General features: G+C 67.5%; 46 protein-coding genes. 15 read left to right on the forward strand and 31 right to left on the reverse strand.

From position 1 onward, the window contains the following. Positions 1-180: 180 nt before the first annotated feature. The 4 genes from SZ55_RS17610 (at position 181) to SZ55_RS17620 (ending at position 4,974) form a co-directional block, all read left to right on the forward strand. The gene (locus SZ55_RS17610; RefSeq protein WP_044409089.1) at positions 181-2,607 is read left to right on the forward strand and encodes a TonB-dependent siderophore receptor; all 2,427 of its coding nucleotides are present in this window, start codon (positions 181-183) and stop codon (positions 2,605-2,607) included. A 67-nt stretch (positions 2,608-2,674) separates the two neighbouring features. Next, on the forward strand, positions 2,675-3,796 hold the full coding sequence (locus SZ55_RS17615) for a PepSY-associated TM helix domain-containing protein (protein WP_044409094.1): 1,122 nt from the start codon (positions 2,675-2,677) through the stop codon (positions 3,794-3,796). Next, complete coding sequence (locus SZ55_RS28460; RefSeq protein WP_174244734.1) at positions 3,793-3,957, forward strand: hypothetical protein; 165 nt, start codon at positions 3,793-3,795, stop codon at positions 3,955-3,957. Before SZ55_RS17615 ends, SZ55_RS28460 begins: the two co-directional genes overlap by 4 nt. Positions 3,958-4,023: 66 nt before the next feature. Next, complete coding sequence (locus tag SZ55_RS17620) at positions 4,024-4,974, forward strand: Vgb family protein (protein ID WP_044409097.1); 951 nt, start codon at positions 4,024-4,026, stop codon at positions 4,972-4,974. A 345-nt stretch (positions 4,975-5,319) separates the two neighbouring features. Here the strand turns inward: SZ55_RS17620 and SZ55_RS17625 are convergent, their stop codons facing one another. From SZ55_RS17625 to SZ55_RS17640, 5 genes are all read right to left on the reverse strand, one after another. Then, on the reverse strand, positions 5,320-7,422 hold the full coding sequence (locus tag SZ55_RS17625; RefSeq protein ID WP_044409099.1) for a TonB-dependent receptor: 2,103 nt from the start codon (positions 7,420-7,422) through the stop codon (positions 5,320-5,322). A gap of 105 nt (positions 7,423-7,527) precedes the next feature. Then, on the reverse strand, positions 7,528-7,686 hold the full coding sequence (locus SZ55_RS28330; protein ID WP_160298847.1) for a hypothetical protein: 159 nt from the start codon (positions 7,684-7,686) through the stop codon (positions 7,528-7,530). After that, positions 7,670-8,011, reverse strand: a complete 342-nt coding sequence (locus tag SZ55_RS17630) for a hypothetical protein (protein ID WP_044409104.1) — start codon at positions 8,009-8,011, stop codon at positions 7,670-7,672. The genes SZ55_RS28330 and SZ55_RS17630 overlap by 17 nt, the downstream gene beginning before the upstream one ends. 66 nt (positions 8,012-8,077) lie before the next feature. Beyond that, positions 8,078-9,445, reverse strand: coding sequence for a cell envelope integrity protein CreD (gene creD, locus SZ55_RS17635; RefSeq protein ID WP_044409107.1), 1,368 nt, complete (start codon positions 9,443-9,445; stop codon positions 8,078-8,080). 190 nt (positions 9,446-9,635) lie between these two features. Further along, complete coding sequence (locus SZ55_RS17640) at positions 9,636-10,073, reverse strand: CBS domain-containing protein (protein WP_044409110.1); 438 nt, start codon at positions 10,071-10,073, stop codon at positions 9,636-9,638. 142 nt (positions 10,074-10,215) lie between these two features. Here SZ55_RS17640 and SZ55_RS17645 point away from each other — a divergent pair, with 142 nt between their 5' ends. Further along, on the forward strand, positions 10,216-10,935 hold the full coding sequence (locus tag SZ55_RS17645) for a hypothetical protein (RefSeq protein WP_044409113.1): 720 nt from the start codon (positions 10,216-10,218) through the stop codon (positions 10,933-10,935). Positions 10,936-11,088: 153 nt separating this feature from the next. Here SZ55_RS17645 and creC read toward each other — a convergent pair whose 3' ends face one another. The 4 genes from creC to SZ55_RS17665 all read right to left on the reverse strand — a co-directional run bounded on the left by creC (position 11,089) and on the right by SZ55_RS17665 (position 15,194). Further along, complete coding sequence (gene creC / locus SZ55_RS17650) at positions 11,089-12,513, reverse strand: two-component system sensor histidine kinase CreC (protein WP_044409116.1); 1,425 nt, start codon at positions 12,511-12,513, stop codon at positions 11,089-11,091. 26 nt (positions 12,514-12,539) lie between these two features. After that, a complete protein-coding gene (creB, locus tag SZ55_RS17655; protein WP_044409119.1) occupies positions 12,540-13,232 on the reverse strand; it encodes a two-component system response regulator CreB in 693 nt (230 codons plus the stop codon). Positions 13,233-13,311: 79 nt separating this feature from the next. Continuing rightward, the gene (gene rloA2, locus SZ55_RS17660) at positions 13,312-13,830 is read right to left on the reverse strand and encodes a retropepsin-like aspartic peptidase RloA2 (protein ID WP_044409122.1); all 519 of its coding nucleotides are present in this window, start codon (positions 13,828-13,830) and stop codon (positions 13,312-13,314) included. Positions 13,831-13,940: 110 nt separating this feature from the next. Beyond that, positions 13,941-15,194, reverse strand: a complete 1,254-nt coding sequence (locus tag SZ55_RS17665; RefSeq protein WP_044409260.1) for an HD-GYP domain-containing protein — start codon at positions 15,192-15,194, stop codon at positions 13,941-13,943. A 178-nt stretch (positions 15,195-15,372) separates the two neighbouring features. Between SZ55_RS17665 and SZ55_RS17670 the strand changes: the two genes are divergently transcribed. Both SZ55_RS17670 and betT read left to right on the forward strand, forming a co-directional pair. After that, entirely contained in the window at positions 15,373-16,266 is an 894-nt protein-coding gene (locus SZ55_RS17670) for an acyltransferase (protein WP_044409125.1), read from the forward strand. A gap of 311 nt (positions 16,267-16,577) precedes the next feature. Next, complete coding sequence (betT, locus tag SZ55_RS17675) at positions 16,578-18,539, forward strand: choline BCCT transporter BetT (protein WP_222119543.1); 1,962 nt, start codon at positions 16,578-16,580, stop codon at positions 18,537-18,539. A 128-nt stretch (positions 18,540-18,667) separates the two neighbouring features. On the opposite strand, the gene fdhA is transcribed toward betT, so the two are convergent. The 7 genes from fdhA to glyA form a co-directional block, all read right to left on the reverse strand. Then, entirely contained in the window at positions 18,668-19,867 is a 1,200-nt protein-coding gene (gene fdhA, locus SZ55_RS17680) for a formaldehyde dehydrogenase, glutathione-independent (RefSeq protein WP_044409128.1), read from the reverse strand. 186 nt (positions 19,868-20,053) lie between these two features. Further along, positions 20,054-20,911 (reverse strand): formyltetrahydrofolate deformylase, encoded by an 858-nt coding sequence (gene purU / locus SZ55_RS17685; protein ID WP_044409131.1) that lies wholly within the window; start codon positions 20,909-20,911, stop codon positions 20,054-20,056. A 111-nt stretch (positions 20,912-21,022) separates the two neighbouring features. Then, entirely contained in the window at positions 21,023-21,652 is a 630-nt protein-coding gene (locus SZ55_RS17690; RefSeq protein WP_044409134.1) for a sarcosine oxidase subunit gamma, read from the reverse strand. Beyond that, positions 21,645-24,665, reverse strand: a complete 3,021-nt coding sequence (locus SZ55_RS17695) for a sarcosine oxidase subunit alpha (RefSeq protein ID WP_044409137.1) — start codon at positions 24,663-24,665, stop codon at positions 21,645-21,647. Before SZ55_RS17695 ends, SZ55_RS17690 begins: the two co-directional genes overlap by 8 nt. Then, positions 24,662-24,988 (reverse strand): sarcosine oxidase subunit delta, encoded by a 327-nt coding sequence (locus tag SZ55_RS17700; RefSeq protein ID WP_044409140.1) that lies wholly within the window; start codon positions 24,986-24,988, stop codon positions 24,662-24,664. The genes SZ55_RS17695 and SZ55_RS17700 overlap by 4 nt, the downstream gene beginning before the upstream one ends. A gap of 11 nt (positions 24,989-24,999) precedes the next feature. Beyond that, positions 25,000-26,250: a sarcosine oxidase subunit beta family protein gene (locus SZ55_RS17705; protein WP_044409143.1), complete on the reverse strand. Its 1,251-nt coding sequence runs from the start codon at positions 26,248-26,250 to the stop codon at positions 25,000-25,002. 15 nt (positions 26,251-26,265) lie between these two features. Continuing rightward, on the reverse strand, positions 26,266-27,519 hold the full coding sequence (glyA, locus tag SZ55_RS17710) for a serine hydroxymethyltransferase (RefSeq protein WP_044409145.1): 1,254 nt from the start codon (positions 27,517-27,519) through the stop codon (positions 26,266-26,268). A gap of 724 nt (positions 27,520-28,243) precedes the next feature. Between glyA and SZ55_RS17715 the strand changes: the two genes are divergently transcribed. Beyond that, entirely contained in the window at positions 28,244-28,549 is a 306-nt protein-coding gene (locus SZ55_RS17715) for an NIPSNAP family protein (protein WP_044409148.1), read from the forward strand. 182 nt (positions 28,550-28,731) lie between these two features. On the opposite strand, the gene SZ55_RS17720 is transcribed toward SZ55_RS17715, so the two are convergent. Next, positions 28,732-29,031, reverse strand: a complete 300-nt coding sequence (locus SZ55_RS17720) for a hypothetical protein (protein WP_044409151.1) — start codon at positions 29,029-29,031, stop codon at positions 28,732-28,734. A gap of 215 nt (positions 29,032-29,246) precedes the next feature. On the opposite strand from SZ55_RS17720, the gene SZ55_RS17725 reads away from it, so the two are divergent. Next, entirely contained in the window at positions 29,247-30,290 is a 1,044-nt protein-coding gene (locus tag SZ55_RS17725) for a threonine aldolase family protein (protein WP_044409155.1), read from the forward strand. A 717-nt stretch (positions 30,291-31,007) separates the two neighbouring features. Here SZ55_RS17725 and gbcB read toward each other — a convergent pair. Beyond that, a complete protein-coding gene (gene gbcB / locus SZ55_RS17730) occupies positions 31,008-32,108 on the reverse strand; it encodes a glycine-betaine demethylase subunit GbcB (protein ID WP_044409158.1) in 1,101 nt (366 codons plus the stop codon). Between the two features lie 360 nt (positions 32,109-32,468). Between gbcB and gbcA the strand changes: the two genes are divergently transcribed. Both gbcA and SZ55_RS17740 read left to right on the forward strand, forming a co-directional pair. Further along, positions 32,469-33,761, forward strand: a complete 1,293-nt coding sequence (gene gbcA / locus SZ55_RS17735; RefSeq protein ID WP_044409161.1) for a glycine-betaine demethylase subunit GbcA — start codon at positions 32,469-32,471, stop codon at positions 33,759-33,761. Positions 33,762-34,313: 552 nt separating this feature from the next. Beyond that, positions 34,314-34,625, forward strand: coding sequence for a hypothetical protein (locus SZ55_RS17740; RefSeq protein ID WP_044409164.1), 312 nt, complete (start codon positions 34,314-34,316; stop codon positions 34,623-34,625). Between the two features lie 79 nt (positions 34,626-34,704). Here SZ55_RS17740 and SZ55_RS17745 read toward each other — a convergent pair whose 3' ends face one another. The 4 genes from SZ55_RS17745 to SZ55_RS17760 all read right to left on the reverse strand — a co-directional run bounded on the left by SZ55_RS17745 (position 34,705) and on the right by SZ55_RS17760 (position 39,671). Then, positions 34,705-37,227: a fimbria/pilus outer membrane usher protein gene (locus tag SZ55_RS17745; protein WP_052807626.1), complete on the reverse strand. Its 2,523-nt coding sequence runs from the start codon at positions 37,225-37,227 to the stop codon at positions 34,705-34,707. A gap of 205 nt (positions 37,228-37,432) precedes the next feature. Then, a complete protein-coding gene (locus SZ55_RS17750; RefSeq protein WP_236692453.1) occupies positions 37,433-38,143 on the reverse strand; it encodes a fimbrial biogenesis chaperone in 711 nt (236 codons plus the stop codon). Positions 38,144-38,220: 77 nt separating this feature from the next. Beyond that, positions 38,221-38,748 carry a fimbrial protein gene (locus SZ55_RS17755; RefSeq protein ID WP_044409170.1) on the reverse strand — a complete coding sequence of 176 codons (528 nt, stop codon included), beginning with the start codon at positions 38,746-38,748 and terminating at the stop codon, positions 38,221-38,223. Between the two features lie 293 nt (positions 38,749-39,041). Continuing rightward, entirely contained in the window at positions 39,042-39,671 is a 630-nt protein-coding gene (locus SZ55_RS17760; protein WP_044409173.1) for a response regulator transcription factor, read from the reverse strand. A gap of 164 nt (positions 39,672-39,835) precedes the next feature. Between SZ55_RS17760 and SZ55_RS17765 the strand changes: the two genes are divergently transcribed. Then, entirely contained in the window at positions 39,836-41,026 is a 1,191-nt protein-coding gene (locus SZ55_RS17765) for an EAL domain-containing response regulator (protein WP_044409176.1), read from the forward strand. On the opposite strand, the gene SZ55_RS17770 is transcribed toward SZ55_RS17765, so the two are convergent. Further along, on the reverse strand, positions 41,020-44,652 hold the full coding sequence (locus SZ55_RS17770) for a transporter substrate-binding domain-containing protein (RefSeq protein ID WP_082078278.1): 3,633 nt from the start codon (positions 44,650-44,652) through the stop codon (positions 41,020-41,022). The genes SZ55_RS17765 and SZ55_RS17770 overlap by 7 nt on opposite strands. A 450-nt stretch (positions 44,653-45,102) precedes the next feature. Here SZ55_RS17770 and SZ55_RS17775 point away from each other — a divergent pair, with 450 nt between their 5' ends. Next, positions 45,103-45,735, forward strand: coding sequence for a response regulator transcription factor (locus tag SZ55_RS17775; RefSeq protein WP_044409178.1), 633 nt, complete (start codon positions 45,103-45,105; stop codon positions 45,733-45,735). A gap of 40 nt (positions 45,736-45,775) precedes the next feature. Here SZ55_RS17775 and SZ55_RS17780 read toward each other — a convergent pair whose 3' ends face one another. The 4 genes from SZ55_RS17780 to choX form a co-directional block, all read right to left on the reverse strand. Continuing rightward, positions 45,776-46,255, reverse strand: coding sequence for a thioesterase family protein (locus SZ55_RS17780; protein WP_044409181.1), 480 nt, complete (start codon positions 46,253-46,255; stop codon positions 45,776-45,778). Positions 46,256-46,289: 34 nt separating this feature from the next. Further along, entirely contained in the window at positions 46,290-47,255 is a 966-nt protein-coding gene (locus SZ55_RS17785) for an L-carnitine dehydrogenase (protein ID WP_044409185.1), read from the reverse strand. A 79-nt stretch (positions 47,256-47,334) separates the two neighbouring features. Next, positions 47,335-48,222: a 3-keto-5-aminohexanoate cleavage protein gene (locus SZ55_RS17790; protein WP_044409188.1), complete on the reverse strand. Its 888-nt coding sequence runs from the start codon at positions 48,220-48,222 to the stop codon at positions 47,335-47,337. Between the two features lie 72 nt (positions 48,223-48,294). After that, positions 48,295-49,230 carry a choline ABC transporter substrate-binding protein gene (gene choX, locus SZ55_RS17795; protein WP_044409191.1) on the reverse strand — a complete coding sequence of 312 codons (936 nt, stop codon included), beginning with the start codon at positions 49,228-49,230 and terminating at the stop codon, positions 48,295-48,297. A 255-nt stretch (positions 49,231-49,485) separates the two neighbouring features. Here choX and SZ55_RS17800 point away from each other — a divergent pair, with 255 nt between their 5' ends. After that, the gene (locus SZ55_RS17800; RefSeq protein WP_044409194.1) at positions 49,486-50,442 is read left to right on the forward strand and encodes a GlxA family transcriptional regulator; all 957 of its coding nucleotides are present in this window, start codon (positions 49,486-49,488) and stop codon (positions 50,440-50,442) included. Positions 50,443-50,978: 536 nt separating this feature from the next. Here SZ55_RS17800 and SZ55_RS17805 read toward each other — a convergent pair. From SZ55_RS17805 to SZ55_RS17820, 4 genes are read right to left on the reverse strand one after another with little or no spacing between them, the layout of a single operon-like run. After that, positions 50,979-51,200, reverse strand: coding sequence for a formate dehydrogenase subunit delta (locus SZ55_RS17805; protein WP_044409197.1), 222 nt, complete (start codon positions 51,198-51,200; stop codon positions 50,979-50,981). After that, positions 51,197-54,073, reverse strand: coding sequence for a formate dehydrogenase subunit alpha (gene fdhF / locus SZ55_RS17810; protein WP_044409199.1), 2,877 nt, complete (start codon positions 54,071-54,073; stop codon positions 51,197-51,199). Before fdhF ends, SZ55_RS17805 begins: the two co-directional genes overlap by 4 nt. Further along, positions 54,070-55,626, reverse strand: coding sequence for a formate dehydrogenase beta subunit (locus tag SZ55_RS17815; protein ID WP_044409201.1), 1,557 nt, complete (start codon positions 55,624-55,626; stop codon positions 54,070-54,072). Before SZ55_RS17815 ends, fdhF begins: the two co-directional genes overlap by 4 nt. Next, positions 55,620-56,102 carry a formate dehydrogenase subunit gamma gene (locus SZ55_RS17820; protein WP_044409202.1) on the reverse strand — a complete coding sequence of 161 codons (483 nt, stop codon included), beginning with the start codon at positions 56,100-56,102 and terminating at the stop codon, positions 55,620-55,622. Before SZ55_RS17820 ends, SZ55_RS17815 begins: the two co-directional genes overlap by 7 nt. Positions 56,103-56,556: 454 nt before the next feature. Between SZ55_RS17820 and SZ55_RS17825 the strand changes: the two genes are divergently transcribed. After that, entirely contained in the window at positions 56,557-57,534 is a 978-nt protein-coding gene (locus tag SZ55_RS17825) for a dipeptidase (RefSeq protein WP_044409203.1), read from the forward strand. The last annotated feature ends 137 nt before the right edge of the window (positions 57,535-57,671 follow it).

Genomic DNA, 57,671 nt, shown 5'->3' on the forward strand with positions numbered 1-57,671 from the left:
CACCGGCTGGTGGACCCGCGTAGTGCCCGCCCACCGGACGCCCCCGCCCCCATAGCCCGCGCTTCAGCCCGGGGGCGGTCGCCGTGCGGCGCCCAATTTTTTTTCACAGCCCCTATCACTTTTCCATCCTGGCTCGGCAAGGAGTCATTGAGACTTATTTCCTATCAGGAGTCGCTCGCAATGACGTTTGCCTTCCGCCCCAGCCTGCTCGCAGGCGCCATCCTCCTGGGCAGCCTGGCGCCTCACGCCAGCGCCGATACCCAGCAATACCGGCTGCCCGCCGCGCCCCTGGCCAGTACCCTGAACCGCATCGCCAGCGAGGCCGGCATCGTCCTCAGCATCGATCCGGGCCTGACCACCGGCAAGACGGCGCAGCCCGTGCAGGGCGAGTACTCACCGGTCGACGCACTGAATGCCGCGCTGAACGGCAGTGGCCTGCAACTGGTGCAGAACGGCGGCAGCTACAGCCTGGCCGCGCTGCCGCAAGACGCCATGGTCCTGCCGAGCACCAACATCGACGGCGCCGTCGCCAGCGAAAGCGCCTGGGGCCCCACCACCGGCTACCTGGCCCAGCGCACCGCCGCCGGCACCAAGACCGACACCGCCCTGGCCGAGGTTCCGCGCTCGATCTCCGTCGCCACCCGCGAGCAGATGCAGGCGCGCAGCGTCCACAGCCTCGACGACGCGGTGAAGTACATGCCGGGCATCGTCTCCAGCAGCTTCGGTAGCGACACCCGCTACGACTGGATGCGCGTACGCGGCTTCGAGCCGACCCACTTCCTCGACGGCCTGCCGTTGCCCCGTGGCGTGTACGCCAACCCGAAGCCGGAAACCTGGAACCTGGACCGCCTGGCCCTGCTGCGTGGCCCGGCCTCCTCCGTGTACGGCCAGACGCCGCCCGGTGGCCTGCTGGACATGGTCAGCCGTCGCCCGAGCGCCGAGACCCGCTATGAAATCGAGGTGCAGTACGGCAGCGACAACCACCGCCAGATCAACTTCGCCAGCACCGGCCAGATCGACGACCAGGGCCAGTTCCTCTACGGCCTGAGCGGCGTGGTGCGCGACAGCGGCACGCAGATCGACCACGTCGACAACAAGCGCTACAACCTCGCCCCCAGCCTGACCTGGAACATCGACCCCGACACCACGCTGACCCTGCTCTCGCAGTTCACCCGCGACGATACCGGCACCACCAGCCAGTTCCGGCCGATCCAGGGCACCAAGATCGACATGCCCTTCGGCAAGATCTCCCACCACAAGAACCTGGGCGATCCGGACTACGACTTCTACGACCGCACCTACTACGCGCTGGGCTACGCCTTCGAGCATCGCCTCAACGACGTCTGGCAGTTCCGCCAGAACCTGCGCTACACCAAGTCCGAGCTGTCGTTCCAGACCGTCACCGTCAACAGCTACATCCCCTCGCTCGCCGGTTCCGGCTACGTGGTCGACGCCAATGGCAACGTCGGTCGCAACAGCACCAACACCGATGAGGCCATCAGCCAGTTCGCGGTGGACAACAACTTCCAGGCCGACTTCAGCACTGGCGAAATCGACCACACCCTGCTGCTCGGCCTCGACCACCAGCGCATCGAAACCGACTACATGTCGGTCTTCGGCACCGCCTTCAACGGCTACGCCCCGCCGGACATCAACGTCAACAATCCGGTGCACGGCCAGCCCATCGTCCGCCCGCCACGCTCGCTGGCGTACTACGACTACAACCAGAAGACCGTCCAGACCGGCCTCTACGTCCAGGACCAGATGGCCCTCGACCAATGGCGCCTGACCCTCGGCGGCCGCGAGGACTGGGTGCACACCGGCACCACCTTCCTCAACCAGGGCGATGCCACCAACACCGAGCGCGACAAGGCCTTCAGCGGCAACGCCGCCCTCAGCTACGTGTTCGACTCCGGCTTCACGCCGTACCTGTCCTACGCCGAGTCCTTCCAGCCCACCAGCAACGCCACCGCCTCGCCGACCGACTCGTTCAAGCCCACCGAAGGCAAGCAGTGGGAACTGGGCGTGAAGTACCAGCCGCCCGGCAGCGACATCCTGCTGAGCGCCGCCGTCTACGACCTGACGCAGCAGAACGTCTCGGTCACCAACCGCATCAACGGCACGCCGGTCACCAGCCAGGACGGCGAAGTGAAGGTCAGGGGCCTGGAGCTGGAAGCCGTGGGCAACGTCACCGACAGCCTGAAGCTGATCGCCTCCTACACCCAGGCGAAATCCGAAGTGCAGGACGGCGAGTACAAGGGCAAGCGCCTGCAACTGATGCCCAACCGCCAGGCCTCGCTGTGGGCCGACTACACCTGGCACAACGGCGTGCTCGACGGCTTCGGCATCGCAGCAGGCGCCCGCTACACCGGCAACACCTTCGGCGACCAGGCCAACAGCGAGCTCGGCTTCGCCAAGTCCTACACCGTGTTCGATGCCGCCGTGCACTACGACCTCGGGCGCCTGGACAGCAGCCTGAACGGCGCGTCGCTGGCGCTCAACGCCACCAACCTGCTGGACAAGGACTACCTCTCCACCTGCGACGGCTACTACTGCTACTACGGTGACGAGCGCAGCGTCGTCGCCAGCGCCACCTACCGGTGGTGAGCCCCTCGCCCCACGCCACGCACCACCGAGGCCGCCCGCCGGGCGGCCTCGGGATTCCGGACGGATCATGAAAACCACCACCCTCCGCCGCTGGTCCTTCGTCCACACCTGGACCAGCCTGATCTGCACGGCCTTCCTGCTGCTCCTGGCACTGACCGGCCTGCCGCTGATCTTCCACCACGAGATCGACCACCTGCTGGGCGACGCCCCGGTGCTGCGCGAGATGCCGGCGGATGCGCCGCGCCTCGACCTGCAGCAACTGGTGCGAGCCGCCGAAGCCCACCGCCCCGGCGAGGTGGTGCAGTACCTCGGCTGGGAGGACGACGAGCCCAACGGCGTGGTGGCCATCACCGCCGCCACCGCCGGCACCGAACCCAACGCCTCCCACACCTTCATGCTCGACGGCCGCAGCGGCGAGCCGGTGGCCATGCCTTCGGCCAACGGCGGCTTCATGATGACGATGCTGCGCCTGCACGTGGATATGTTCGCCGGGCTGCCGGGCAAGCTGCTGCTGGCCTTCATGGGCCTGTTGTTCGTGGTGGCGATCGTCTCCGGCGTGGTGCTCTACGCACCCTTCATGCGTCGCCTGGAGTTCGGCACCGTGCGCCGCGACCGCTCCCCCCGCACCCGCTGGCTGGACCTGCACAACCTGATCGGCATCGTCACCCTCACCTGGGCCCTGGTGGTGGGCGTCACCGGGGTGATCAGCGCCTGCGCCGACCTGGTGATCGCCGCCTGGCGCAACGAGAGCCTGGCCGCCATGGTCGAGCCCTACCGCGACGCCCCGCCACTCACCGACCGGGCCCCGGCCACGCGCCTGCTGGAGATCGCCGCGAAGGCGACGCCGGGCATGACGGCGGACTTCATCGCCTTCCCCGGCACGCGCTTCTCCAGCGAGCACCACTATTCGGTGTTCATGAAAGGCAGCAGCCACCTCACCTCGCACCTGTGGACGCCGGTGCTGATCGACGCGCGCACCCTGGAGGTAACGGCGGTCGGCGAGCGCCCCTGGTACATGGACGCCCTGGCCATGTCCCAGCCGCTGCACTTTGGCGACTACGGCGGCCGGCCCATGCAACTGCTATGGGCGGCGCTCGATGTGTTGACCCTCATCGTCCTCGGCAGCGGGCTCTACCTGTGGTGGGCACGCCGACGCGCCCCGGCACGCCGGCGGGAGGCCACGGCATGAACCTGACGCGCACCTTCGCCGTGCCCGCCATGCTGGCCGCGCTGACCGCCATCGGCCTGGTGGGCGCCCTGCTCGGTGACGGCATCTGGGACGCCCTGGCCTGGGTCGGCCTGGGCATCCCGGTCGCACTCGGCGTGCGGCCCTTCCTGCGGCGCCGCTGAGCCGGGCGGGCGAACCCTCGGCGCGGGCAGGCGTCCATAGGGAGATGTTCCTGACTGGAGGTCGCCATGATTCGCGCCCTGGCCGTCGGCCTGATCGCCACCCTGCTCGCCCTGCCCGGCTTCGCCGCCGAGGTCCACTACTACCCGCTGCCGCCGGGCAGCGCCCCCCGTGACGTGGCCCCGGCCACCGACGGCCGGGTCTGGTACACCGCCCCCGCCCTGGGCCTGGTGGGGCTGCTGGACCCGCTCACCGGGCAGAGCCAGCCCATGGCCCTCGGCGCCGGCTCCAGCCCCCGAGGCGTGGTGGTGGCCGAGGACGGCGCAGCCTGGATCACCGATGCCGGCCTCAACGCCCTGGTGCGAGTCGACCCCACCGGCCCCACGCTCAAGCGCTATCCGCTGCCCGGCCAGCTCGGCGACGCCGGGCTGGTGGCCGCTGCCTTCGATCGGGACGGGTTGCTCTGGTTCACCGGCCAGAACGGCTTCTACGGCCGCCTCGACCCACGCAACGGTGACCTGAAGACCTGGCCCGCTCCGCGCGGCGCCGGCCCCTACGGCATCACCGTCACGCCCAACGGCGAGGTCTGGTACGCCAGCCGCGACGGCCGCCACATCGCCCGCATCGACCGCGTCAGCGGCGAAGCCGAGGTGATCGACAGCCCCGGCGGCGGCGAAGGCCCGCAGCGGATCTGGAGCGATGCCAAGGGCACCCTGTGGGTCAGCGAGCGCGGCAGCGGCCAGCTCAGCCGCTACGACCCCCTGGCCAAGGCCTGGACCCACTGGGCGCTGCCCAGCGCCGACGCCGAGGCCCATGCGCTGTACGTCGACGAGCAGGACCGGCTCTGGCTGAGCGACTTCCGCAGCAACGCCATCCTACGCTTCAACCCCTTCAGCCAGCGCTTCACCCGCTTCCCCAGCGACCAGGCCGACGCCCACGTCCTGCACCTGGCCGGACGCATCGGCGAAGTCTGGGGCGCCGAATCCAACCGCGACCGGCTGGTGGTGATCAAGGAATGAGCGCGCACGGTGCGACCCGTAGCCCGGGCCTCAGCCCGGGAACGGTGCCGATGATCCAGGCCCCATCGCGAATGAATTCGCTCCCACAAAACGGCACATCGCGGCCTCGTGCGGAGTGTTTTCCAGCCACCATGGGCGCCTCGGCACCGCCAAGGATGGTGGATCGGTGAAGCGCGATCCACCCTACGGCTCGTCTTGAGCGGCTACGGCCTTCGTAGGATGCGGTGAGGCCACGAACCGCATCACGTCGGGGCGTGGGGTGGATGGCGTCCCATCCACCCCACGCTCGGCCCCAGCGCTTTTCGTAGCCCGGACTTCAGTCCGGGGACCTGGGCACCGGGCGCATCAGAACCGGTACGCCAGGGTGGTCATCAGGGTGCGGGGGTCGCCGGGCATGATCTGCACGGCACTGGTGGCGGTGCTGTAGTAGGTCTTGTCGGTCAGGTTGGTGAGGGCGGCGTGCAGGTCCCAGTGCTCGACCCGGTAGCCCAGCAGCGCATCCCAGCGGCCGTAGCCGGGCAGGACCACGGTGTTGGCGTTGTCGGCGTAGCGGTCGCCCACCAGGGTCACTCCGGTCTCGCCGTAGAAGCCCTGCTCGGGCTGCCAGCCGATGAACAGGCTGCCGTTGCGCTTGGCGACGTTGCCGATGCGCTTGCCTTCGAAGCCGTTGTTGTCCTTGACGATGGTGGCGTCCTGCAGGCCGATGCCGCCGCGTACCACCCAGTTGCCGTACAGCCGCCCGGTGGCGGTCAGCTCGGCGCCCCGGGAGCGCTGCAGGCCGGAAAGCAGCACGTTGCCGGGGTTGTTCGGGTCGCTGGTGCGGCGGTTGTACAGCTCGATCTCGTACAGCGCGAAGGTGGTGCTGAGGCGGTCGTCGAGCCAGTCGCTCTTCACCCCCACTTCCTTCTGCCGGGTCAGTTCCGGGTCGAGGGCGTTGGTGTTGCCCGCTGCGCCGGCGGTGATGCCGATCAGCCCGCCCCCCACCGGGGCGTAGCTCTTGCTGAACGAGGCGTAGAAGGAATGCTCCGGCACGGGCGTCCAGACCAGCCCGACGCGGGGGCTGAGGCTGTCGTCCACGCGGCGTTCGCGGCGGCCGTTGAGGCGGTTCTCGGAGTCCACCTCGAAGTGGTCGTAGCGCACGCCGAGCAGCACCTGCCAGTGCTCGTCCAGGCGCACCTGGTCCTGCAGGTAGAGCGCGCGGCTGTCGATGTGGTGCTGGGCGTCGCTGCTGGCGACCATGCGGCCGGTGTGCTGGCGGCCGGTGTCGGGGTCGAAGATGCCGAGGGCCGGCACGGCGTTGGCCGCGCCGGTGGCGTTGGTGTAGAGCTTCGGGTTGCGCTGCTGGCTGCCCAGTTCGACGCCGGTGAGCAGGCGGTGCTCGATGTCGCCGGTCATCACCAGCCCTTCCAGCTCGACGCTGTTGAACAGGTTGCGGGTGGTCAGGTCCTGCTGCCAGCGGGCGCGGCCGACGGTGCGGGCGGTGGCGTTGACGCTGGTGACGTAGGTGTTGTCGAAGCGGCTGTCGAGCATGAACAGCCCGAGGGTCTGGCGCAGTTGCCAGTCGGGGCTGAGGTCGTAGGTGAGGCGCGAGCGCAGGGACTGGGCCTTGTCGTCGATGTAGTCGCGCTGCGGGTCGCCGTAGGTGGTGTCGCGGCCGACGTCGGCGGGACGGCCGTTGAGGCCGGGGATGCCACGGTCCGGGGTGCGGTTGTGGCGGCTGTACTCGTACTGCACCAGCCAGTTGAGGTCGGGGCTGAGCTGCCAGCTCATGGCCGGGGCGAACAGCTGCCGGCTGGAGTCGATGCCCTTGCGGAAGCTGTTGGCGTCCTGCTCGCCGAGGTTCAGGCGCAGGGCGATGTCGTCGCTGGCGTCGGCGCTGAGGTCGGCGTACAGGCTGCGGTAGTCCTGGCTGCCCAGCTGCGCCTCGATGGAGGAGCCGAGGCCGGCCTGGGGCTGCTTGCTGATGCGGTTGACCAGGCCACCCTGGCTGCCACGCCCGTAGAGCACGGCGGCCGGGCCCTTGAGCACGTCGATGCGTTCGATGTTGTGCAGGTCGCGGGTGTACTGGCTGTCGTCGCGCAGGCCGTCGAGGTAGAAGTCGTTGCTGGCGTCGAAGCCACGGATGCGCAGGCCGTCGAAGCGGGTGTCGCTGGCGTCGCTGACGTTGGGCAGGCCGCTGAGCACCTGGCCGATGCGGGTGGCGCCGTAGTTGAGGGCGTCCTGGGTACGTACCGAGTCGATGGCCTGGGGCACGTAGCGTACCGGCGTGGCGGTGCGGGTGGCGGTGGAGACCTCGCGGGTGCGGGTGTCCTGGCTGCCCTTGCCCTCCACTTCGATGGCCGGCAGGTCGGTGGAGGCGCCGCCTGCGAGGGCCAGCGGTGCCATCAGGGTGGCGGCCAGGCCCAGGGCAATGCGGGAAAGGGTGGAGGGATGGGCGGGGTGGTGCATGATCGGCGTCCGGATCGTAGGGAAAGGGCGCAGATGATATTTATTTGCATTTGATATTGATAGCCATCTGATACCGATTCCCTACAATCCCGACACATCGCACCTTCACCTGCCCGGCTGGGGCTGCGGCTCGCCCCTTTGCCGCCGGGCCGGCTGCCGCACCCCGGTCACGCCTTCCGGAGCCACCTGGTAGCCGGGGAAATGCAGGGCGATGCGTGCGGCGAGCAGCCGGGCCTGCCGGCGTTCCTCAGTGAGCGGTCCCATCGCAGGCCTCCTCTTCGTCGTCATCGCGGCGGTACCAGAAGCGGAACAGCCCGTAGCCCAGCACCAGTGCGACCTGGGCCAGCGCGGCGCACATCTGCAGGAAGGAGTTGACGGTGGGGTTGGTGCGGGCCTCCATCACGCCGGTGAGGGCGTGCCAGAAGCCGTCCGGGATGACGGTGAGGGCCAGGCTGGCCAGGGGCTTGCCGGTCAGCAGCCAGATCTCGATGACGCCGAAGCCGTTGGCGAACATCAGGCCGCCGAGGATGAACACCGAGATCACCAGCCCGAGGGCGAAGCAGGCGGAGAACTGGAACAGTGCGCGCATGGTGGGTCTTCCTTCAGTAGGCGGCGCGGCGGGGTGCCGCGCCGGGGGTTGGGGATCTGCCTGGGCTCAGGCCTGGGCTGGGGTTTGGGCCTGGAACGGGGCGACGGGGCGGCCAACGGCGTACCAGTCGAGCTTGCGGGTCAGCACCATCACGCAGGCCAGCAGGCCGAACACCAGCAGCGAGCCCATCAGCAGGGCGTAGTCCTCGGCGCTGAGCAGGCCGTAGAGCATCCCGTACAGCGCGGCGAGGCCGGCGGTGAAGCCGCCACCGCGCACCCAGCTGTGCAGCACGCTGCTGACGTAGATGCCCACCAGCAGCACGCAGGCCGAGGCGGAAAGCGCATAGGCCAGGCCGAACGCCAGGTGCTCGGAGAGCGACAGCAGCAGCAGGTAGAAGAACGCCAGGGCCAGGCCCACCAGGCCGTACTGCACGGGGTGGACGTTGATGCGCTTGAGCACTTCCACCAGGAAGAAGCCGGCGAAGGTCAGGCAGATGAACAGCAGGGCGTACTTGATGGCGCGGTCGCTCTTCAGGTACTGGTCCACCGGGTCGACGAAGCTGACCCCGAACACCCGGCTGTTGAAGGCCTGGCAGCGGTCCTCATAGGCGCAGTCGGCCAGGGCCTGCTGCAGGTCGGTGGCGAAGAAGCTGGTCTGCCAGCGGGCGGTGAAGCCGTCCTCGCGCACCTCGCGCTCGGCGGGGAGGAACTCGCCGACGAAGCTGGGGTGCGGCCAGGGCGACTTCAGCTCCACCTGGCTGTCACGCCCCACCGGGGTGATGTGCAGCGATTCGGTGCCCTGCAGGTTGAGGGTGAAGCCGTAGTTGAGGGTCTGGGCCTCGCCGCTGGCCAGGTGGGGCAGCGGTACATGTACGCCGCTGGCCAGGATCGGGTCGCCGCTGCCGGGCTGGAAGTCCAGGCTGCGGCCGTTCAGTTCCAGCTTGAGGGCGTTGTTGATGCCACGGATGTCGCTGATGCCCACCGCCAGGAACGGGGTCTCGAACTGGTAGTCCTCCAGCCCTTCCTCGATGCCGAAATGCGCCGGCACGGCGAACTCACCGCTGATGCGGCTGTCGCTCTTGTACAGCCGGGCCTGGTAGATGCCACGGGTCAGCAACTGGGTATCGACGTCGCCCTGCAGGTGGAAGCGCTCGGGCAGGAAGAACAGCCGGCCGCGCTGCTCGCGCTCGTCCAGGTAGCGCTGGCCGGTCTTCTCGTGGGTCTTCCACTCGCGCACAGTGCGGCGGAACGGCACCACCAGCAGCGGGCCGGTCACCTGCTGGGCGTAGCTGGAACTCTGCGCGATGTTGGCCTGCACGCTGTCGCGGGCCATCTGACGCTCGTCGATCAGGCCGTCGATCATCAGCAGTGGGATCAGCAGCAGCAGGATCAGCAGGGCGATGGCGCCCAGCTTGAAGCCCAGGGTTCGGGTCATCTCGGACTCTCCTCATGTGTTCGATGGGGAAAGTCTGGAGCGCGCCTGGGGTGGGGCTATGGGGGGAATGTGGAGTTTGTGTGGGAATTGGGTGAAGAGCCGGTATCGCTGCGCGATCCCGCCGGCCGATCACCCTGAGCGGAACGTTGGCTGGCGGTGGGCTGAAGCCCACCCTACGGGAGCAGGGCGGTCAGCACGACCCGCGGATGTACTGCTCCAGGTGCTGGATCAGGCTTTCCTGCTCGGCGGTGATGTCGCGCACCAGGTCGCGGATCGACAGTAGGCCGATCACCTTGCCTTCATCCAGCACCGGCAGGTGGCGCAGGTTCTTCTCGGTCATCAGCTGCATGCAGAACTGGTTGCTGTCCTTCGGGCCGACCACGTAGAGGTTGGAGGTCATGATCTCCTGCACCTCGGTGCCGTAGGAGGAGCGGTCCTTGGCGGCCACCCGGCGCACGTAGTCGCGCTCGGTGACGATGCCCACCAGTTCGTCGCGCTCCATCACCAGCACGGCGCCGATGCCCTTCTCGGCCATCAGCTCGGCCGCTTCCAGCACGGTGGTGGTGGGGTCCACGCGGTAGATCGTCGTGTGGGCTTTGCCCCGCAGTATTTCGGCAACGGTCTTCATCGGCTGCTCCCGGTTTTCTCGTGGTCGTGTGCACCGCGTTCCATCACGGCGGCGAACTGAGAATAGTCAATTGTGGGCGCCCGCAAAGGGCGGCAGAATCGCCGCCAGTCGGCCCTCCCGGCCGTTCGGAAATGGAGATTCCATGCCCCCTCGCAAGACCCTCTTCGCCCTCGCCGCCCTGTCGCTGCTCATGCTCGGCGGTTGCTCCAGCAAAAGCTTCGTCACGCCCGACCACGGCGTTTCCCTGGCCGGCATCGATGACGCCGACATCGAGGAACTGTTCAGCAAGAAACCTGCCAGCCCCTTCCCGGCCCAACTAAGCATCGTCCGCGTGGCCAGCCTCTACCGGGACGGATTCGAGGTGGTGCAGACCCGCGACATCGAGTCCGACGCGGACCTGGCGCGCATCGCTGGACAACCCCTGATCAGCCAGGCCGCGCCCCTGAGCCGCTTGCTGGTGCCCAATGACATGAAGAGCCTCAAGGACCTGCGCCTCCCGGCCGCCCACATGCGTTCGGACCTGCTGCTGGTCTACACGGTGGACACCCAGTTCTATGTCGACAGCACCCCGCTGGGCCCGCTGACGGCGGTGTCGCTGGGCTTCCTGCCCAATCACCAGGCCCATGTCACCAGTACCGTGGCCGGCATCCTGGTGGATGTGCGCAGCGGCTACATCTACGGCTCGACCGAGGCCACCGCCCAGGAGGAACAGCGCGCCAGCACCTGGTCCACCGAAGACGCCGTGGCCGAGTCGAGGAACCGTGCCGAAAAAGCCGCGTTCACCCGCTTCAGCGAGGGCTTCCCGGCGTTCTGGCAGGGCGTGCTGGCGAAGTACGCGAAGAGCCCGGCGGCGTCCCAGTAGAAACCTCCCCTCCCGGGCTGAAGCCCGGGCTACGCCCCAGCTCCGTCGGTGGATGGGAAAGCGCCACCCCCTACGCGCGGTCGTAGGGTGGGTCGCGCTCCATCGACCCACCGAGCGGGGCCGGATATTTGCACCGAAATGGTGCGCAGACGTTCAGGCAGCGGGCAGCCGCAGGCGGACTTCGACGCCGCCGTCGCGGTTTTCCACCCGCAGGGCGCCGCCGTGCAGGTTGGCCACTTCCTGCACGAAGTTGAGGCCGAGGCCGGTGCTCTTGCGCCCGCTGCCGGGGCGCGGCAGGGAGTAGAAGCGCTCGGTGAGGCGGGCCAAGGCGTAGTCGGGGATGGCGTCGCCCTGGTTGAACAGGCACAGCGTCCAGTGGCTGCCCTCGCGCTCGGCAGCGAAGCGGATGAGGCCGCCGGGGGGCGTGAAGTCCAGGGCGTTGTCCAGCAGGTTGGCCAGGGCCTGGCGCAGCAGGAAGCGCTCCCCCTTCACCTCCACGTCGTCGCCGATGGCGTCGTCGACGCGCAGGCCGGCCGATTCGATGCGCGCCGCCTGGGCCTGCACCAGCTCATCCACCATCGGCGCCACCGGCACGCTGACGCGCTCCTCCAGGCCCTGGCGCTGCTCGACCTGGGCCAGGTACAGCAGGCGCTCGATGAGTTGCTGCAGGCGCGCGCCCTCGCCGGCGATGTTGGCGACGAAGCGCTGCCGCTGTTCGGCGGGCATGTCGCCCTCCAGCAGTTCGGCGGCACCCCGGATGGCCGCCAGGGGGCTCTTCAGTTCATGGGTCAGGGTGTGCACGTAGCGCTCGACGTAGGCCTTGCCCTCCAGCTCGGTGCGCATGCGCTCCACGGCGCGGGCCAGCTGGGTCAGTTCGCCGCCGCTGAGGCTGGGCAGTTCGGCCCGTTGCCCTTCGCTGACGGCCTGGGCATAGCGGGTCAGGCGCCGCAGGGAGCCGCTGAGCCACCAGGAGAGCAGGCCGCCGATCAGTAGCCCGAGGACGATGAGGCCGGCGCCGAGCCAGGCCAGGCGCACCTGGGAGCGGTAGATGTAGGGCTGCAGCGAGCGGTTGGGCTTGGCCACCGAGACCACGCCGATGATCTTCCCGTCGGCACGGATCGGCGCCGCCACGTACATCACCGAGGAGTCGGGGTCGGCCGGGTCTTCACGGGTGGAACGGGCGCCGTACTGGCCGCGCAGGGTCAGCAGGACGTCGTTCCAGCCGGAGTAGTCCTGGCCCACGGCCTGGCCGGTGGAGTCCAGCAGGACGCGGCCGGTGCCGTCGGTGACGTAGATGCGGTGGTTGACCTCGGTCTTGCGCACGCCCCAGATCTCGGCGCCGGGCTGGCGCTTGCCGTAGGCCTTGAGCAGCTCGGGCAGGTTGCTCTGGGTGAGGGTGCCGTCGCGCACCGGGTCGCGGAGGATCTCGGCCAGCAGGTTGGCGGTGTCCACCAGGGTTTCCTCGGTGGACTGGCGCACACCGGGGCGGATCTCGTCCATCACGGTGCTGAGCACGAAGTAACCGGCCAGGCCGACGAAGAGGAAGTAGACCAGGAAGATTCGGATGCCCAGTGGCATGGCAGGTCCTCGGGGCGCGGGCGGGCTCAGGCGCGGGGGTCGTAGCTGTAGCCGAGCCCGCGGTGGGTCTGGATCGGCTCGGCATCGGCGACCTGGCGCAGCTTGGCGCGCAGGCTCTTGATGTGGCTGTCGATGCTGCGCTCGTAGCCGGCGTCGCTGGCCACGCCGAGGGCGTCGAGCAGCTGCTCGCGGCTGAACACGCGCTCCGGCTGGCCGAGCAGGTGCTGCAGCAGGCGGAATTCGTGGCGGGTCAGGGCCAGCAACTGGCCGTGGTAGTGGATGCGGAAGCGCTCCAGGTCCACCTGGAAGGGGCCGTCACCAGCAGGAGCTGCGGGGGCGGCCGGGGCCGGCTCGCGCGGGGCCATGCGTTTGAGGATGGCGCGGACCCGGGCGGCCACTTCGCGGGGGCTGAAGGGCTTGACCACGTAGTCGTCGGCGCCGATCTCCAGGCCCACCACGCGGTCGATCTCGGCATCGCGGGCGGTGAGGAAGATCACCGGCACTTCGGAGAAGCGCCGCAGCCGGCGGCAGGCCTCGAAGCCGCTGATGTCGGGCAGGCCGACGTCGAGGATGACCAGGTCGAAGGGCTCGTGGGCCAGGCGCTCCAGGGCCTCGCCCGCCAGGCTGAGCCAGGTGACGGTGAAGCCTTCGGATTGCAGGGCGTAGACGAGGGTGTCGGCAATGGCGGCTTCGTCTTCGACGATGAGGATGCTGGGCATGGCGTCCGTGCGAGGCGGCGGGAAAGCCGGCAGGGTGCCGTCGGGCCCGGGCGGCGTCAATCCCGCCCGGGCCGACGGTTCAGCACTGCGGCTTGCCGGCGGTGTACTTGCGGCCGGGGTAGATGGCGGCGCGGAATTCGCGCAGCGCCTTGGCGCCGATCAGCAGCGGGTAGTTGAAGCTGCTGCGGTCGGTGAGGTTGACCTCGACGGTGCGCTTGGTATCGCCCAGGCACATTTCCAGTTCGATGACCGGGCGCTTGGACGGGTCGGCCTTCTCGCGCTCGTCGTCCTCTTCATCGCCGGTTTCCTCGGCGCGGGTCTTGATCTTGCTGATGCGCGCCAGGCGGTGTTCGTAGAGGGTGTCGTCGGCGTCCTTGGTGGCCAGGCGGAAGCGCACCCACTCCTCGCCGTCGCGCTTGAAGCGTTCGATGTCCTTGGCCGAGAGGGAGGCGGTGAGGGCGCCGGTGTCCATCTTGGCCTTGAGGGTCTGGCCGATCTCGGGCAGGCGGATGTATTCGTAGCGGCCGTAGAGGTCAGGCTCCTCGGCAGCGAATACCGGCAGGGCGAGCAGGGTCAGCAGGGCGAGCAAGGGTTTCAAGTCGGTCTCCTCGGCGTGGGGCGCGGTGGGCGGTTCTGTCGACGGGGCACGTGCGCCGGCAGGTTCTGGGACCGGCACGACGGGCCTTTGGTTCGGCGGTGCCGCGCAGTCTACCCGCCCACCTTCTTCAGGCGCACCCCGCCCCAGAGTTCCTCGAGGTTGCGGAAGCCCCAGTCCTCGGGGGATTCGCGGGCGACGATGCGGTCGCGGCCCTGCATGGTGGCGAGGTCGATCACCTCCTGGGGGATCGGCACCTTGGAGCGGGCGGAGAAGAACACCCGCACTTTGGGCATCAGCAGGGAGCCACTGCCCTGCTCCAGCACCACGCCGAGGCGCCCGCTCTCCAGGCGCACCAGGGAGCCGGTGGGGTAGATGCCGACGCATTTGACGAAGGCCTGGAAGACCTTGGGGTCGAAGTGGCCCTTGGTCCACTCGGCCATCTTGTGCAGGGATTCGGCCGGGTCCCAGCCCTTCTTGTAGGGGCGGTCGGAGGTGATGGCGTCGTACACGTCGCACACCGCGCCCATCCGCGCCAGCAGGCTGATCTGCTCGCCGGCCAGGTGATGGGGGTAGCCGCTGCCGTCGAACTTCTCGTGGTGGTGCAGGCACACGTCCAGCACCAGCGCGCTGACCTGATGGCTCTCCAGCAGGATGCGCGCGCCGGCCATGGGGTGGCCGCGCATGGTGGCGAACTCGCTGTCGGTGAGCTTGCCGGGCTTGTTCAGCACGGCGTTGGGCACGGCCATCTTGCCGATGTCGTGGAGCAGCCCGGCGAGCCCGGCCTCGCGCACCTGGGGCTCGGGCAGGCCGAGCTGGCGGGCCAGGGCGATCATCAGGGCGCAGACGGCCACCGAGTGCATGTAGGTGTATTCGTCGGAGTTCTTCAGCCGCGCGAGGCTGATGAGGGCGTTGGGGTGGCGCAGCACCGAGGCGGAGATTTCCTCCACCAGCCCGTCGGCCTGGCTCAGCTCCACCACCTGGCCGAGCCGGGCGTCCTTGAACATGTCCATGACGGCGGCGCGGGAGCGCTCGCACAGCGCCACGGCCCGGGCCACCTCGTCCTCCAGGCTGACGGGGCGCGCGGCGGCGCTGTCGGGGTGGTTGGCGGCCAGCAGCTGGGCGTCGGCCTCTTCGTTGGCCTGCTCGGCCGTGACCTGGGCAGCGGCCTGGTCAGGGGCGAGGTCGATGCCCTTGGAGGTGTCGATCCAGACTTCGGTGACGGCGCTGTCGAGGATTCGCGCCAGGTCCTTCTGGGACTTCAGCAGGAAGCTGCTCTTCCAGAAGGGGTGGTCCATCCATGAGCCGCAGAGTTCCTGAACGTACATGCCCGGACGCAGGTCCGACACAGCGATCTTCTTCAACACGATGGGCACCGATGGAAACACACGAGAAAACAGGAACGACGGCGATGATGCCTGATGGTCAATGGCCGGAACAGCCGCTTCGCCTGACTTTAGCTGAGGAAGGGGATGAGTGTCTTGGCAGCCGTTCACGCCTGCGTATCATGGCAACGCCACCCACAGGCCAAGGAGCCATGGACCCATGAGGGCGCTGCTGACCGGTATCACCACCATCCTCCTCGTGCTGATCAACACCCTGGCCCTGATCGGCCCGATGTTGCTGATCGCCCTGCTCAAGCTGGTGCTCCCCGGCCAGGCCCTCAAGGACGCCTGCTCCCGCGCGGTGATGGGCATCGCCGAGGCCTGGGCGGAGAACTGCAAGCGCATCTTCGCCCTGCTCACCCCCACCCGCTGGGACATTCGCGGCGGCGAAGGCCTGCGCAACGATACCTCCTACCTGGTGGTGTCCAACCACCAGTCCTGGGTGGACATCCCCGCGCTGGTGCAGGCCTTCAACCGCAAGGCGCCCTACTTCAAGTTCTTCCTCAAGCAGGAGCTGATCTGGGTGCCCTTCATCGGCCTGGCGTTCTGGGCGCTGGACTACCCCTTCATGAAGCGCTACTCCAAGGCCTTCCTGGCGAAGCACCCGGAAATGAAGGGCAAGGACCTGGAGATCACCAAGGCCGCCTGCGAGAAGTTCAAGCGCCTGCCGGTCACCGTGGTGAACTACCTGGAAGGCACCCGCTTCACCCCCGCCAAGCAGGCCCAGCAGGGCTCCCCTTACCGCTACCTGCTCAAGCCCAAGGCGGGCGGTGTGGCCTTCGTGCTGGCGACCCTGGGTGAGCAGCTGGATGCGATCCTCGACGTCACGCTGATCTACCCCGGCCAGCAGGTGCCGGGCTTCTGGGCCCTGGTGTCGGGCCAGGTGCCGTGGGTGATCGTCGACATCCAGACCCGCGACCTCGACCCGTCCCTCTGGCAGGGCGACTACGAGAACGACCCGGTGTTCCGCCAGCACCTGCAGGACTGGGTGAGCCGCCTGTGGTCCGAGAAGGACGCCCGCATCCACCAGTTGCGCAGCGAACTGCACGGCTGACCCTCGCGGCCGGGCGCCCGCCCGGCCCGCCCCGCTGCGCTTTCCGACGAAGCGTCGCAGCCCCCGTACCACCCGGCCTGAAGCCCTGTCTGAAATGGCTGTAGAGCGCGCCGCCATTGGCGTTGACGCGCTTTAGCGTGTTTATATTGAACGCCCGATCAATTTAAAAGGAACCCCGTCCCCGCTCCCGCACTCTCACCCGAATGCCCGAATCCGCGTTAAAGGAGATGCCGCTTGCCGACACCCTCGACCACCCACGCAGGGGGAACCCTGTGAACACCTCGACCCAAGCTTCCACCCCGTCCCTGCGCATGAACGCCCCGGTGCTGATCGGCTCGGCGGCCTTCGTCCTCATCTTCGGCCTGGCCGCCACCCTGTTCGCCGAACAGGCCGGTGAATGGCTCGCCCGCGCCCAGGCCTGGGCCTCTGGCAGCGTCGGCTGGTACTACCTGCTGGCGATGACGCTGTACCTGGTCTTCGTGGTGGTCACCGCGCTGTCCGGCTATGGCCGGATCAAGCTCGGTGCCGACCACGACGAGCCCGAGTTCAGCTACCTGTCCTGGGCCGGCATGCTGTTCGCCGCCGGCATCAGCATCACCCTGTTCTTCTTCTGCGTGTCGGAGCCGCTGACCCACTTCGCCCAGCCGCCCAAGGGCGAGGCCGGTGGCAGCGAAGCCGCGCGCCAGGCCATGCAGCTGCTGTTCCTGCACTGGGGCCTGCACGGCTGGGGCGTGTTCGCCCTGGTGGCCATGGCCCTGGCCTACTTCGCCTACCGCCACAACCTGCCGCTGGCGCTGCGTTCGGCGCTGTACCCGCTGATCGGCAAGCGCATCAACGGCCCCATCGGCTATACCGTGGACGCCTTCGGCATCATCGCCACGGTGTTCGGCCTGGGTGCCGACATGGGCTTCGGCGTGCTGCACCTCAATGCCGGCCTGGACTACCTGTTCGGCATCCCCCACGACCAGTGGGTGCAGGTGGCGCTGATCGTGCTGATGATGGGCGCCGCCGTGATCGTCGCCGTCAGCGGCGTGGAGAAGGGCGTGCGGGTGATGTCCGACGTCAACATGCTGCTGGCCTGCTCGCTGCTGCTGTTCGTGCTCTTCGCCGGGCCCACCCAGCACCTGCTGAACATGCTGGTGCAGAACCTGGGCGACTACCTGGGCGCGCTGCCGACCAAGAGCTTCGACCTCTACGCCTACGACGGCGGCACCCGCTGGCTGGGCGACTGGACGGTGTTCTACTGGGCCTGGTGGATCGCCTGGGCGCCCTTCGTCGGGCTGTTCATCGCGCGGATTTCCCGCGGCCGGACGATCCGCGAGTTCGTCTTCGGCGTGCTGTTCATTCCCCTGGGCTTCACCCTGGCGTGGATGTCGATCTTCGGCAACAGCGCCCTGGAGCAGGCCTTCAGCGGCGCCAGCGACCTGGCCACGGTGGCGGTGAACGAACCGTCCATGGCCATCTACCACCTGCTGGAAAGCTACCCCTGGAGCCGCGCGGTGATCGCCGTGACGGTGTTCATCAGCTTCGTGTTCTTCGTCACCTCCGCCGACTCGGGCACCGTGGTGCTGTCCACCCTCTCCTCCCGGGGCGGCGCGGTGGACGAGGACGGCCCGCGCTGGCTGCGGGTGTTCTGGGGCGCACTGACCGCGCTGATCACCATCGGCCTGCTGTTCGCCGGCAGCATCGACGCGCTGAAGTCGGCGGTGGTGCTCACCTCCCTGCCCTTCTCGCTGATCCTGCTGCTGATGATGTGGGGGCTGCACAAGGCCTTCTACCTGGAGTCCCAGCGCCAGCGCGCCCGCCTGCATGCGCCCTCGCCGGTGGACCAGCGCTCGCCCCGGCGCCGCAGCGGCTGGCGCCAGCGCCTGGCCCAGGCGGTGCATTTCCCCTCGCGGGACGAGGTGTACCGCTTCATGGAGGAGCAGGTGCGACCGGCCATGGAAGCCCTTGCCGAGCAGTTCCGCACCCGTGGCCTGACGGTGGAAACCCACATGGATCCGGCCGGCGCCAGCCTGAGCCTGGAAGTGGGCCATGGCGAGGAACACCCGTTCCTCTACCGGGTGGTGATGCGCGGCTACTTCACGCCCTCCTTCGCCGTCGCCGGGCTGGACGCGCGTAACCGCCAGAACCGCCGCTACTACCGCGCCGAGGTGCACCTGGCCGAGGGCAGCCAGGACTACGACCTGGTGGGCTACAGCCGCCAGCAGGTGATCGACGACATGCTCGACCAGTACGAGCGGCACCTGCAGTTCCTGCACCTGGTGCGTTGACCGCAGCCCCGGGCGAACGCCCGGACGCCCTCCTGTCAGCCGCCCATAAAAAAGAGGAGCCGTCATGGCTCCTCGAAGGACAGGTACTGCGCCGGTAGAACGCAGCACCAGGGGTTGCGGCTCAGGGCTCAGGCGGCGCTGAAGGTCTTGTGCGGGTCGATGACGAATTTCTTCGGCACGCCGGCATCGAACTCGCCGTAGCCACGGGGCGCGTCATCCAGGCTGATGACCTGCACACCCACCACTTCGGCGATGTTGATGCGGTCCCACATGATGGCCTGCATGAGCTGGCGGTTGTATTTCATCACCGGGGTCTGGCCGGTGTGGAAGCTGTGGGACTTGGCCCAGCCGAGGCCGAAACGGATGCTCAGGCTGCCGATCTTGGCGGCGGCGTCCACGGCGCCCGGGTCTTCGGTGACGTAGAGGCCGGGGATGCCGATCTTGCCGGCCACGCGGGTGACCTGCATCAGCGAGTTGAGCACGGTGGCCGGGGCCTCGTGTTGGGCACCGGCATGGCCGTGGCCACGGGCTTCGAAGCCCACGGCGTCGACGGCGCAATCCACTTCCGGCTCGCCCAGCAGGTCGGCGATCTGCTCGTGCAGCGGGGTGTCCTTGGACAGGTCGGCGATCTCGAAACCGACGGCCTTGGCGTGGGCCAGGCGCACCGGGTTGACGTCGCCGACGATGACCACGGCCGCGCCCAGCAGGCGGGCGGAGGCGGCAGCGGCGAGGCCCACCGGGCCGGCACCGGCCACGTAGACGGTGGAGCCCGGGCCGACGCCGGCGGTGACGGCGCCGTGGTAGCCGGTGGGCAGGATGTCGGAGAGGCAGGTCAGGTCGCGGATCTTCTCCATCGCCTTGTCGCGCTCGGGCAGCTTCAGCAGGTTGAAGTCGGCGTAGGGCACCAGCACGTACTCGGCCTGGCCACCGGTCCAGTCGCCCATGTCGACGTAGCCGTAGGCACCGCCTGCGCGGGCCGGGTTGACGGTCAGGCAGACGCCGGTGTGCATCTCCTTGCAGGAGCGGCAACGGCCGCAGGCGACGTTGAAGGGCACGGACACCAGGTCACCGATCTTCAGGTTCTCGACGTCGCTGCCCTTCTCCACCACCTCGCCGGTGATTTCGTGGCCGAGCACCAGGCCGACCTGGGCGGTGGTACGGCCGCGCACCATGTGCTGGTCCGAGCCGCAGATGTTGGTGGAGACGACCTTCAGGATCACGCCGTGCTCGATCTTCCTGCCACGGGGGTCCTGCATCTTCGGGTAGTCGATCTTCTGCACTTCGACCTTGCCCGCTCCGAGATAAACGACACCACGATTACCAGACATGCATGAATCTCCTTTGTTGTTGTGGATACAAAGGCGCGGCCTGGGCCACGCGGCCTTGTACTGGAGCTTGTGTCTGTTGCCGGAGCCGCCGGGTGGAACTGGCAGGGCGGCTGCCGAAATCTGTAGCCGGACGCACGTCCGGGGTCTGGCACGCGCCCGGGCCGAGGCCCGACCACGTCTGCTGGTTCAGAGCACCACGGTGCGGTTGGCGTTGAGGAACACGCGGCGCTCGATGTGGTAGCCCACCGCCTTGGCCAGGGTCAGGCATTCGATGTCACGCCCCTTGGCCACCAGGTCCTCGGGGTAGTGGGCATGGTCCACCGGTTCGACGCCCTGGGTGATGATCGGGCCCTCGTCCAGGTCGTTGTTGATGTAGTGGGCCGTGGCACCCACCAGCTTGACCCCCTTCTGGTAGGCCTGGTGGTAGGGCTTGGCGCCCTTGAAACCGGGCAGCAGGGAGTGGTGGATGTTGATGGCCCAGCCATCCAGGCGCCGGCACAGCTCGGGCGACAGCACCTGCATGTAGCGGGCGAGCACCACCAGCTCGGCACCGGTGTCTTCGATCACCTGCAGCACGCGCCGCTCCTGGGCGGGCTTGTCGTTGGGGTCGAGGGGGAAGTGGTGGTAAGGGATGCCGTGCCAACGGGCCAGCGGCTCCAGGTCGGGGTGGTTGGACACCACGGCCATCACGTCCATCGCCAGTTGGCCGATGCGCTGGCGGTAGAGCAGGTCATGCAGGCAGTGGTCGGCCTTGGAGACCATGATCACCACCTTGGCGCGGTAGCCCGGCGGGGTCAGCTCCACCTGCATGTCGAAGGGTGCCACGCGGGCGGCCAGGCCGGCACGGAAGGCGGCCTCGTCGAAGCCGTCGGGCTGGCGGAACTCGACGCGGATGAAGAAGCGCGCGGACAACCGGTCATCGAACGAGTGGTGCTCGGTGACGTAGCAGCGCTGCTCGAACAGGTAGCCGGTCACCGCGTCCACCGTGCCGAGCACGCTGGGGCAGTGGGCGGTGAGGATCCAGGTATCGGGGGTGCGGCTCATGTCGGGGCCTCGGTAATCCGTGCTGTCAGGGGGCGCAGGGGGGAGAACGCTTCACCCCTCCACCTGCGCTGGCCTGCGGGTGGACGGCAACGGTGCCGTCCACCCTCCATCTCACGCCTTGATCGCCAGCCCGTACTCGGCGCTGGCGTCCTGCAGCCAGAGCCAGAGGTAGTCGGAGAAGCTGCGGCGCACCACCAGTTCCCAGGTGTCCTCGCCGGTGTGGCGGATCACCGCCGTGGCCTTGGCGAAGTGGGTGCCCACCGCCTTGCCCACCGGGAAATTGCTCGGGTGCACGTCGTAGGAGGTGGACTTCATCAGCAGCTCGCGCACCTTCGGCCCGCTCAATTCCAGCAGGGTCTGGCCGCCGCTGACGTTGACCACGGCGATGTGCTGGCCGTCCAGCGCCTCGCGCAGGCGTTGCTCGGTGGCGAACTCCTGGCCACCAGGGACGATCAGCAGCCACTCGTCCGGGCCCAGCCACTGCAGCGAGGTGTCACCGTTGGCCACCAGGGTCAGCGCCACCGGCAGCTCCAGGCCCAGGGCCTTGTGCACGCCGCCGGCGAAGGCCGGGTCGCTGGCTTCGCCACGGATCACCAGGTGGCCCAGCAGCTTCTTCTCGCGCAGCACGACTCCGGCGCTGGCCTTGCCCTTGCGCGCCAGCTCGTCGAGGCCGGCGTGGTGCAGGGGCGACTCGCCCTGGATGTTGCCCGGGCGTTGTTCGTAGACGTTGACGTTAGACATTCTGGCGATCCCCTTTCGGGTCATAGAACACGGAGCTGCAGATTTCGGCTTCGATCACGCTGCCATCGGCCAGGGGGGCGAAGACCCGCTCGCCCATGCGCTTGAGGCCGCCCTTGACCACGGCCAGGGCGAAGGCATGGCCGAGGCTGGCGCTCATGTAGCTGGAGGTGACGTGGCCGACCATCTTCATCGGGATGGACTGCTTGGGATCGAACACCAGCTGCGCGCCTTCCGGCAGGACCTTGTTCGGGTCCAGCGGCTTGAGGCCCACCAGCTGCTTGCGGTCCTCGCGCAGGCAGTCTTCGCGGTTCATGCCGCGCCAGCCGATCCAGGAGAACGGCTTGTTGCGGCCGACGCACCAGCCCATGCCCAGGTCGTCCGGGGTGACCGAGCCGTCGGTGTCCTGGCCGACGATGATGAAGCCCTTCTCGGCCCGCAGCACGTGCATGGTCTCGGTGCCGTAGGGGGTCAGGTTGTACTTCTTGCCGGCCTCGATCAGCTGCTTCCACACGCCCAGGGCGTAGTCGGCCTGCACGTTCACTTCATAGGACAGCTCGCCGGTGAAGGAGATGCGGAACACCCGCGCCGGCACGCCCCCCACCTTGCCTTCCTTCCAGCTCATGAAGGGGAAGGCGTCCTTGTCCAGGTCGATGTCGGTGACCTCGGCCAGCAGCTTGCGGCTGTTGGGGCCGGACAGGGTCATGGTGGCCCAGTGGTCGGTGACCGAGGTGAAGTACACCTTCATCTCCGGCCACTCGGTCTGGTGGTACAGCTCCAGCCACTCCATGACGCGGGCGGCGCCGCCGGTGGTGGTGGTCATGATGAAGTGGTTGTCGCCGACGCAGGCGGTGACGCCGTCGTCGAAGACCATGCCGTCTTCCTTGCACATCAGGCCGTAGCGGGCCTTGCCCACGTCCAGCTTGGTCCAGGCGTTGGTGTAGACGCGGTTGAGGAACTCACGGGCGTCCGGGCCCTGGATGTCGATCTTGCCGAGGGTGGAGGCATCGAGGATGCCCACGCTCTCGCGCACGGCCTTGCATTCGCGGGCCACGGCGGCGTGCAGGTCCTCGCCGTTCTTCGGGAAGTACCAGGGGCGCTTCCACTGGCCGACGTCCTCGAACTCGGCGCCCTGGGCCAGGTGCCAGCTGTGCATGGCGGTGTAGCGCTTGGGATCGAACAGGTGGCCGCAGTGACGCCCGGCCACGGCGCCGAAGGTCACCGGGGTGTAGTTCGGGCGGAACATGGTGGTGCCCATCTCGGCGACGCTGATGCCCATCGAACGGGCGGCGATGGCCAGGCCGTTGATGTTGCCCAGCTTGCCCTGGTCGGTGCCGAAGCCCAGCGCGGTGTAGCGCTTGACGTGCTCGACCGATTCGAAGCCCTCGCGGGTGGCCAGTTCGATGCCGGCGGCGGTGACGTCGTTCTGCAGGTCGACGAACTGCTTCGGCGCACGGGCGGTGGACTTGTCGTGGGGCACCTGGAACAGCGCCAGGGTGGGCTCCTCGTGACGGATGGCGGCCTTGGGCACGACGCCTTCCACCGGCTTGAAGCCGGCTTCGGCAGCGGCCTTGGCACCGGCCTCGTAGCCGTCGGCGAGGACGTCGCCGAGGCCGAAGACGCCGTTCACGGCACCGGCGCACAGGCGCTTCTGGAAGCCGCCCTCGCTGGGCACGAAGGCCAGGATGTCTTCACGCCAGGTGGGCTTGCCGCCCAGGTGGGAGGCCAGGTGCACCACGGGGCTGTAGCCGCCGGAGCTGACGATCAGGTCGCAGTCCACCACTTCGCCGGGGCTGGTGACGCGGTGGCCCTTGACGTCGATGGCGCAGATGCGGGCACCGGTGACGCGCTTGCTGCCACGGCACTCGACCACGGCGCTGCCGGTGAGGATGCGCACGCCACGGGCGCGGGCCTCCTCGACCCAGGCGCCGCGCGGATTGCTGCGGGCATCGGCGACGGCGACCACTTTCTGCCCGGCGTCCAGCCAGTCCAGCACCACGCGGTAGGCGTAGTCGTTGTTGGTGGACAGCACCAGTTCGCGGCCGGGGGCCACGCCGTAGCGGTTGACGTAGGTGGAGACGGCACCGGCCAGCATGTTGCCGGGGACGTCGTTGTTGGCATACACCAGCGGCCGCTCGTGGGCGCCGGCGGCCAGCACCACGCGCTTGGCGCGCACGCGGTGGACGCGGTGGCGCGCCTGCCCACGGGGGGCGACTTCACCCAGGTGGTCGGTGAGGCGCTGGTGGATGGTGAGGAAGTTGTGGTCGTGGTAGCCGTTCACCGTGGCGCGCGGCAGCAGGGTCACCTCCGGCAGGCTGGCCAGCTCGGCCAGGGCCTTGGCGACCCATTCGGCGGCGGGCTTGCCGTCCAGGGTTTCGCGGGTGTCCAGCAGGCTGCCGCCGAACTCTTCCTGCTCGTCGGCGAGGATCACGCGGGCGCCGCTACGGCCGGCCGCCAGGGCGGCAGCCAGGCCGGCGGGGCCGGCACCGACCACCAGCACGTCGCAGTGCTGGTTGAGGTGGTCGTAGATGTCCGGGTCCACTTCGGTGGGCGAGCGGCCCAGGCCGGCGGCCTTGCGGATGTACTTCTCGTAGGTCAGCCACAGGTTCTGCGGGTACATGAAGGTCTTGTAGTAGAACCCGGGCGGCATCATGCCGCCGCCGACCTTGCCGAGGATGCCCATCAGGTCGGTGTTGACGCTCGGCCAGCCATTGGTGCTGCTGGCCACCAGGCCGCCGTACAGGGCCTGCTGGGTGGCGCGGATGTTCGGCACCTGGGCCTGTTCGGTGGAGCCCAGCTGGAGGATGGCATTGGGCTCTTCGGCACCGGCGGCGACGATGCCGCGCGGGCGGGAATACTTGAAGGAGCGACCGACGACGTCCACGCCGTTGGCCAGCAGGGCCGAGGCGAGGGTGTCGCCGGCGTAGCCCTGGTAGTTCTGGCCGTTGAAGGTGAAAGTCAGGGGCTGGCCACGCTGGACGCGGCCCCCCTTGGGAAGGCGGTTGACCTGGCTCATGCCGTTACTCCTGCAGGCGCTGCTTTCTTCTCGCCGGTGGTGGCTTCGGTGATGCTGGGCTTCTCACCGATCTTGTAGGTTTCGAGGATTTCGTAGGTCACGGTGTGGCGGGTGACGTTGAAGTAACGACGGCAGCCGGCCGCGTGGACCCACAGCTCGTGGTGCAGGCCACGGGGGTTGTCGCGGAAGAACATGTAGTCGCCCCACTCCTCGTCGGTGCAGGCGCCCGGGTCCAGCGGGCGCGGGATGTGCGCCTGGCCCTTGGCGTGGAATTCCTCTTCGGAGCGCAGCTCGCCGCAATGGGGACAGAAGATGTGCAGCATGGCGGGTCTCCTTAGTGAGCCACGGCAGCGGCGCCGTGCTCGTCGATCAGTGCGCCGTTGTGGAAACGTTCGATGGAGAAGGGCTTGGCCAGCGGGTGCATCTCGCCGGCGGCCAGGCTGGCGGCGAAGACGTTGCCCGAGCCGGGGGTGGCCTTGAAGCCGCCGGTGCCCCAGCCGCAGTTGAAGAACAGGTTCTTCACCGGTGTCTTGGCGATGATCGGGCAGGCGTCGGGGGTGGTGTCGACGATGCCGCCCCACTGGCGGTTCATGCGTACGCGCGACAGCACCGGGAACATCTCGACGATGGCCTGCAGGGTGTGCTCGATGGTCGGGTAGGAGCCGCGCTGGCCGTAGCCGTTGTAGCCGTCGATGCCGGCGCCGATGACCAGGTCGCCCTTGTCGGACTGGCTGATGTAGCCGTGCACGGCGTTGGACATGATCACGCTGTGGATGATCGGCTTGATCGGCTCGGACACCAGGGCCTGCAGCGGGTGGGACTCCAGCGGCAGGCGGAAGCCGGCGAGCTTGGCCATGTGCCCGGAGTTGCCGGCGGTGACCACGCCGACGCGCTTGGCGCCGATGAAGCCGCGGTTGGTCTCGACGCCGATCACCGCGCCATCCTGCTTGCGGAAGCCGATCACTTCGGTGTTCTGCAGCAGGTCGACGCCCAGGGCGTCGGCGGCGCGGGCGAAGCCCCAGGCCACGGCGTCGTGGCGGGCCACGCCGCCCCGGCGCTGCACGGTGGAGCCGAGGATCGGGTAGCGGGTGTTCTTGCTGCAGTCCAGGTAGGGGATCTCCTCGGCCACCTGGCGGGCGTTCAGCAGTTCGCCGTCCACACCGTTGAGGCGGTTGGCACTGACGCGGCGCTCGGCGTCACGCATGTCCTGCAGGGTGTGGCAGAGGTTGTAGACGCCACGCTGGGAGAACATCACGTTGTAGTTCAGGTCCTGGGACAGGCCTTCCCACAGCTTCATGGCGTGCTCGTAGAGGTGCGCCGCCTCGTCCCACAGGTAGTTGGAGCGGACGATGGTGGTGTTGCGCGCGGTGTTGCCGCCGCCCAGCCAGCCCTTCTCCACCACCGCGACGTTCTTCACGCCGAATTCCTTGGCCAGGTAGTAGGCCGTGGCCAGGCCATGGCCACCGCCGCCCACCACGATCACGTCATAGACCGGCTTGGGCGTGGGGTTGCGCCACATGCGCTGCCAGTTCTCGTGATGGCTCAGGGAGTGCTTGAACAGGCCGAAGCCGGAATAACGTTGCATGCTCGGACTCCTGGATCAGCGGTAGACGGGGAAGTCGGCGCACAGCGCCGCCACCTGCCGGGCCACCTGGGCTTCCACATCGGCGTCGCCGAGGTGGTCGAGGATGTCGCAGATCCAGCCGGCGAGTTCGGTGGACTGGGCTTCCTTGAAACCGCGGGTGGTGATGGCCGGGGTACCGATGCGCACGCCGGAGGTGACGAAGGGCGACTGCGGGTCGTTGGGCACGGCGTTCTTGTTCACGGTGATGCCGGCGCGGCCAAGGGCGGCGTCGGCGTCCTTGCCGGTCAGGCCCTGCTTGATCAGGCTGACCAGGAACAGGTGGTTGTCGGTGCCGCCGGAGACCACGTCGTAGCCACGGTCGATGAATACCTTGGCCATGGCCTGGGCATTTTTGATGACCTGGGCCTGGTAGGTCTTGAAGCCGGGCTCCAGCGCTTCCTTGAAGCACACGGCCTTGGCGGCGATGACGTGCATCAGCGGGCCGCCCTGGGCGCCGGGGAACACGGCGGAGTTGAGTTTCTTCTCGATCTCTTCGTTCTTGCGCGCGAGGATCAGGCCACCGCGCGGGCCGCGCAGGGTCTTGTGGGTGGTGGTGGTGACCACGTCGGCGTAAGGCAGCGGGTTCGGGTACAGGCCGGCGGCCACCAGGCCGGCGACGTGGGCCATGTCGACGAACAGCAGCGCCCCGACCTTGTCGGCGATGGCGCGGAAGCGCGGGAAGTCGAGGGTCTTGGAGTAGGCGGAGAAGCCGGCGACGATCATCTTCGGCTTGTGCTCCACGGCCAGGCGCTCGACTTCGTCGTAGTCGATCAGGCCGGTGGCCGGGTCCAGGCCGTACTGCACGGCGTTGTACAGCTTGCCGGAGGAGGACACCTTGGCGCCGTGGGTGAGGTGGCCGCCGTGGGCCAGGCTCATGCCCAGCAGGGTGTCGCCAGCATTGAGCAGGGCCAGGTAGACGGCGCTGTTGGCGGAGGAGCCGGAGTGCGGCTGGACGTTTGCGTAGTCGGCGCCGAACAGCTGCTTGGCGCGGTCGATGGCCAGCTGCTCCACCTTGTCGACGAATTCGCAACCGCCGTAGTAGCGCTTGCCCGGGTAGCCTTCGGCGTACTTGTTGGTCAGGCCGCTGCCCTGGGCTTCCATCACCCGCTGGCTGGTGTAGTTCTCGGAGGCGATCAGCTCGATGTGGTCTTCCTGTCGGTGCGCTTCTTCCTGCATCGCGCTGAACAGTTCGTCGTCGTAGCCCTGGATTCGGTCTTGCTTGCTGAACATCGCTGATCTCCTGCGGTGCGGCTGTCGCACGGGGTTTGGGGGGCTGGTCGGAAGCCATCGCGGCAAGCGCCCACCGGTGTTTCCTCCGGGGGCGCCAGCGCCGGAATCTCCGGCCTGACCGGGCCTGTTGCGACCGATTGTGCGAAAACGCCTGGGGGGTGACTTGCCTGTTTACGACGTCCAAATGCTCAAACGACCCGGCCCGCGACACGGCGCTTTCAGCGGCCACCCTGCCTCCGGGGCGACAGGGCGCGGCGGTGCCAGGCCGCGCCGTCTTTGCCAAAAGCGACGACGCGATGGGAACAGTAGATGACGCCACGGGACATGGCCGTCGGCGCGACGGAGAGGCGATGGATGAACACACGTGGGTGATCCCCACAAAGCGTGGAGCACCCTGTGGATAACCTGTAGAGCGCTGGCGCCACACCAGGCACGGTGAGGCCTCCCGGGCTTCGTACATTTCTTGAGCAGCATCAGCGGGTTGCAGCCGGTGCTTGCCCACAGAAACTGTGCACGGCCCTGTTCACAGCCTGTGGATAGATCGTCATGACCCACGCCTGAAGAGGCCTTTGAGGGTTTGCGGAAAGGTTGTCCAGTGCCCCACTTGCCCACAGCGCTGCACAGTGGTCCGGACAGGCTGTGGATGCCGGCGCGCTGGACAAGCCGCCCGGGCACTGGCTAGCGTGCCGGCTCCCAGGCAATCGCCCAATGAAAAGGACGCCCCATGGTCACCTGCTACCTGCGCTACATCATCGATCCCTACAAGCTCGCCGAGTTCGAGCACTACGGGCGCCTGTGGATTCCGCTGGTGGAGAAGTTCGGCGGCCAGCACCATGGCTACTTCCTGCCGTCCGAGGGCGCCAACAACGTCGCCATGGCGATGTTCACCTTCCCCAGCCTGGCCGCCTACGAGACCTACCGCACCCAGTCGATGCAGGACGCCGACTGCCAGGCGGCCTTCGCCTACGCGGAGCAGACCCGCTGCATCCTCAGCTACGAGCGCAGCTTCTTCCGCCCGGTCTTCGAATGACCCCTCCCCCTGCGGCCTGGCGCCACCTCCGGTTCGTCAGCGCCGCCCGCCCCTGATACCCACAGGCACAGCGGACGCGTGCAGACGCAGCGCCCGAGGGGCGACGTGTCGGTTTTACGCGGGCGTGCGGATACGGAACGCGGGGAGAGGGCCCGGCCAGCGGCCAGGCCCGGGGGATGGGGTCAGTTGAGGTGCGCCAGGCACTGGTTGGTGACCTTGATCAGGCGCTCGTGGGTGGGCTTGGGCAGCGGGGTGGTCTGGTTCTTCAGCTCGTCCAGCTCGGCCTGGCTGAACTCGGCACCGACCTTGTCGGCAGCACAGCCGCAGTATTTCTGCAGTTTGTCCCCGGCCACCTGGGCCTGGGCGCCGGCGGCGCAGTCCTGGACGAAACGCTCGCGCTCGCCCGGCCCCCATTGGGCGGCGGCGGCCGACAGGCTGACGGAAAGGGTGGCGGCAACGGCAAGCAGGTGGGTGTAGCGCATCGGTGACACTCCTCAGGTGATGGCAGGGTCCGGCCCCGTGGCAGGTGCGGTTCTGTTGTGAGCCGCAAAGCCCGCTCGGAGTTCCTGAAGGCGCCCGGACAGCGCCTGGGTGGAAACAGATGTCGCCTGAGCACGTTTCCGTGCATCCAAGCTGGCGTTAACTTACATCCCATCGGCCGCCTACGCACGGGGCGGCACACCGAAAGGACCCTTCGATGACCGACAAGACCCAGCAATTCGCCAGCGACAACTACTCCGGCATCTGCCCGGAAGTGTGGGCCGCCATGGCCCAGGCCAACCAGGGCCATGAGCGCGCCTACGGCGAGGACAGCTGGACGGCGCGCGCCGCCGATCACTTCCGCCGCCTGTTCGAGACCGACTGCGAGGTGTTCTTCGCCTTCAACGGCACGGCGGCCAACTCCCTGGCACTGGCCTCGATGTGCCAGAGCTACCACAGCGTGATCTGCTCGGAGACGGCCCACGTCGAGACAGACGAATGCGGCGCGCCGGAGTTCTTCTCCAACGGTTCCAAGCTGCTGCTGGCCCGCACCGAGCAAGGCAAGTTGACGCCCGACGCGGTGCGCGAGATCGCCCTCAAGCGCCAGGACATCCACTACCCGAAACCCCGCGTGGTGACGCTGACCCAGTCCACCGAAGTGGGCACCGTCTATCGCCCGGAGGAAGTCCGCGCCATCAGCGCGGTGTGCAAGGAGCTGGGCCTGCGCCTGCACATGGACGGCGCGCGCTTCTCCAACGCCTGCGCCTTCCTCGGCTGCACCCCGGCGGAGCTGACCTGGAAGGCCGGCGTCGACGTGCTGTGTTTCGGCGGTACCAAGAACGGCATGGCAGTGGGCGAGGCGATCCTGTTCTTCAACCATGACCTGGCCGAGGACTTCGACTACCGCTGCAAGCAGGCCGGGCAACTCGCCTCGAAGATGCGCTTCCTCTCGGCGCCCTGGGTGGGCCTGCTGCAGGACGACGCCTGGATGCGCTACGCACAGCACGCCAACGGCTGCGCGCAGCTGCTGGCAGAGCTGGTGGCGGACGTGCCGGGGGTGAGCCTGATGTTCCCGGTGGAAGCCAACGGGGTGTTCCTGCAGATGTCCGAGGCGGCGCTGGAGTACCTGCGGGCGCGCAACTGGCGTTTCTACACCTTCATCGGTGCCGGTGGCGCTCGCTTCATGTGCTCCTGGGACACCGAGGAAGCCCGGGTACGCGAACTGGCCGCCGACATCCGCGCTGCCATGGCCCAGGGCTGACGCCCCGCTCCGCGACTTGTCCCCGATTACGGTGCATCAACCTGTGGACAAGCCGTGGAGCCCTCCCGCCAGGCCAGGCGCCGCAACGGCCCCGGCCTTCCGCCTGTTTTTCGTTCTATTTCAGCAACTTGCCGTGCATTCATGCACAGCTGCTGTGCACCGGCCTGTCGACTGCCTGTGGATAGATCGCCACACCCTTTGCCAGACGTGGCGCCCAGCCGGTCGTTCATTTTTCAGCCAGGCCTGAAGGCCGCGAAATGACTGGATGACCCAGCCGGGTTCTGGATGTTCCACGGGGCGTCGGCCCCAAGTTTTCCCCGATAACGGTGGGCAAGCCTGTGGACAACCTGTTCACCCCTGCTCGGACACCACGGCGCCCGCGCTATCTGGGCTGGAGGTCAGCCTACGAGCAGGAACGTGGTACCGGCGGGGTGACTATGCACACCCACTGTGCAGGAGGCTGTGACCGACCTGTGGATAGATACCTGCAGCCCATGGCTGGCAAGGCTTTCAGCGCGCTGATCAAATCCTGAACAGCCCGCTCCCGTGGAACCTCAAGCGGCTGGAAGCCGTGTCGTGCGCGGCCCGAGGGTACGCGGCCGATCCACAGATGCCGTGGACCAGCCTGTGGACAAGCTGTTCGCGAAACCCGCTGCGCCCCGCCCGACGTGGCTTTGCAGGCCCTGGTCGTTTTCCGTACAGGCCGATGCTGGGGACTCAGTAGTCGATGCAGACGTCGCCCTTGGGCACGCTGCAGCAGGAGAGGATGTAGCCCTCGGCGACGTCTTCGTCGGTGATGCCGCCGTTGTGCTCCATCTCCACCTCACCGGCGGTCTTCATCACCTTGCAGGTGCCGCAGATGCCCATGCCGCACGCCTTGGGGATATGCAGGCCGAGCTTGGCGGCGGCGGAATGCACGGTCTCGCCCGGGGCGACGCGGATGCTCTTGCCGGTGCTGCTGAATTCCACCAGGTGCTGGTCGGCGGCCGGCACGGGCGCGGCCTCGGCAGCCTCGGCGGCCAGTTCCTTGACCTCTTCGCGCACCTCGGGGGGCGTCGGGCCGAAGGCCTCTTCGTGGTAGCGCGCCATGTCGAAGCCCTTGGCCTGCAGCAGGCGCTTCACCGCGCTCATGTAGGGGGTGGGGCCGCAGCAGAAGATCTCCCGTTCCATGAAGTCGGGGGCGATCAGGTGCAGCATCGCTTCGTTGAGGTAGCCCCGGTAGCCGGACCAGGTCTCGCCGGCGTCGTAGCGCTCCACCACCAGGTGCAGCTTGAAGTTGGCGATCCGCGAGGCCATGTGGCGCAGTTCGCGGTGGTAGATGATGTCCTTCGGCGTGCGGGCGCTGTGGACGAAGACCATGTCGACGTTGGCGTTGGTGTCGAAGAACCAGCGGGCCATGGACATCACCGGGGTGATGCCGACGCCGCCGGAAAGGTAGAGCACCTTGTCGGCGGGGTGGTCGATGGCGTTGAACAGCCCCACCGGGCCGTGCACGGGGAGGACATCGCCTTCCTTGAGGTTGTCGTGCAGCCAGTTGGAGACCTTGCCGCCCGGCACGCGCTTGATGGTGATGGAGAAGCTGTAGGGCACCGAGGGCGTGCTGGAGATGGTGTACGAACGCATGATCGGCTGTCCGTCGATCTCCAGCTCCAGGGTGACGAACTGGCCGGGCTTGAAGAAGAACAGGATCGGCTGGTCGGCCATGAAGCAGAAGGTGCGGACGTCCCAGGTTTCCTGGACGGTCTTCACGCAGCGCACCAGGTGGCGGCCGTTGGTCCAGGTCTGGGTGTTCACCGGGTTCAGGAAGCTGTTGCTCATACGCATCTCCGCGCACCGTGGATCGGCGCCTTTGATCGGATTCTGCTGAACGCAAATCCCCACCACTTACCTGCCAGCGACATTCGCATGCTCATCGCGACCTGCCAGCAACCACAAGGGCTCGAGCGTCGGAAACGGATGCGGCCGTGTCGCCCGTGGATAAGGTCGTGCCCCATGGCGACAGCACACTCGGCCCCAGCCAGAACACGAGGCTTTTCGAAAAACCACCCTCGTATCCGCAGCAGGGCCTGCAGTCGGCCAGGGAGAACAGAGGGGCACGTCACGCCGCCTTGCGTGACAACCGAATCAGCCACCCATTGCGGCGGTCGCCGGTGCGACCAGCCTTTTGAGGAGTTACCGATGGACGTCACTTCCCCCCTGAGCCTGGTCGACCCGCTCGAACCCGCACGCAAGGCCACGGCCGCCATGCTCAAGGAGCGCGACCACACCTTCTCGCTGCCCCAGCCGTTCTACAACGACGAGCGCCTGTTCCAGCTCGACATGCAGGAGATCTTCCACAAGGAGTGGCTGATCGCCGGCATGACCTGCGAGATCCCGGCCAAGGGCAACTACCTGACCCTGCAGGTGGGAGACAACCCGGTGATCGTCCTGCGCGGCGCCGAAGGCCAGGTCCATGCCTTCCACAACGTCTGCCGCCACCGCGGTTCGCGCCTGTGCGTCAGCGACAAGGGCAAGGTGGCCAAGCTGGTCTGCCCCTACCACCAGTGGACCTACGAACTGGACGGCCGCCTGCTGTTCGCCGGCACCGAGATGGGCGCCGACTTCGACATGAAGCAGTACGGCCTGAAGCCGGTGCACGTGAAGACCGCCGGTGGCTACATCTTCATCAGCCTGGCGGAGAACCCGCCGGCCATCGACGACTTCCTCTCCACGCTGGCCCATTACATGGAGCCCTACGATATGGAGAACACCAAGGTGGCCGTGCAAACCACCCTGCGTGAAGCCGCCAACTGGAAGCTGGTGATGGAGAACAACCGCGAGTGCTACCACTGCAGTGGTTCGCACCCGGAGCTGCTCAACACCCTGCTGGAGTGGGACGACGTGACCGACCCGCGCGCCAGCCAGGCCTTCAAGGATCAGGTGGCCGCCTGCACCCGGGCCTGGGACGCGGAGAAGATCCCCTATGCCCACGCCAGCTTCGGCCTGCGCAACCGCATCGTGCGCATGCCGCTGCTCGAAGGCACCGTGTCCATGACCATGGACGGCAAGCAGGGCAGCAAGAAACTGATGGGCCGCATCCAGAACCCGGACCTGGGCTCCATGCGCATCCTCCATCTGCCGCACTCCTGGAACCACTGCATGGGCGACCACATGATCGTCTTCACCGTGTGGCCCATCGGCCCGCAGGAGACCGTGGTCACCACCAAGTGGCTGGTGCACAAGGACGCGGTGGAAGGCGTGGACTACGACGTGGCGCGCCTGCGCGAGGTGTGGGACGCCACCAACGACCAGGACCGTCGCCTGGCCGAGGAGAACCAGCGCGGCATCAACTCCTCCGCCTACCAGCCCGGCCCCTACTCGAAGACCTACGAGTTCGGCGTGATCAACTTCCTCGACTGGTACAGCGAGCGGATGCTCAACAACCTGGGCGACACCCCGGCCACCAAGCTGCGCCAGGTCGGCGCCGAGTAAGCGACATGTCCCTGAGCCTGGGATTCCTCATCCTGCTCATGCTCTACGCGGCGCTGGCCTGCAAACGCTCCCGGCGCTGAAAGCAACACACTGAGGTCCCGTCAGGGACACCGCTCGCCCCCGTCAGGTCGTCGGCCCTGACGGGGGCTTTTTTATATGGCCCATCGCGCCAGTGCGATGGGCCTTTTTCATGCCCGCAGAAAACCACTCCACCCCCCGTGCAGGGGCGGAAAAGGCAAATGAAGGCTGTCGGTGCTGAACGAGGGGGCTTGGCCGTGTGTGCGAGGCGGGTGGAGCAGAGGTGCTTTTGCAGTGTGCCTGCGGCGGGATGACTGCCCGATTGTGGCCTCTAAGGGACGAAAGATCCATATAGGAAATTTCTGACGAGGACCACGAAATGAACGTGGTCACAAAATATCGGCAGTCGCAAATGGAACTGTGACGCAAGGGCGTCCCACCCGAGGTCGCCTACAGAAAAAGAGGACAGCAAAAAACTGGATTGTAGGAGCGCGCTGATTTTTACTCAGGTCATGTCTGTGAGGAGCCCTAAACATGAAAAAAATACTGAGTCTCTCCGCCGTCGCCCTTTTCCTGGCCCTGGGCGCTGCCCAAGCCAATGCCACCGAACCTGCTCGTGGTCAGATCACTTTTCAGGGCCGAATCGTAAAAGACATGTGCAGCGTTCCTACAAGTGTCTGGCAGAACAATGTGGGACGCGCCAATGGAATCAGCCCGCGCACCCCGACCGATCCCTTCCATGACTCGGCCTGTGCAGGCGTCGCCCAGACCCAGAGCGTGGCGATGAAGCCCGTCACGACCCGCTCGGGCCGCAAGGGCGGGATCATCACCGTCACCTTCAACTGAGTCAGTTCGGACGCGCAGAAAAAGACAGGGCCGGTAAAGACCGGCCCCGATGAGGAAAAGCGTTCAGGTAGCCCAGGCGTCAGTCGGCGAACGCGACCTCGGAACGCCCGGTACGGGTGATACAGCGAACTTCCAACTGCTGGTAATTGAGATCATCCGGGTCTGCTTCCGGCAGCCGGTACTCGAAGGTGCAACGCTTGTCGGGGTCGCTGCCCCAACGCACCACCAGCGATCCGGTCGGATCCAGCCCCCTCAGGAACGCACGGCCCGCCTGCCCCACCATCGCCAGGCTCTTGCCGTCGGCATCGAGCACTTCGGAGCCCAGCGGCGGGTTCTCGCCGTTGTCCCGCACGATCTTCAACAGCACCGGGATGCCGCTGATGGTCGGGTAGTTGAGCATGACCACCGCGCCATGGCGGGGCGCCACCGACTGCTCGGTGACCTGCAGCTCCACGTTGCGGAACAGCCCGGCCGGGTCGATCACCACCTGATTCTGCCGATACGGGGACAGCCCACCGACCACGGCGTAGCCATTGCCGGCAATCCGCGTCCCGGCATCGTTCGACACATAGGCACCCTGGGCGCCCTTGGCCTCGATGATGGCGAGGGTTTCGCCCTGGGTCTGGGTGAAGTTGACGCCCCCCGGGTGGAGCACGATGGTGCCCATCGCGCCGAGGTTTTCCTGGCGGTAGCCAGTGCCCTTGCTCAGCCCGGCGTTAAGGGCCACGGCGGAGGCACGGTAGTTGAAGCTGCCACCAGTGTTGTTGAAGCGCTCGCCCTGGTCGCGACTGGTGGAGCCATAGAGGCTGTAGCTGGCCTGGGACTGTTCCCCGAGGGAGCCGCTCAGGCTGGCCTGGGTGCTGCTCCGGCCCTTGGCGTAGTTGACCGACGTGCTGAGGCTGGCGGAACGACCTACATCGCCGATGGGGATGTTGAAACTCATCATGTACTGGTTCTCGTACCCCTCGCCCATGCGGGTACGCCCCACCGACAGGCTCATGGAGCCCCAGCGGTAGCTGTTGGAGTAGCCGCCCTGGAAGGTCATGTCGCCCTTGCGCGAGGCGTCCCAGTACTTCTGCGACGAGCCGCTCAGGTAGAGGCTGCCCATTTCCCCCGGCAGGGGTTGCGTGGCACTCACCTGGAAGCGGCTGCGCTGGCGATAGAGTCCGCCCTGGGGATTACCGTAAGCCTGGGCGTAGTCGCTGAAGCTCAGGTAGCCGCGACTGGAGAAGCGATAGGCCGCCATGGTGAAGTTGGTCTGGGTCGCGTCCACCAGCTTCGAGTAGGTCATCCGGTAGCTGCGGCCGCCCTTGGGCGTCGAGTCCTCGGTGCGCAGAGGGGACTCCTTGACCTGCGACTGGGTCACGTCCAGTGCCAGGGCGCCCATGCCGGTACTCAGGGCCACGCCACCCTGAACCGCCATGTACTTCTCGGCAATGATGCTGCCGGTGTAGGCACTCCAGTCGTTGGAGATGCCGCGCTGGTAGGTGCCCTGGACGAAGCGCGGGACGCGCTCGGCCGAGTCGTTGCGGTACTCGCCGGCCGTGACGCTGAAGCGCGACATGCCCGGGCGCAGCAACTGGGCCACGGAAGCGTAAGGCACGAGGAAGGTGCGCTGGCGGCCGTCCGCCTCGGTCACGGTGACCTCCAGGTCGCCGGAGTAGCCCGAGTCGTAGAGATCCTCGATGCTGAACGGTCCGGGGGAGACCGTGGTCTCGTGGAGGATCGACGCACCCTGGCGGATGGTGACCTTGGCGTTGGTCTCCGCCACGCCGCGGATGACCGGTGCATAACCGCGCAGGGCGTCGGGCAGCATGCGGTCGTCCGAGCCCACCTGCACGCCCCGGAAGGGCACGCTGTCGAATAGCTCGCCCGGCGTGTAGTAGTCACCCACGGTCAGTTGCGAACGGATGCCGGTCAGGTCCCGTTGCACGTAGGTGCTGCTGTTGCTGTAGTGGCTGCGCGACGGGGCGCCCGACGAGCTGGAGCGGCTGTAGTTGCCATTGGTACGCAGACGCCAGTCGCCCAGGTTGATGCCGTTGTTGAGCCCGATGCTGAGCTGTTGGGTATCGCCACTGTCGGTGTGGTTCCGGTAGAGGTTGGCGCTGTAGCCGATGAAACCGGCAGTGACGCCACGATCCCAGTCCCGGGGGTCCACCTCACCGCGCACCTGCCGCCCAAGGTAGGCCTGGGGGACGCTGAGGTAGGTGCTGAGTTCGGACAGATCGACGTTGACGCTGGAGGACGGCACCAGTTGCGTCAGGTCCAGGCACTCCTCGCTTTCCAGCTTCGCGCGGGCGGCCGCCGGGTCCGGCAGCTTGTCCAGGTCGAGGCCGATGGTGCCAAGCTGGGTCGGGGTGAAGCAGACCCGGGCGCCGTTGGGCGCGTCCTTGTCGTCCTGCAGACGGACTTCCTGGCGGCCTATCCAGCGCTCGTTGAGGAGGATGTCCAGCCGATAGGTGCCCGCCGGCAGCACGGTGCCGCGGCTGAAGCGGGACAGGTCCACCGCTTCACCCTGCCCCGAGCCATTGAACAGGAAGTCAGGGTTGAAGGCCGCAAAGCGAGGGCTATTGGGCAATTCGTCCGCATCGACGAGGCCCATCGCCCCCCCGAGCGAGGCCATGGCCACGGCAAAAGCCAACAGGTGTGGGCGTACGACAGGGCACCGCCGCTGACCGCCCGGGAGTAAGGCCCTTGTGAGGCCAACGGCATCCGTATCGGGAAGCGAAGTCATGGGTACACCTCGCATCGACCAGCGCGATGCTCCTTGGGATTCGTGTAAAGAAAATGGCGACTAATGCCCGGACCTACTTGTCCAGGCTGCTCTCCTGACCGACGCTGGCGCCGTAGTCGTTGATCCACTGCAGCACCACGCGACCGGATGCCGGCATGCCGGACAACCCGGTAACCGGGAAGTCGTGGCTGCCGAAGGGCCCGACCATGCCGCTGCCAGCCTTGTAGTCGCGGCCGTTGGCACGCAGGGCGATATCGCCGAAGGACACGTTGTAGGCACTGCGGTTGGTGGCCCTGAGCACAGGCTTGCCGTCGATGCTGGCCAGGCTCCAGGCCACCTGCTCGATGGCGCGGTCCGGGCGGCCCGGCAGCCCCTCGGGGCGGTAGAACAGCTTGACCCGGGTGCGAATGGCGAACTGCATGTAGTTGCCGTCCTCACTGGGCATGGGCGGCACATCCAGAAGGTTCAGCCAGAAGACGCTCTCGCGATCCTTGGGCAGCGACTCGCCGGTGAAGGCAACCCGAACGCTCTGGCCCTTGCCGGGATCAACACGGAACAGGGGCGGCGTCATGACGAAAGGTGCCTCGGCATTCTCGGGGCGGATCTCGGGATCGCCGCGGTCGACCCACACCTGCACCAGCGAAGGTTGGTCGCCGTCATTGCTGACCCGTACGCCGATCTCCTGCTGCTTTGCGGGATAGATGAACCGGGTGCCATTGACCACGATGCCGGCATGGGCAACGGAGACGAACAACAAGGTGCCGACAGCCAGCAGCCATCGCATGGATGAAAAGCGCAGGGACATAGGGAGTACCGTAGAGGCAACTCGCCCGGGGGAGTCCCGGGCGAGCAGGAGGATATTTACTCGTAGCTCATGGTGTAGGTGACTTTGGTACTCACCTGACCAGGCTTCACGTCTTCGCCCACGGGGGCGAGGTACGCGGCGAAGAAGCCAAGCGCGGCCTGTTGGTTGGCGCCAATGATCTCCTCAATGTTGTTAGCGCCAGTAGCCAGGTTGATGGCCTGTTGATCTTTGTTGAACAACTGGATGGCGACGTTGGAAGCATCAGCGCCGCTGAGCTCGTTCTTCAGGGTGCCGTTGGCGGGGTCGACGTTCGGGCCAATCTCGAAGTTGGCTCTGACCTTGGCACCCACGGTGCAGTTGGACACCGCGATCGCGAAGGGCTTGAAGCCGGCATTTTGCCCCGGAGCCAGGGAGCTCTGGGAAACCGGTGCCAGTGCGACGGTCTGGTTGAGCGTAGGGCTTTCGATGGTGCAGGTCTTGCTGGACACCTCACCGGTGATGGTGATGGTGCCGTCGATTGCCAGGGCCAGGTTGCTCAGGCCGAAACCGACCAGGGCCGCGCCAGCGGTGAGGAACTTTTTCATTTAGCTCTCCTGAATGGCGCCTGGTTCCACGCGCCGAATCAAAGGGGGGGGGTGACCTCAAAAGTCGGAACCAGAACTGAGCACTTTCGGCTCTCGCAATGAGAACCGCATCGCACTTCAGCGTGGCGAGCGCAATGATATCGATGCCCTCACGGCGGGAATGGAGTCCCCGACCCATGCGAGCCGTAGGAAATTTCACCTGGATCTGAAACTTTTTCCGAGGCCGACCTCAGCCCCCCAGAGGGAGCGCCCGAACGGGCACCAGGAGGGAGAGGATCGAAGCAGAAGGGCTACTACTGCCGCGCGCTCAGGTCGTTGCGGCGGGCGAACTCGATGAGTTCGAGGAGCGAGGCGAGGTTGAGCTTCTGTTGGATGCGGCTCTTGTAGGTGCTCACGGTCTTGTTGCTGAGCAGCATGCGCTCGGCGATTTCCTTGTTACCGAGGCCGGACGCCAGGTACTGCAGCACCATCAGCTCCTGGTTGGACAAACGCCCCACCAACTCCTGCTCGCTGGCCGGCGTGCCCTGCCCCACCGGCAGTACATCGGCGGGGAAGAAGGTGAAACCGGCGCTGATGGAGTTGATGGCGATCACCAGGTTCTGCAAGTCCTCCTCCTTGCCCACGAAGCCCCGTGCCCCCGCCTGCAGGCAGCGCTGACAGAAGCCCTCGGCGGGCAATGAGGTGAGCACCAGCACATGGCTGTCGAGCCCGAGCGAGCGGATGCGACTGATGACGTTGAGGCCGTCCAGGCGGGGAATGCCGATGTCGAGGATGACCACGTCCGGCTCGTGCTGGCGCACCAGCTGCACGGCATCGACGCCGTTGTCGGCCTCGCCCACCACCTCGAGCCCGTTGCGCTCCAGGAGCATGCGCACCGCCATGCGGATCACCGGGTGATCATCGACGATCAGGGCTGTTCTCATACTTGCGACCTCGCGTTGGACCACGGCTCGGGGGAGCCCCGAAAAAACTGTGACACAGTCGTGCCACAGATGAAATTTCCTACAAACGCTACCGACGCTTCGCCTAGCTGCACTTGGACTGCCTGCGTAACGTGGCCGGACTTTTTGCCAACCGAGCCCTCGCCATGAAGAACATCAGCATTCTGGTTCTGGAAGACGAACCCTTCCAGCGCCTGATCGCCGTCACCGCCTTGCAGAAACTGGGGGTCCAGCGCATCCACCAGGCCGGCGACGGCGCCAGCGCCCTGGCCGAACTGCAGAGCTGCGGCGGCGTCGATGTCGTGCTGTGCGACCTGCGCATGTCGGGCATGGACGGCCTGGCCTTCCTCCGCCACGCCAGCCACTCCGGCGCGGTGCGCTCGGTGATCCTCAGCAGCGCCGTGGAAGCGCCCCTGCGCCAGGCCACCCAGTCGATGATCCGCACCCTCGGGCTGGAATGCCTGGGTGACCTGGGCAAGCCCTTCGACATCGAGCGGGCCGCGCAACTGCTGGCCCGCTACGAAGCCAACCAGGCCCGTGGGCTGGGCAAGCCGGAAGTCCTCGAACTGCCCTCCCGCGACGAACTGCTGGAAGGCCTGGAACTGGGCCAGTTCGAAGCCTGGTTCCAGCCCAAGGTGGACCTGCGCAGCGGCGAACTGATCGGTGCCGAAGCCCTGGCCCGCTGGCGCCACCCGCAGCACGGCGTGCTGATGCCCGCGCAGTTCCTGCAGATGATGGAGGCCCACGGCCTGATCAACCGCATGTTCTGGCAGATCTTCCGCCAGGGCCTGGAACTGCAGCGCTGCCTCGCTCGCGAGGGCCGTTCGCTGAACATCGCCTTCAACCTCCAGCCCGGCCAACTGAGCGACAACGCCCTCCCCGAGCGGGTCCGCGAATACCTGGAAGAAGCCGGCCTGCCCGCCGATGGCATCACCTTCGAAGTCACCGAGACCGGCCTGTTCAGCGCCCCGACCACCAGCCTGGAGAACCTCGTTCGCTTGCGCATGATGGGTTGCGGCCTGTCGATGGACGACTTCGGCACCGGCTACTCCTCCCTCGACCGCCTCTGCGACCTGCCCTTCAGCCAGGTGAAGCTGGACGCCGGTTTCGCCCGCAAGCTCACCAGCCAGCCCCGCAGCGGCGCGGTGATCAGCAGCGCGGTGGCGCTGGCCAAGGCCATGGACATCAGCCTGATCATCGAAGGCATCGAGACCCGCCAGCAGCGCGAACGCCTGCTGTCCCTGGGCTGCACCGAAGGCCAGGGCTTCCTCTTCTCCCGACCGCTGGCCCGCCCGGACTTCGACCGCCTGCTGGTAGAGCACCCGACGCTTCACTGAAGCTCCGGCATCTGCTGGAGCAGGCCACGCTCCAGGGCGTCCAGGGCCCGTCGCACAGCCTCCACGCCAGCCTCGAGGGCCTCGGTGCGCGGCCGTTCCACCACGCTGGCCCGCGACAGGTACTCGCAGGCCTCGATCACCTGGGTGGCCTTGATCACCCGCGCCGCGCCCTTGAGCCGATGGGCCAGCTCGAACAGCGCCGAGGCGTCGTGCTGGCGCAGCTGCTCTTCCAGCGCGGCGAGGTCGCGTCGGTTGGTGTTGAGCAACTCCCGCAGCAGGTTCACCGCCAGGCCCGGGTCGCCGCCGGTCAAGGGTGCCAGGGGGCTCAGGTCGAACAGCGCCGCAGCCTCCCCCGCCGGCGGCTCGACCGGCGCGGGTGAGGCGCCCGGGGCACCGCCGAGCTTTTCCTCCAGCAGGTCCAGCCCGATGGGCTTGACCAGGCAATCGTCCATACCGGCCTTGAGGCCGCGCTCCACTTCTTCCTGCTGGGCGTCGGCGGTCAGACCGAGGATCAGGACCGGCACGCGCCCCTGCTTGCGCTCGTCCTCGCGGATGGCGCGGGCCAGGTCTGCCCCGTTCATGCGTGGCATGTGGCAGTCGGTGGCAACGACGTCGAAGGGCTGCTCGCGCCAGCGCGCCAGGGCATCCACTCCGTCCGCCGCCTCCACCACTGTGTGGCCCAGGTAGGCGAGCTGCTGGGCAAGGATCTGCCGGTTCACCGGGTGGTCGTCCACCACCAGCACTTTCAGCCTCCGCCGGGCCTGGGCCTCCTCCTGGCGGGCGATTTCCATCAGCGGGATCGGGTCGAGCCGCAGCAGGCGCAACTCCACATCCACCCGGGTGCCGCGCCCGAGGGCGCTGTCCAGGGTCAGGCGGCCGCCCATCATTTCGCAGAGCGAGCGGCAGATCACCAGCCCCAGCCCTGCCCCTTCCATCGCCCCGGTGCTGCGCTGCACCTGCTCGAAGGGCTGGAACAGGCGCGCCTGGTCCGCCGGGTCGATGCCGATGCCGGTGTCCACCACGCTGAGGTAGACGTGCAACTGGTCGGACTCGCCGTCCTCGCCATGGATGCGCACGCTGACGCTGCCTTCACGGGTGAACTTGATGGCGTTGCTGACCAGGTTGGACAGCACCTGCTTGAAGCGCATGCCATCCACCAGCACATCGCCCTGGATGCCGCCATCGATGTCCAGGTTCAGCACCAGCCCCTTCTGCCGCGCCAGACCGTCGAACACCCGCGCCACCGACTCCACCAGCTCCCGCAGGTTGGCCCGGCGCGGTGACAGGCTGAGCCGACCGGACTCGATGCGGGCGATGTCGAGGATGTCGCCGATCAGCTCCAGCAAACCCTTCGCCGAGGTGTAGGCCACCTCGATGCTGGCCGGGTCGATGGGACGGTCGGCCGCGCGCTTGAGCGCCAGTTCGAGGATGCCGATCACCGCATTCATCGGCGTGCGGATCTCGTGGCTCATGGTGGCGAGGAAGGTGGTCTTGGCGCGGCTGGCCGCGTCAGCCATGTTCTTCGCTGCTTCCAGCTCCAGCACCAGGTTGTGGTGCTCGGTGAGGTCCAGCCAGCCGCAGATCACTCCACGGGTGACCCCGGTGGAATCCTGGAAGGGCTGGATCCAGTGCTCGATCCACAGGGTGCGACCGCCCAGGGACAGCTCATGCACCGAGCGCTGCAGCTGTCCTTCGGCAATCGCCTGCAGCTGACGCTGGTGGAATTCGGCGGCGTCCGGGAAATCCACCGGCAGTTCGGTCACCGTCAGGCCGATCACCGCCTCGCGGGGCAGGCCCAGGGTCTGCAGGTAGCTGCGGTTGCACGACAGCAGGCGCCCTTCGGTGTCCCGCACGTAGACCGGCGGCGGCATGCTGTCGATCAAGGTTTCGATGAAGCGCAGCTCATCCTGCAACTGGCGCTCGGCGAGCTGGCGCCGGCGCACCTGGCGCCGCAGGTGCAGCACCCAGGCCAGCACCAGCAGCAGGAGCACCGCCGCACCGATGATGATTCGCTGGATGAGCACACCGTAGTCGCGCCAGGTCTGCGGGCTCATGCCCGGCATGCCGCGCCAGCGGTTGGCCGTGGCGGCCAGTTCGTCGGGCGACAGCTCGGCCAGCGCCCGGTCGAGGATCGCCTGCAGCTCGGTATCGCCCCGACGCACCGCGAAGTTGGCCGTGGCCGGCCCCACCGGCGCCACCTGGGCGATGGCCAGGCGGCCCTGGAACATCCGCACCAGGTAATAGCGGGCCACCGGAAGCCCCACCAGCGCGGCATCGGCGCGGCCGGTGTCGACACTGTGCAAGGCATCCAGGGTCGAACCGGGTTCCACCAGTTCCGCCTTGGGGAAGGCACGGCGGATCGCCTCCCGCGCCACATGGCCGCGCCCCAGGGCGAGCACGCGACCGGACAGGTCCCCCACCGACTCGCCGAGGCCATCGGCGCCGGAACGGGTGACCAGCACGAAGGGGCTGCTGGTGATCGGCCGGGTGAAACGCAGCAGGGTTTCCCGCTCATGGTCCTGCGTCAGCAGCCCCACATCCGCCAGGCCGGAAGTCAGGGCGTCGATCTGGCCGGCGTAGCCGCCGGTGCGGCTGACGGCCTCGAAGCGCAGCCCGGTACGCAGCCGTACCAAGTCCAGCAGCTCGGCGATGATGCCCTGGAACTGCCCGTTGCCGTCGAAGAAGGCCAGGGGCGCCAGGTCGTCGTCCACTGCCACGCGCACCACCGGATGACGCTGCACCCAGCGCGCCTCCTCCGGGGTGAGCACCATGCGCTCGGCCGCCGGCATCACACCGTTGCCCACCCAGCGGCGAGCGATCTCGTCCAGGCGCGAGCGACCGACTGCACGCAGCGCCCCATCGATCCCCCGCAGCAGTTGCGGGTCGGACTGACGCACCACGAAGGCCAGCTCGCCGCCGGGCCAATCCACATAGCGCTCGAAACGCACCGTGCCGTAGAAGGCGCGGTTCAGCAGGTAGTAGACCGGCACCACATCGGCCAGCAGCAGGTCCGCACGGCCGAAGGCGGCATCGGCGACGCCCTCTTCCACCGTGTCGACCGGCAGCGCCTGGGCGGACGGGAACAGCGCCACGGCATCGCCGTGCCCCGGCGTGTAGGCCACCTTCAGGTCCTTGAGGTCATCGGGAAACTCGCGACGGTCATCGCCACGGCGGAACAACGCCAGCCGGCTGGAGCCGTAGGCCAGGCTGCGGGCAAGCCCCGGCTCCTGCTCGCCATGGCTGTCGGCACCGAACAGGTCGATGTCCCCGGCCAGCAGCGCCTTCTCCAGCGCCGCACGGTCGGGGTAGGCACGCAGGCGGATCTGCAGACCGAGCATCTGCCCCAGCAGCGCGGCCGCGTCCGGCGTCATGCCCTGGTAGGCCCCCTGCGCCTGGACGATCTCCAGGGGCGGATACCCCTGGGCCAGCACGCCCATGACCAACTCCCGCCGCTGGCGCAACCAGTGCCAGTCGGATTCGGAAATTTCCAGCTCCTGCTGGTCCACCACCACCTGGCTGGACAGCGAGAGGGCGCGCCCTTCCTCGGCCAGGACGACACCGCCGAACGACAGGCACAGCAAAGACAGGCACAGGGAGAGTGTGCGGAGGACGGAAATACGGGACACAGACCCACCTGCAGGGAAAAGAGGTGTCGGGGAAACCTTAGTTCAAGAGCAGACAGGCGACCCTAAGGGGACGTACATAAAAGTAATACCTACATGTCTTGTAGGAAACTTCCCAAAAGACCAATCCCGCCGCGCACCGCAAATATAATCCGCGCTCTACATGCTTAGCCAAACTTTTTAAGCCGCCTCATCAGACGGATAAATCAGGTCGTACAAGTTAGCCGGGCAGAAAAACGAAGTATTCGGAATAGTCCGAAAGACAGCGAGCAAGATTCTGAGAAGAATCGCTCAATGCCAACTTGATCGACATCGCGCTCGGGCCCATACCCCCGTCGTTCGCGGTCAGGACGGCAAAAGACCGATCCTTTAACACACCCATACGGCAAGTTCCCGAAGGCTTCCGTGCGCCTTCCTATTGAATTGAGAAACTTGAGCAGGAGAACCAACCAGATGAGCAAGATTCTGCTGATCGACAACCAGCCCATGATTCGTTTCGCGACTCGCGTACTGCTGGAACGCGAAGGTTATGAAATCGTCGGTGAAACCGAAAACGGCGTGGAAGGCCTCAGCATGGCCCGCTCCCTGCGCCCCGACCTGGTCATTCTCGACATCGCCATTCCCAAGCTCGACGGCCTGGAAGTGCTGGGGCGCCTCAGCGCGATGGACGTGAACCTCAAGCTGCTGGTGCTCACCTCGCTGCCGGCCGCGCTGTATGCCAATCGCTGCCTGCAGGCCGGTGCCACCGGCTACCTCTCCAAGCAGGAGCAGGCCGTGAGCCTGATCTCCGCCACCCGCTCGGTGCTCTCCGGCTACAGCCTGTTCCCCAGCACCGTGCACCTACCCTCCGGCGCCCAGGAAGGCGGCAGCCCGAACGACAGCCAGTTGCTGGACAGCCTCTCCGACCGTGAGCTGGCTGTGCTGCAGAACCTGGCCAACGGCAAGAACAACAAGGAAATCGCCGAGCAGCTGTTCATCAGCCACAAGACGGTCAGCACCTACAAGTCCCGCCTGATGGACAAGCTGAAGACCCGCAACCTGGTGGACCTCATCGACTTCGCCCGCCGCTACGCCTTGCCGACCTGACCCCGCGCCGAGCCCCGGCCCCTGCGCCGGGGCGCCGCCTTCATCGCGAAGACGGCAGCCCGATCACCCGCCCCACATACGCCGGCAGCGGACATGCCCGGTGCCCTTCGAACAACGCCCCGACCCGTTCCGCCACTCCGGGTGCGAACGCGCAGGAGCGCGCCGTGGCGGCGTCCACGTTCATCAGCATCTGCTCACTGGCTGCTAGCATCACCGACTCTCCCGGCTGGTAGAGGCTGTGGTGGATGTGCAGGCGCTTGGCGTCCACGCCCAGTACCTGGGTGTGCACCTCCACCGCTTCATCCAGCTTCACTTCCGCCAGGAAGTTCAGATGGCACTCCAGCGTGTACAACGTGTGGCCGGTCTCGGCGCGCCCGCCCTCGTCGAGGCCGATCACCTCCATCAGCGCATCGGTGGCGTAGCTGAAGACCAGCAGGTAGAACGCATCGCGCAGGTGGCCGTTGTAGTCCACCCAGTCCGCGGGAATGCGCGTGCGGTAGGTCACCAGGGGGTTGCTCATGTCCGGGCTCCACTCCGTCGAAAGACCATGCCGGCTACTCCGCGAAGGCGAAGCCATGACGGGCCTTGGTGTCCTTGATCGCCGCCAGCACCGCCAGCAGGCAGTCGTCCCGGTAGCGTTCCAGCTCGGCGATGCTGCGCTCGCCCTGCTGCACCGCCGTGCCTTCCACCACCCGGTCGATCAGCGTCTCGGTCAGCTCCGGCGCCGGCAGGTAGGTCCAGGGCAGTTGCAGGGCCGGCCCGAACTGCGCCATGAAGTGGCGCATCCCCGCGTTGCCACCGGCCAGGGTGTAGGTGAGGAAGGTGCCCATGAAGGACCAGCGCAACCCCGCACCGAAGCGGATCGCATCGTCGATCTCCCCGGTGCTGGCCACACCGTCGTTGACCAGGTGCAGCGCCTCGCGCCACAGCGCCTCCAGCAGGCGGTCGGCGATGAAGCCCGGCACCTCCTTGCGCACGTGCAGCGGGCGCATGCCCAGTGCGCTGTAGACCTCAATAGCCGCCTGCACCGCCTCGGGCGCCGTCTTCTCCCCGCCCACCACCTCCACCAGCGGCAGCAGGTAGACCGGGTTGAACGGGTGCCCCACCACGCAGCGCTCCGGGTGCTGCGCGTCGGCGTAGAACTCGCTGGGCAGCAGCCCCGAGGTGCTGGAGCCGATGATCACCTCCGGGCGCGCCGCCGCGCTGATCTGCGCATGCAGCGCCAGCTTCAGCTCCAGGCGTTCGGGAGCGCTCTCCTGGATGAAGTCGGCGTCCCGCACGCACTCTTCGACGGTGTCGACGAAACGCAGGCGCGCCTGGGACGCACCCGGCGCCAGGCCCTGCTTCTCCAGGGCCGGCCAGGCATTGGCGATGCGGGCCCGCAGCGCGGCCTCGGCACCCGGTGCCGGGTCCCAGGCGACGACGTCCAGCCCGTGGGCCAGGGCGCGGGCGACCCAGCCGCTGCCGATCACGCCGCTGCCAAGGGCGGCGAAGGTTCTGATGTGAGTAGTGAAGGCCATGGTGGCTCCTGATCCTGTGTCGATTGGCGCTGCGTCCCGGGCTGAAGCCCGGGCGACGGCATATGAATGAGGGGTTTGCTCAGCCGCGGCGCTTGAGGTTCATCTTCTCGCGGCCCTCGGCCGGGCTCAGGGCACGGCCGCCCAGGCGCTCGATGATCTCGATGGCTCGCTCCACCAGTTGGCCGTTGCTGGCGTGCACGCCCCGGTCCAGCCAGATGTTGTCCTCCAGGCCGACCCGCACGTTGCCGCCCAGCAGCATCGCCTGGGCCACCATCGGCATCTGCATGCGGCCGATGCCGAAGCCGGCCCAGGTCAGGCCGGGCGGCAGGTTGTCGGCCATGGCCTTCATGGTCGTGGTGTCCGCCGGCGCCCCCCACGGGATCCCCAGGCAGATCTGGATCAGCGGGTCCTCCAGCAGCCCTTCCTTGAGCATCTGCTTGGCGAACCACAGGTGGCCGGTATCGAAGATCTCCAGCTCGGCCTTCACCCCCAGCTCGGTGATGCGCCTGGCGCCCGCGCGCAGCTGGGCCGGGGTGGACACGTAGATGAAGTCGCCATCGCCGAAGTTCAGCGTCCCGCAGTCCAGGGTGCAGATCTCCGGCAGCAGTTCCTCCACATGGGCCAGGCGCTCCAGCGGCCCCACCAGGTCGGTACCGGCGCCGAACTCCAGCGGCTGCTCGCCCTTGCCGATCTCCAGGTCCCCGCCCATGCCGGCGGTGAGGTTGATGATCACGTCGGTGTCGCTCTCGCGGATGCGCTCCACCACCTCGCGGTACAGCGCCACATCGCGGCTCGGCTTGCCGGTACGCGGGTCGCGCACATGGCAGTGGGCGACGGTGGCGCCCGCCTTGGCCGCCTCGATGGCGGCGGCGGCGATCTCCTTCGGGGTGACGGGAATGGCCGGGTGCTTGCCGACGGTATCGCCGGCGCCGGTGACGGCGCAGGTGACGATGACTTCATGGTTCACGGTGGATTCATCCTTCTGCGAGGCGATCGGAAACCGTGCGCGGGCGAACCCGCGCACCGGGGTTGAACGGCATTACTTCAGGGAGGCGACGGCCTGGTCGCTGCTGCGGCCATCGAAGGTGGTCACGCCCTCCAGCCAGCCCTTGACCACCGCCGGGTTGGCCTTGAGCCACTCGCGGGCGACCTTGCCCGGCTCCTGGCGCTCCATGATCGGCTGCATCAACTGCGCCTCCTGGTCGCTGGTGAAGCGCAGGCTGGTGACCAGCCGGTTGGCATTGGGGCAACGCTGGGCGAAGTCCGGCGCGGTCACGGTGGAGACGGTGGCGGCGCCGTCGTTGGGACCGAACACGTCCTCGCTGCCGGTCAGGTAGGTCACCGGCATCTGGATGTTCATCGGGTGCGGCTTCCAGCCGAAGAACACCACCGGCTTGTGGTTCTTCACCGCACGCTTCACTGCCGTCAGCATCGCCGCCTCGCTGGACTCCACCAGCTTGAAGCCGCCCAGGCCGAACTGGTTGCCATCGATCATCTTCTGGATCGCCAGGTTGGCGCCGGAGCCGGACTCGATGCCGTAGATCTTGCCGCCGAGCTGATCCTTGAAGCGGGCGATGTCGGCGAAGGTGCGCAGCCCCTGCTCGGCGGTGTAGGTGGGTACCGCCAGCACCGCCACGGCATCGCCCAGGGACGGCTGGGCCGCCACCTTCACGGCACCGCTGTCGAGGAAGGGCTTGATGTTGTCGTCCATGATCGGCTTCCAGTAGCCGAGGAACACGTCCACCTGCTTCTTCTGGATACCGGCGAAGATGATCTGCTGCGACGCCTGGGTCTGGCTGGTCTGGTAACCCAGGCTGCCCAGCAGCTCGTTGGCGACGGCGGAGGTGGCGACCACGTCGGTCCAGCCCACCACGCCCATGCGGATCTTCTGGCAACTGGCGTCGTCGGCGGCGAATGCAGCGGTGTGGGACAGGGCGAACAAACAGCAACCAGCGAATGCGGTAAGACGTTTCATCGATGCTCCCCTTGCGGCCATGCGGCTTTCTACTTGTTGTTCAGGAGGCCGGGGTCGACGGCTCCAGGCCCGTTCGACCCGCCCGGCGACTCCATCCGTGCTCGGGCGCCACGTCAACCCGATGGACACAACTTACGCAGCGCCCGCCCCGCCGATTCGAACCAGAACGACCACCTCTAGGACAGAAACGACCTCCCCGCTTGCACCCGCCGCGCAGCTGGTTTTTAAGTGCTCATCGCCTCGTGGAACCCGCCCATGACCCAGACCTTCGGCTTCCTGCTGCTGCCCGGCTTCTCGATGATGGGCCTCATGTCGGCGGTGGAGCCGCTGCGGGTGGCCAACCGCTTCCGCGGCGAGTTGTACCGCTGGCGCCTGCTCAGTGCCGACGGCGGCCCGGTGGCCGGCAGCAATGGCATGTCGCTCAACGTGGATGGTGGCCTGGAGGCCCCGGCCGCCGGGGATTGCCTGCTGGTGGTGGCCGGCTTCGAGCCGCTGGCCACCTTCAACCCGCGCCTGTCCCACTGGCTCAACCGCGCCGAGGCCGACGGCGTGCGCCTGGGCGGCATCGACACCGGCAGCTTCGTGCTGGCCGAGGCCGAACTGTTCGAGCGCCAGCGCCTGACCCTGCACTGGGAGGCCATCGACGCCTTTCGCGAACGCTACCCGTCGCTGACCGTCACCCAGGAGCTGTTCGAGATCGACGGGCGCCGCATCACCAGCGCCGGCGGCACCGCCAGCCTCGACCTGATGCTCACGCTGATCGCCCGCCAGCACGGCGAGGCCCTGGCGTTGAAGGTGTCGGAACAGTTCGTGCTCGGCCGCATCCGCTCCCAGCAGGACCACCAGCGCATGCAGATCGCCAGCCGCTTCAACGTGCACAACCGCAAGCTGGTGCAGGTGATCGGCGAGATGGAGCGCCACAGCGAGACGCCGCTGTCGACCTGCACCCTGGCCGAGCGCGTGGGCGTCACCCCACGCCAGCTGGAACGGCTGTTCCGCCTGCACCTGAAGGACACGCCGACCCGTTTCTACCTGGGCCTGCGCCTGGAAAAGGCCCGGCAGCTGCTGCGCCAGACCGACATGGGCGTGCTGGAGGTGGCCCTGGCCTGCGGCTTCGAGTCCTCCAGCTACTTCTCCCGCTGCTACCGCCAGCGCTTCGACACCACCCCGAGCCGCGACCGGCACGAACMCCCGGACCCGCCGCAGCGATGAAGCGGCACAGCAGACGCAGGATGGCGTTGAGCTGTGCGAAACCCATCCTTGCCGGGCCCGGTTCGGGTTCGATGCGGTTCGCCGAGCTCACCGCATCCTACGGGTTGTGCACACGGTGCCGCGGGGGGTGGATCGCGCTCCACCGAGCCACCATCGAGCGCCACGGGAACGCCCGACTTTGGGCAGCCTCGTAGGATGGGCTGAGCTGTGCGAAGCCCATCATTACCAGGCACGACTCGGATGCGATGCGGTTCGCCGAGCTCACCGCATCCTACGGGTTATGCACACGGCGCCGCCTGGGGTGGGTCGCGCTCCACCGTCGGGCACCAAGGGAACGCCCGAGTTTGGACAGCCTCGTAGGATGGGCTGAGCTGTGCGAAGCCCATCATTGCCAGGCCCGGTTCGTGGTCGATGCGGTTCGCCGAGCTCACCGCATCCTACGGGTTGTGCACGCAGCGCCGCGTGGGGTGAATCGCGCTCCACCGATCCACCGTCGGGCGCACGGGGAGCACCCGACGACGTGGAGCACGATGCGGCTAGACCGCCCGCCCCTGCTCGGCCAGGGCGGCCTGCACCAGGGGGTGGAGGTTCTCGCCCTGGCGCTCCACCTGCCAGGCCATGAGCTCGATGCGCATGGCCGGGGTCCAGAAGTTCTGCAGGTGCTGCTGGACGCCTTTCACCGCCGCCTCCGGGTCCGGCTCGCTGCTGAAGAACTGGGCGATCTGGTTGGCCATCTTGATCAGGTTGTCTGTGCTCATCGGCGTGCCTCGACTCTCTCCGTCCTGCGGCGCTCCTTGAGCAGGCGCCGCTGTTCGTCACTGAACGCCTGATAGCGTTTCTGCCATTCGGAAGGCTGGAACACCTTCGTCACTTCCACCGCCGTCACCTTGTATTCCGGGCAGTTGGTGGCCCAGTCGGAGTTGTCGGTGGTGATCACGTTGGCCCCCGACTCGGGGAAGTGGAAGGTGGTGTACACCACCCCCGGCGCCACCCGTTCGGTCACCCGGGCACGCAGCACGGTCTGCCCCGCGCGGCTGCCCACGCCCACCCAGTCGCCCTCGGCGATGCCACGGCTCTCGGCGTCGCTGGGGTGGATCTCCAGGCGGTCCTCCTCGTGCCAGGCCACGTTGTCGGTGCGCCGGGTCTGCGCGCCGACGTTGTACTGGCTGAGGATGCGCCCGGTGGTGAGCAGCAGCGGGTAGCGGTTGTTCACCTTCTCCTCGGTGGGCACGTAGCCGGTCAGCATGAAGCGCCCCTTGCCACGCACGAAGGCGTCGATGTGCATGGTCGGCGTGCCATCCGGCGCGGCGTCGTTGCACGGCCATTGCAGACTGCCGTGACGCTCCAGCTCGGCGTAGCTGACACGGCTGAAGGTCGGCGTGAGGCGGGCGATCTCGTCCATGATTTCCGACGGGTGCCGGTAGTCCATGCGATAGCCCAGAGCATTGGCCAGGGCCACGGTGGCTTCCCAGTCGGCCTTGCCGCCCAGCGGCTCCATCACCTTGCGCACGCGGGAGATGCGTCGCTCGGCGTTGGTAAAGGTGCCGTCCTTCTCCAGGAAGGAACTGCCGGGCAGGAACACGTGGGCGAACTTGGCGGTTTCGTTGAGGAAGATGTCCTGTACCACCACGCACTCCATGGCCGACAGCGCAGCGGTCACGTGCTGGGTGTTGGGGTCGCTCTGGGCGATGTCCTCGCCCTGGCAGTACAGCCCCTTGAAGCTGCCACCCAGGGCGGCCTCGAACATGTTGGGGATGCGCAGCCCCGGATCGGGCTGCAGGGTCACGCCCCAGGCCTGCTCGAACTGCGCCCGCACCGCCTCGTTGGAGACGTGGCGGTAGCCCGGCAGCTCATGGGGGAAGGAGCCCATGTCGCAGGAGCCCTGCACGTTGTTCTGCCCGCGCAGCGGGTTCACCCCGACACCCTCGCGGCCGACGTTGCCGGTGGCCATGGCGAGGTTGGCGATGCCCATCACCGCCGTGCTGCCCTGGCTGTGTTCGGTCACGCCCAGCCCGTAGTAGATGGCCGCATTGCCGCCGGTGGCGTAGAGCCGGGCCGCCGCGCGGATGGCGTCCGGAGCCACGCCGCAGACCGGGCCCAGGGCCTCGGGGGCATGTTCGGGACGGCTGACGAACGCGCTCCAGCGGGCGAAGTCGGCCGGCTCGCAGCGGGCGTCGACGAAGTCCTGCTTCACCAGCCCCTCGGTGACGATCACGTGGGCCAGGGCATTGAGCATGGCCACGTTGGTGCCCGGACGCAGCGCCAGGTGCAGCTCGGCGCGGGCATGGGGCGAGTCCACCAGGTCGATGCGGCGCGGGTCGATGACGATCAGCCGCGCGCCCTCGCGCAGGCGGCGCTTGAGCTGGGAGCCGAACACCGGGTGGGCGTCGGTGGGGTTGGCACCGATCACCAGGATGACGTCGGCCTGCATCACCGAGTCGAAGCTCTGGGTGCCGGCGGACTCGCCCAGGGTCTGCTTCAGCCCATAGCCGGTGGGCGAGTGGCAGACGCGGGCACAGGTGTCCACGTTGTTGTTGCCGAAGCCGGCGCGCACCAGCTTCTGCACCAGGTAGGTCTCCTCGTTGGTGCAGCGGCTGGAGGTGATGCCGCCGATGGCGTCGCGCCCGTACTGCAGCTGCAGGCGGCGGAACTCGCCGGCGGCGTAGTTCACCGCCTCCTCCCAGCTGACTTCCTGCCACGGGTCGGTGATGCGCTTGCGGATCATCGGCTTGGTGATGCGGTCCGGGTGGGTGGCGTAGCCCCAGGCGAAGCGGCCCTTGACGCAGGAATGGCCGTGGTTGGCCTGGCCGTTCTTGTCCGGGACCATGCGCACCAGCTCATTGCCCTTCATCTCCGCACGGAAGGAGCAGCCCACGCCGCAATAGGCACAGGTGGTGATCACGCTGCGCTCCGGCTGGCCCATCTCCACCACGCTCTTCTCCATCAGCGTGGCGGTGGGGCAGGCCTGCACGCAGGCCCCGCAGGAGACGCATTCGGAGTCGAGGAAGTTCTCCCCGCCGGCCGCCGCCACGCGGGAGTCGAAGCCGCGCCCGTCGATCGTCAGGGCGAAGGTGCCCTGCACCTCCTCGCAGGCCCGCACGCAGCGGTTGCAGACGATGCACTTGCTCGGGTCGTAGTCGAAATAGGGGTTGGAGGTGTCCTTCGCATCGCTCAGGTGATTGGCCCCGTCATAGCCGTAGCGCACCTCGCGCAGGCCCACCTGGCCGGCCACGGTCTGCAGCTCGCAGTTGCCGTTGGCGGAGCAGGTGAGGCAGTCCAGCGGGTGGTCGGAGATGTACAGCTCCATGACGTTGCGCCGCAGGCTGGCGAGCTTGGGCGTCTGGGTGCGCACCACCATGCCTTCGGTGACCGGCGTGGTGCAGGAGGCGGGGTAGCCGCGCATGCCGTCGATCTCCACCAGGCACATGCGGCAGGAGCCGAAGGCTTCCAGGCTGTCGGTGGCGCAGAGCTTGGGAATGGTGGTGCCGAGCAGCGCGGCGGCACGCATCACCGAGGTGCCGGCAGGCACGCTGATTTCGCGGCCGTCGATGCTCAGGCTGACCTGCACCTCGCTCTGGCGGGCGGGGGTGCCCAGGTCGGTGTCCTTGGCGGGGTCGAAGATCTGGATCATTGCTCAGCCTCCGTGGGCGGCAGCCCGAAGTCGGCGGGGAAGTGCCTGAGGGCGCTGGTGACCGGGAAGGCGGTCATCCCGCCGAGGGCACAGAGCGAGCCGTAGGTCATGGTGTCGCAGAGGTCCTGCAGCAGCAGGGCCTGCTCCTCGCGGGCGGTGATGTCGGTGGCGGCGATCAGCCGGTCCACCACTTCCACGCCCCGGGTCGAGCCGATGCGGCAGGGCGTGCACTTGCCGCAGGACTCCTCGGCGCAGAACTGCAGGGCGAAGCGCGCCATCTGCGCCATGTCCAGGCTGTCGTCGGCCACCACCACACCACCGTGGCCGAGCATGGCGCCCATGGCGGCGAAGGCCTCGTAGTCCAGCGGGGTGTCGAACTGCGCGGGCGGCACCCAGGCCCCCAGGGGGCCGCCCACCTGGGCGGCCTTCACCGGCCGGCCACTGGCGCAGCCACCGCCATAGGTCTCGATCAGCTCCCGCAGGGTCAGGCCGAAGGCCCGCTCCACCAGGCCGCCGTGACGGACGTTGCCGGCCAGCTGGAACGGCATGGTGCCCAGGGAACGGCCCATGCCGAAGTCACGGTAGAACGCCGCACCCCGGGCCAGGATGAGCGGCACCGAGGTCAGGGTCAGCACGTTGTGCACCAGCGTCGGCTGGCCGAACAGGCCCTGCAGCGCCGGCAGCGGCGGCTTGGCGCGGACCACGCCGCGCTTGCCTTCCAGGGAGTCCAGCAGCGCGGTTTCCTCGCCGCAGATGTAAGCCCCGGCGCCGACTCGCACCTCCAGCTCGAAGGGCCGGCCGCTGCCGGCCACGTCCGCACCGAGGTAGCCGGCATCACGGGCCAGCACGATGGCGCCGCGCAGGGCCTCCACCGCCTGGGGGTACTCGGAGCGCACGTAGATGTAGCCCTGGCTGGCGCCGACGGCGAGGCCGGCGATGGCCATGCCCTCGATCAGCAGGAAGGGGTCGCCCTCCATCAGCATGCGGTCGGCGAAGGTGCCGGAGTCCCCCTCGTCGGCGTTGCACACCACGTACTTCTGCTCGGCGACGACGCCACGCACCGTGCGCCACTTGATGCCGGCGGGGAAGGCGGCACCACCGCGCCCCCGCAGGCCGGAATCCAGCACTGCGGTGACGATCTCGTCACCGCTCAGCGCCACGGCGCGGGCCAGGCCTTCGAAGCCGCCGTGGGCACGGTAGTCGTCCAGGGACAGCGGCCGGGTGATGCCGGCACGGGCGAAGAGCAGCCGCTGCTGGCTCTTCAGGTAGGGCAGCTCCTCCACCGCCCCCAGGGCCAGGGGATGCTGGCCGTCACCAGCCAGGGCGTCGAGCAGGCCGGGCACGTCGGCTTCGCTGACCGGGCCGAAGCCCTGGCGACCCTCGGCCCCGTCCAGCTCCACCAGCGGCTCCAGCCAGTAGAGGCCACGGGAACTGGTGCGGCGCACCTCCAGCGGCAGCTGCCGGCGCGCGGCCTCGGCCACCAGGGCGTCGGCCACGGCATCGGCGCCCACCGCGCGGGCGACGGAATCACAGGGGATGCACAGCCTCAGCATGAGCCGTCCTCCAGGCAACCCTGCACCAGCGCGTGCAGGCGTTCAGGGGTCAGCCGGGCGTGGACCTTGCCGTCCACCTCGACCGCCGGGGAGCAGGCGCAGGCGCCCAGGCAATAGACCGGGCGCAGGCTGACGCGGCCATCGGCAAGGGTGCCGTGGTCGTCCAGCTGCAGTTGCTCGCGCAGTTGCGCCGCCAGGGCTTCGGCGCCCCGGCTCTGGCAGGACTCGGCGCGGCACAGGCGCACGGTGTGGCGTGCCGGCGGGGCGGTGCGGAAGTCGTGGTAGAAGCTGATCACCCCGTGGACCTCGGCCTGGCTGAGGTTGAGGGCGTGGGCGATCTCGGGGATGGCGAGGGCGGGAATGTAGCCGGCGCCCTCCTGGATGGCATGCAGGATCGGCAGCAGGGCACCGGGGGTGTCCTTCTCCCGCGCCAGCACGCGCTGAATCAGAGGCAGGTGAAGCGTCTCATCAGGCATACAGCGTTCCTCGGCTCCACAGGCCGGGCGCTGGACGCCTGGGCCTGGAGGTTTCGGCTGCGGCAGCGCCGACCGCCACGGTACACGGGCCGGTTGCCACCCTGTTGCCGGGACCGCACGTCTTCGCGCACGGGTCCGGGGCATTACGCGAGCTTGCCATCCCTGCGCCTGGGAAATTGCACCTCAGCGACCCTGTGCATGCTGAAACCGACGCCGGGCGACTTGCCGCCACCTTCTTATATAGATGCCCCGCAGCCCCATCGGCGGATGCCGGACGCACGGCCCGCCACGAAGCGCCGCCTCGCCGAACCCCGCATGCCTATCCGCGACCGGCTTGACGCTTTCGGCAATACCCCGGTCGCTTTTGCGCGATAGCGCCCAAAGCCCCGGGGATATGCTCCCTTCAAAGCGCCGGCAACCGATTCGGCGCGCCCGACACCAAGGGGACAGCCTGATGAGCCCAGCCGAACTGCACGCCGACAGCATCGTCATCGATGGCCTGATCATCGCCAAGTGGAACCGCGAACTCTTCGAAGACATGCGCAAGGGCGGCCTGACCGCTGCCAACTGCACCGTCTCCGTGTGGGAAGGCTTCCAGGCCACGGTGAACAACATCGTCGCCAGCAACAACCTGATCCGCGAGAACAGCGACCTGGTCATCCCGGTGCGCACCACCGCCGACATCCGCAAGGCCAAGGAACAGGGCAAGACCGGCATCCTCTACGGCTTCCAGAACGCCCACGCGTTCGAGGACCAGATCGGCTACGTGGAGGTGTTCAAGCAGCTCGGCGTGGGCATCGTGCAGATGTGCTACAACACCCAGAACCTCGTGGGCACCGGCTGCTACGAGCGCGACGGCGGCCTCTCCGGCTTCGGTCGCGAGATCGTCGCGGAGATGAACCGCGTCGGCATCATGTGCGACCTCTCCCACGTCGGCTCCAAGACCTCCGAGGAAGTCATCCTCGAATCGAAGAAGCCCGTCTGCTACTCCCACTGCCTGCCTTCAGGGCTGAAGGAACACCCGCGCAACAAGTCCGATGAAGAGCTGAAGTTCATCGCCGACCACGGCGGCTTCGTCGGCGTGACCATGTTCGCGCCGTTCCTCGCCAAGGGCATCGACTCCACCATCGACGACTACGCCGAAGCCATCGAGTACGTGATGAACATCGTCGGCGAGGACGCCATCGGCATCGGCACCGACTTCACCCAGGGCCACGGCCAGGACTTCTTCGAGTACCTGACCCACGACAAGGGCTACGCCCGCCGCCTGACCAACTTCGGGAAGATCGTGAATCCCCTGGGCATCCGCACCGTGGGCGAGTTCCCCAACCTCACCGAGACCCTGCTCAAGCGCGGCCACAGCGAACGCGTGGTGCGCAAGATCATGGGCGAGAACTGGGTCAACGTCCTGAAGGACGTCTGGGGCGAATGACGCCAGCCCGAACCGAACACGAATCGTAGGGTGGATGACGCTCTTTTCATCCACCACCCCACCGCGCGGTGGCTCATCTCTGCGGCGGATGACTGAAGCGCCATCCGCCCGATACCTGACCTGAATTCGGAGTTATC

This window comes from Pseudomonas sp. FeS53a, assembly GCF_000931385.1.
GTDB classification, from domain to species: Bacteria; Pseudomonadota; Gammaproteobacteria; order Pseudomonadales; family Pseudomonadaceae; genus Metapseudomonas; species Metapseudomonas otitidis.

Coding starts and splice junctions, on each gene's coding strand:
- SZ55_RS17705 (WP_044409143.1), bottom strand. CDS start 26,250: ATGCAACGTTATTCCGGCTTCGGCCTGTTCAAGCACTCCCTGAGCCAT.
- SZ55_RS17715 (WP_044409148.1), top strand. CDS start 28,244: ATGGTCACCTGCTACCTGCGCTACATCATCGATCCCTACAAGCTCGCC.
- choX (WP_044409191.1), bottom strand. CDS start 49,230: ATGAAACGTCTTACCGCATTCGCTGGTTGCTGTTTGTTCGCCCTGTCC.
- gbcB (WP_044409158.1), bottom strand. CDS start 32,108: ATGAGCAACAGCTTCCTGAACCCGGTGAACACCCAGACCTGGACCAAC.
- SZ55_RS17620 (WP_044409097.1), top strand. CDS start 4,024: ATGATTCGCGCCCTGGCCGTCGGCCTGATCGCCACCCTGCTCGCCCTG.
- SZ55_RS17615 (WP_044409094.1), top strand. CDS start 2,675: ATGAAAACCACCACCCTCCGCCGCTGGTCCTTCGTCCACACCTGGACC.
- SZ55_RS17610 (WP_044409089.1), top strand. CDS start 181: ATGACGTTTGCCTTCCGCCCCAGCCTGCTCGCAGGCGCCATCCTCCTG.
- SZ55_RS17625 (WP_044409099.1), bottom strand. CDS start 7,422: ATGCACCACCCCGCCCATCCCTCCACCCTTTCCCGCATTGCCCTGGGC.
- creD (WP_044409107.1), bottom strand. CDS start 9,445: ATGACCCGAACCCTGGGCTTCAAGCTGGGCGCCATCGCCCTGCTGATC.
- SZ55_RS17815 (WP_044409201.1), bottom strand. CDS start 55,626: ATGCTGAGGCTGTGCATCCCCTGTGATTCCGTCGCCCGCGCGGTGGGC.
- SZ55_RS17775 (WP_044409178.1), top strand. CDS start 45,103: ATGAGCAAGATTCTGCTGATCGACAACCAGCCCATGATTCGTTTCGCG.
- purU (WP_044409131.1), bottom strand. CDS start 20,911: ATGAGCCGCACCCCCGATACCTGGATCCTCACCGCCCACTGCCCCAGC.
- SZ55_RS17640 (WP_044409110.1), bottom strand. CDS start 10,073: ATGAAGACCGTTGCCGAAATACTGCGGGGCAAAGCCCACACGACGATC.
- gbcA (WP_044409161.1), top strand. CDS start 32,469: ATGGACGTCACTTCCCCCCTGAGCCTGGTCGACCCGCTCGAACCCGCA.
- SZ55_RS17745 (WP_052807626.1), bottom strand. CDS start 37,227: ATGGGCCTCGTCGATGCGGACGAATTGCCCAATAGCCCTCGCTTTGCG.
- SZ55_RS28460 (WP_174244734.1), top strand. CDS start 3,793: ATGAACCTGACGCGCACCTTCGCCGTGCCCGCCATGCTGGCCGCGCTG.
- SZ55_RS17670 (WP_044409125.1), top strand. CDS start 15,373: ATGAGGGCGCTGCTGACCGGTATCACCACCATCCTCCTCGTGCTGATC.
- SZ55_RS17760 (WP_044409173.1), bottom strand. CDS start 39,671: ATGAGAACAGCCCTGATCGTCGATGATCACCCGGTGATCCGCATGGCG.
- SZ55_RS17755 (WP_044409170.1), bottom strand. CDS start 38,748: ATGAAAAAGTTCCTCACCGCTGGCGCGGCCCTGGTCGGTTTCGGCCTG.
- SZ55_RS17785 (WP_044409185.1), bottom strand. CDS start 47,255: ATGGCCTTCACTACTCACATCAGAACCTTCGCCGCCCTTGGCAGCGGC.
- SZ55_RS17695 (WP_044409137.1), bottom strand. CDS start 24,665: ATGAGCCAGGTCAACCGCCTTCCCAAGGGGGGCCGCGTCCAGCGTGGC.
- SZ55_RS17630 (WP_044409104.1), bottom strand. CDS start 8,011: ATGCGCGCACTGTTCCAGTTCTCCGCCTGCTTCGCCCTCGGGCTGGTG.
- SZ55_RS17825 (WP_044409203.1), top strand. CDS start 56,557: ATGAGCCCAGCCGAACTGCACGCCGACAGCATCGTCATCGATGGCCTG.
- SZ55_RS17725 (WP_044409155.1), top strand. CDS start 29,247: ATGACCGACAAGACCCAGCAATTCGCCAGCGACAACTACTCCGGCATC.
- SZ55_RS17750 (WP_236692453.1), bottom strand. CDS start 38,143: ATGCGATGGCTGCTGGCTGTCGGCACCTTGTTGTTCGTCTCCGTTGCC.
- creB (WP_044409119.1), bottom strand. CDS start 13,232: ATGCCCAGCATCCTCATCGTCGAAGACGAAGCCGCCATTGCCGACACC.
- SZ55_RS17780 (WP_044409181.1), bottom strand. CDS start 46,255: ATGAGCAACCCCCTGGTGACCTACCGCACGCGCATTCCCGCGGACTGG.
- SZ55_RS17805 (WP_044409197.1), bottom strand. CDS start 51,200: ATGAGCACAGACAACCTGATCAAGATGGCCAACCAGATCGCCCAGTTC.
- creC (WP_044409116.1), bottom strand. CDS start 12,513: ATGCCACTGGGCATCCGAATCTTCCTGGTCTACTTCCTCTTCGTCGGC.
- SZ55_RS17700 (WP_044409140.1), bottom strand. CDS start 24,988: ATGCTGCACATCTTCTGTCCCCATTGCGGCGAGCTGCGCTCCGAAGAG.
- fdhF (WP_044409199.1), bottom strand. CDS start 54,073: ATGATCCAGATCTTCGACCCCGCCAAGGACACCGACCTGGGCACCCCC.
- SZ55_RS17820 (WP_044409202.1), bottom strand. CDS start 56,102: ATGCCTGATGAGACGCTTCACCTGCCTCTGATTCAGCGCGTGCTGGCG.
- SZ55_RS17645 (WP_044409113.1), top strand. CDS start 10,216: ATGCCCCCTCGCAAGACCCTCTTCGCCCTCGCCGCCCTGTCGCTGCTC.
- SZ55_RS28330 (WP_160298847.1), bottom strand. CDS start 7,686: ATGGGACCGCTCACTGAGGAACGCCGGCAGGCCCGGCTGCTCGCCGCA.
- SZ55_RS17690 (WP_044409134.1), bottom strand. CDS start 21,652: ATGTCTAACGTCAACGTCTACGAACAACGCCCGGGCAACATCCAGGGC.
- SZ55_RS17740 (WP_044409164.1), top strand. CDS start 34,314: ATGAAAAAAATACTGAGTCTCTCCGCCGTCGCCCTTTTCCTGGCCCTG.
- fdhA (WP_044409128.1), bottom strand. CDS start 19,867: ATGTCTGGTAATCGTGGTGTCGTTTATCTCGGAGCGGGCAAGGTCGAA.
- glyA (WP_044409145.1), bottom strand. CDS start 27,519: ATGTTCAGCAAGCAAGACCGAATCCAGGGCTACGACGACGAACTGTTC.
- SZ55_RS17720 (WP_044409151.1), bottom strand. CDS start 29,031: ATGCGCTACACCCACCTGCTTGCCGTTGCCGCCACCCTTTCCGTCAGC.
- SZ55_RS17765 (WP_044409176.1), top strand. CDS start 39,836: ATGAAGAACATCAGCATTCTGGTTCTGGAAGACGAACCCTTCCAGCGC.
- betT (WP_222119543.1), top strand. CDS start 16,578: ATGAACGCCCCGGTGCTGATCGGCTCGGCGGCCTTCGTCCTCATCTTC.